This window comes from Butyrivibrio sp. (genome assembly GCF_017433805.1).
In the GTDB taxonomy this organism is placed as follows: domain Bacteria; phylum Bacillota; class Clostridia; order Lachnospirales; family Lachnospiraceae; genus Butyrivibrio.
Map to the genome: position 1 here is coordinate 1 of NZ_JAFRGN010000011.1, position 57,671 is coordinate 57,671.

50 protein-coding genes, 2 pseudogenes and 1 other annotated feature (1 of these 53 running past the window's edge) are annotated in these 57,671 nt (G+C 40.5%); of the genes and pseudogenes, 4 read left to right on the forward strand and 48 right to left on the reverse strand.

Translation table 11 applies throughout. The features are described 5' to 3' along the window. Window positions 1–133: 133 nt before the first annotated feature. From IJI01_RS02450 to IJI01_RS02540, 19 genes and pseudogenes are all read right to left on the reverse strand, one after another. On the reverse strand, window positions 134–1,336 hold the full coding sequence (locus tag IJI01_RS02450) for an IS110 family transposase (protein WP_292185362.1): 1,203 nt from the start codon (window positions 1,334–1,336) through the stop codon (window positions 134–136). Window positions 1,337–1,694: 358 nt separating this feature from the next. Next, the gene (locus tag IJI01_RS02455; protein ID WP_292185364.1) at window positions 1,695–2,405 is read right to left on the reverse strand and encodes a type II toxin-antitoxin system PemK/MazF family toxin; all 711 of its coding nucleotides are present in this window, start codon (window positions 2,403–2,405) and stop codon (window positions 1,695–1,697) included. After that, window positions 2,392–2,565 carry a hypothetical protein gene (locus tag IJI01_RS02460; protein ID WP_199712414.1) on the reverse strand — a complete coding sequence of 58 codons (174 nt, stop codon included), beginning with the start codon at window positions 2,563–2,565 and terminating at the stop codon, window positions 2,392–2,394. Before IJI01_RS02460 ends, IJI01_RS02455 begins: the two co-directional genes overlap by 14 nt. A 292-nt stretch (window positions 2,566–2,857) precedes the next feature. Beyond that, a complete protein-coding gene (tuf, locus tag IJI01_RS02465) occupies window positions 2,858–4,048 on the reverse strand; it encodes an elongation factor Tu (RefSeq protein WP_292185370.1) in 1,191 nt (396 codons plus the stop codon). Between the two features lie 137 nt (window positions 4,049–4,185). Beyond that, window positions 4,186–6,303, reverse strand: a pseudogene (gene fusA / locus IJI01_RS02470) (elongation factor G). A gap of 48 nt (window positions 6,304–6,351) precedes the next feature. Beyond that, window positions 6,352–6,822 carry a 30S ribosomal protein S7 gene (rpsG, locus tag IJI01_RS02475; protein WP_013281752.1) on the reverse strand — a complete coding sequence of 157 codons (471 nt, stop codon included), beginning with the start codon at window positions 6,820–6,822 and terminating at the stop codon, window positions 6,352–6,354. Window positions 6,823–7,019: 197 nt separating this feature from the next. Beyond that, window positions 7,020–7,439 (reverse strand): 30S ribosomal protein S12, encoded by a 420-nt coding sequence (gene rpsL / locus IJI01_RS02480; protein ID WP_013281753.1) that lies wholly within the window; start codon window positions 7,437–7,439, stop codon window positions 7,020–7,022. A gap of 202 nt (window positions 7,440–7,641) precedes the next feature. Then, a complete protein-coding gene (gene rpoC, locus IJI01_RS02485) occupies window positions 7,642–11,370 on the reverse strand; it encodes a DNA-directed RNA polymerase subunit beta' (RefSeq protein WP_292185782.1) in 3,729 nt (1,242 codons plus the stop codon). Window positions 11,371–11,474: 104 nt separating this feature from the next. After that, window positions 11,475–15,341: a DNA-directed RNA polymerase subunit beta gene (gene rpoB, locus IJI01_RS02490; protein ID WP_292185375.1), complete on the reverse strand. Its 3,867-nt coding sequence runs from the start codon at window positions 15,339–15,341 to the stop codon at window positions 11,475–11,477. Between the two features lie 209 nt (window positions 15,342–15,550). Continuing rightward, entirely contained in the window at window positions 15,551–15,928 is a 378-nt protein-coding gene (gene rplL, locus IJI01_RS02495; RefSeq protein ID WP_013281756.1) for a 50S ribosomal protein L7/L12, read from the reverse strand. 69 nt (window positions 15,929–15,997) lie between these two features. Next, the gene (gene rplJ / locus IJI01_RS02500) at window positions 15,998–16,573 is read right to left on the reverse strand and encodes a 50S ribosomal protein L10 (protein WP_292185378.1); all 576 of its coding nucleotides are present in this window, start codon (window positions 16,571–16,573) and stop codon (window positions 15,998–16,000) included. Between the two features lie 23 nt (window positions 16,574–16,596). Then, window positions 16,597–16,729: a sequence feature (ribosomal protein L10 leader region), on the reverse strand. Window positions 16,730–16,783: 54 nt separating this feature from the next. Next, window positions 16,784–19,882, reverse strand: coding sequence for a pectate lyase family protein (locus IJI01_RS02505; RefSeq protein WP_292185381.1), 3,099 nt, complete (start codon window positions 19,880–19,882; stop codon window positions 16,784–16,786). Window positions 19,883–20,131: 249 nt separating this feature from the next. Next, window positions 20,132–20,710, reverse strand: a complete 579-nt coding sequence (locus IJI01_RS02510) for a hypothetical protein (protein WP_292185385.1) — start codon at window positions 20,708–20,710, stop codon at window positions 20,132–20,134. A 5-nt stretch (window positions 20,711–20,715) separates the two neighbouring features. Further along, on the reverse strand, window positions 20,716–22,599 hold the full coding sequence (locus IJI01_RS02515; protein ID WP_292185389.1) for a threonine--tRNA ligase: 1,884 nt from the start codon (window positions 22,597–22,599) through the stop codon (window positions 20,716–20,718). A gap of 116 nt (window positions 22,600–22,715) precedes the next feature. Beyond that, window positions 22,716–23,222 carry an SEC-C metal-binding domain-containing protein gene (locus IJI01_RS02520; RefSeq protein ID WP_029233694.1) on the reverse strand — a complete coding sequence of 169 codons (507 nt, stop codon included), beginning with the start codon at window positions 23,220–23,222 and terminating at the stop codon, window positions 22,716–22,718. Between the two features lie 118 nt (window positions 23,223–23,340). Then, window positions 23,341–24,144, reverse strand: a complete 804-nt coding sequence (locus tag IJI01_RS02525) for a sensor histidine kinase (protein ID WP_292185395.1) — start codon at window positions 24,142–24,144, stop codon at window positions 23,341–23,343. Window positions 24,145–24,165: 21 nt separating this feature from the next. Next, window positions 24,166–24,858, reverse strand: a complete 693-nt coding sequence (locus IJI01_RS02530) for a response regulator transcription factor (protein ID WP_292185397.1) — start codon at window positions 24,856–24,858, stop codon at window positions 24,166–24,168. 5 nt (window positions 24,859–24,863) lie between these two features. Beyond that, a complete protein-coding gene (locus IJI01_RS02535) occupies window positions 24,864–26,561 on the reverse strand; it encodes an ABC transporter ATP-binding protein (RefSeq protein ID WP_292185399.1) in 1,698 nt (565 codons plus the stop codon). Between the two features lie 2 nt (window positions 26,562–26,563). Then, on the reverse strand, window positions 26,564–26,959 hold the full coding sequence (locus tag IJI01_RS02540) for a lasso peptide biosynthesis B2 protein (protein WP_292185402.1): 396 nt from the start codon (window positions 26,957–26,959) through the stop codon (window positions 26,564–26,566). Window positions 26,960–27,143: 184 nt separating this feature from the next. On the opposite strand from IJI01_RS02540, the gene IJI01_RS02545 reads away from it, so the two are divergent. Beyond that, window positions 27,144–27,335, forward strand: coding sequence for a hypothetical protein (locus tag IJI01_RS02545; RefSeq protein ID WP_292185405.1), 192 nt, complete (start codon window positions 27,144–27,146; stop codon window positions 27,333–27,335). 52 nt (window positions 27,336–27,387) lie between these two features. Here the strand turns inward: IJI01_RS02545 and IJI01_RS02550 are convergent, their stop codons facing one another. From IJI01_RS02550 to IJI01_RS02605, 12 genes are all read right to left on the reverse strand, one after another. Continuing rightward, on the reverse strand, window positions 27,388–29,349 hold the full coding sequence (locus tag IJI01_RS02550; protein WP_292185408.1) for an asparagine synthase-related protein: 1,962 nt from the start codon (window positions 29,347–29,349) through the stop codon (window positions 27,388–27,390). A gap of 3 nt (window positions 29,350–29,352) precedes the next feature. Beyond that, window positions 29,353–30,312 carry a hypothetical protein gene (locus IJI01_RS02555; RefSeq protein ID WP_292185410.1) on the reverse strand — a complete coding sequence of 320 codons (960 nt, stop codon included), beginning with the start codon at window positions 30,310–30,312 and terminating at the stop codon, window positions 29,353–29,355. Window positions 30,313–30,339: 27 nt separating this feature from the next. Beyond that, a complete protein-coding gene (locus tag IJI01_RS02560) occupies window positions 30,340–31,518 on the reverse strand; it encodes a nucleotidyltransferase domain-containing protein (protein ID WP_292185413.1) in 1,179 nt (392 codons plus the stop codon). A gap of 35 nt (window positions 31,519–31,553) precedes the next feature. Further along, window positions 31,554–32,453, reverse strand: a complete 900-nt coding sequence (locus IJI01_RS02565; RefSeq protein ID WP_292185416.1) for a glycosyltransferase family 32 protein — start codon at window positions 32,451–32,453, stop codon at window positions 31,554–31,556. 42 nt (window positions 32,454–32,495) lie between these two features. Continuing rightward, window positions 32,496–33,491 carry a glycosyltransferase family 2 protein gene (locus IJI01_RS02570; protein WP_292185419.1) on the reverse strand — a complete coding sequence of 332 codons (996 nt, stop codon included), beginning with the start codon at window positions 33,489–33,491 and terminating at the stop codon, window positions 32,496–32,498. Between the two features lie 16 nt (window positions 33,492–33,507). After that, window positions 33,508–33,771, reverse strand: coding sequence for a lasso peptide biosynthesis PqqD family chaperone (locus tag IJI01_RS02575; RefSeq protein ID WP_292185421.1), 264 nt, complete (start codon window positions 33,769–33,771; stop codon window positions 33,508–33,510). A 19-nt stretch (window positions 33,772–33,790) separates the two neighbouring features. Next, the gene (locus tag IJI01_RS02580; RefSeq protein ID WP_330623018.1) at window positions 33,791–35,194 is read right to left on the reverse strand and encodes a sugar transferase; all 1,404 of its coding nucleotides are present in this window, start codon (window positions 35,192–35,194) and stop codon (window positions 33,791–33,793) included. Window positions 35,195–35,221: 27 nt separating this feature from the next. Further along, window positions 35,222–35,752: a PssE/Cps14G family polysaccharide biosynthesis glycosyltransferase gene (gene pssE, locus IJI01_RS02585; RefSeq protein WP_292185424.1), complete on the reverse strand. Its 531-nt coding sequence runs from the start codon at window positions 35,750–35,752 to the stop codon at window positions 35,222–35,224. Continuing rightward, the gene (pssD, locus tag IJI01_RS02590) at window positions 35,695–36,168 is read right to left on the reverse strand and encodes a PssD/Cps14F family polysaccharide biosynthesis glycosyltransferase (RefSeq protein ID WP_292185426.1); all 474 of its coding nucleotides are present in this window, start codon (window positions 36,166–36,168) and stop codon (window positions 35,695–35,697) included. The genes pssE and pssD overlap by 58 nt, the downstream gene beginning before the upstream one ends. A 264-nt stretch (window positions 36,169–36,432) precedes the next feature. Next, complete coding sequence (locus tag IJI01_RS02595; RefSeq protein ID WP_292185429.1) at window positions 36,433–37,965, reverse strand: glycosyltransferase family 39 protein; 1,533 nt, start codon at window positions 37,963–37,965, stop codon at window positions 36,433–36,435. Window positions 37,966–37,984: 19 nt separating this feature from the next. Continuing rightward, window positions 37,985–39,517 carry a hypothetical protein gene (locus IJI01_RS02600; RefSeq protein WP_292185432.1) on the reverse strand — a complete coding sequence of 511 codons (1,533 nt, stop codon included), beginning with the start codon at window positions 39,515–39,517 and terminating at the stop codon, window positions 37,985–37,987. Then, the gene (locus IJI01_RS02605) at window positions 39,498–40,544 is read right to left on the reverse strand and encodes an acyltransferase family protein (RefSeq protein ID WP_292185435.1); all 1,047 of its coding nucleotides are present in this window, start codon (window positions 40,542–40,544) and stop codon (window positions 39,498–39,500) included. Before IJI01_RS02605 ends, IJI01_RS02600 begins: the two co-directional genes overlap by 20 nt. Window positions 40,545–40,711: 167 nt before the next feature. On the opposite strand from IJI01_RS02605, the gene dapF reads away from it, so the two are divergent. Continuing rightward, window positions 40,712–41,584, forward strand: a complete 873-nt coding sequence (dapF, locus tag IJI01_RS02610; RefSeq protein ID WP_292185438.1) for a diaminopimelate epimerase — start codon at window positions 40,712–40,714, stop codon at window positions 41,582–41,584. Window positions 41,585–41,655: 71 nt separating this feature from the next. Here dapF and IJI01_RS02615 read toward each other — a convergent pair whose 3' ends face one another. From IJI01_RS02615 to IJI01_RS02660, 10 genes are all read right to left on the reverse strand, one after another. Further along, the gene (locus IJI01_RS02615; RefSeq protein ID WP_292185441.1) at window positions 41,656–42,504 is read right to left on the reverse strand and encodes a class I SAM-dependent DNA methyltransferase; all 849 of its coding nucleotides are present in this window, start codon (window positions 42,502–42,504) and stop codon (window positions 41,656–41,658) included. Window positions 42,505–42,525: 21 nt separating this feature from the next. Further along, window positions 42,526–43,008: a COG2426 family protein gene (locus IJI01_RS02620; protein WP_292185444.1), complete on the reverse strand. Its 483-nt coding sequence runs from the start codon at window positions 43,006–43,008 to the stop codon at window positions 42,526–42,528. A gap of 80 nt (window positions 43,009–43,088) precedes the next feature. Next, window positions 43,089–44,144: a histidinol-phosphate transaminase gene (gene hisC, locus IJI01_RS02625; RefSeq protein ID WP_292185447.1), complete on the reverse strand. Its 1,056-nt coding sequence runs from the start codon at window positions 44,142–44,144 to the stop codon at window positions 43,089–43,091. A gap of 135 nt (window positions 44,145–44,279) precedes the next feature. Further along, window positions 44,280–45,092, reverse strand: coding sequence for a hypothetical protein (locus IJI01_RS02630; RefSeq protein WP_292185449.1), 813 nt, complete (start codon window positions 45,090–45,092; stop codon window positions 44,280–44,282). 36 nt (window positions 45,093–45,128) lie between these two features. Continuing rightward, window positions 45,129–45,821: a class B sortase gene (locus IJI01_RS02635; protein ID WP_292185451.1), complete on the reverse strand. Its 693-nt coding sequence runs from the start codon at window positions 45,819–45,821 to the stop codon at window positions 45,129–45,131. Window positions 45,822–45,909: 88 nt separating this feature from the next. Next, window positions 45,910–46,968 carry an LCP family protein gene (locus IJI01_RS02640; protein WP_292185454.1) on the reverse strand — a complete coding sequence of 353 codons (1,059 nt, stop codon included), beginning with the start codon at window positions 46,966–46,968 and terminating at the stop codon, window positions 45,910–45,912. A 21-nt stretch (window positions 46,969–46,989) separates the two neighbouring features. Beyond that, complete coding sequence (locus IJI01_RS02645; protein ID WP_292185457.1) at window positions 46,990–47,463, reverse strand: hypothetical protein; 474 nt, start codon at window positions 47,461–47,463, stop codon at window positions 46,990–46,992. Between the two features lie 16 nt (window positions 47,464–47,479). Beyond that, window positions 47,480–48,310 carry a polysaccharide biosynthesis tyrosine autokinase gene (locus tag IJI01_RS02650; RefSeq protein WP_292185458.1) on the reverse strand — a complete coding sequence of 277 codons (831 nt, stop codon included), beginning with the start codon at window positions 48,308–48,310 and terminating at the stop codon, window positions 47,480–47,482. Between the two features lie 24 nt (window positions 48,311–48,334). Beyond that, a complete protein-coding gene (locus tag IJI01_RS02655) occupies window positions 48,335–49,072 on the reverse strand; it encodes a YveK family protein (protein WP_292185461.1) in 738 nt (245 codons plus the stop codon). A gap of 34 nt (window positions 49,073–49,106) precedes the next feature. Next, window positions 49,107–49,832 carry a CpsB/CapC family capsule biosynthesis tyrosine phosphatase gene (locus IJI01_RS02660; RefSeq protein ID WP_292185464.1) on the reverse strand — a complete coding sequence of 242 codons (726 nt, stop codon included), beginning with the start codon at window positions 49,830–49,832 and terminating at the stop codon, window positions 49,107–49,109. Between the two features lie 210 nt (window positions 49,833–50,042). On the opposite strand from IJI01_RS02660, the gene IJI01_RS02665 reads away from it, so the two are divergent. Next, complete coding sequence (locus IJI01_RS02665) at window positions 50,043–50,516, forward strand: Crp/Fnr family transcriptional regulator (RefSeq protein WP_292185466.1); 474 nt, start codon at window positions 50,043–50,045, stop codon at window positions 50,514–50,516. 46 nt (window positions 50,517–50,562) lie between these two features. Here IJI01_RS02665 and IJI01_RS02670 read toward each other — a convergent pair whose 3' ends face one another. From IJI01_RS02670 to IJI01_RS02700, 7 genes are all read right to left on the reverse strand, one after another. After that, the gene (locus IJI01_RS02670) at window positions 50,563–50,745 is read right to left on the reverse strand and encodes a DUF4250 domain-containing protein (RefSeq protein WP_029232024.1); all 183 of its coding nucleotides are present in this window, start codon (window positions 50,743–50,745) and stop codon (window positions 50,563–50,565) included. Window positions 50,746–50,785: 40 nt separating this feature from the next. Further along, window positions 50,786–53,380, reverse strand: a complete 2,595-nt coding sequence (gene clpB / locus IJI01_RS02675) for an ATP-dependent chaperone ClpB (RefSeq protein WP_292185473.1) — start codon at window positions 53,378–53,380, stop codon at window positions 50,786–50,788. A gap of 128 nt (window positions 53,381–53,508) precedes the next feature. Then, window positions 53,509–54,045: a cob(I)yrinic acid a,c-diamide adenosyltransferase gene (locus tag IJI01_RS02680; protein ID WP_292185476.1), complete on the reverse strand. Its 537-nt coding sequence runs from the start codon at window positions 54,043–54,045 to the stop codon at window positions 53,509–53,511. A 16-nt stretch (window positions 54,046–54,061) separates the two neighbouring features. Next, a complete protein-coding gene (locus IJI01_RS02685; protein WP_292185478.1) occupies window positions 54,062–54,619 on the reverse strand; it encodes a hypothetical protein in 558 nt (185 codons plus the stop codon). A 32-nt stretch (window positions 54,620–54,651) separates the two neighbouring features. Next, a complete protein-coding gene (locus IJI01_RS02690) occupies window positions 54,652–55,671 on the reverse strand; it encodes a glycosyltransferase family 8 protein (RefSeq protein WP_292185480.1) in 1,020 nt (339 codons plus the stop codon). A gap of 13 nt (window positions 55,672–55,684) precedes the next feature. Then, window positions 55,685–56,287 (reverse strand): HdeD family acid-resistance protein, encoded by a 603-nt coding sequence (locus tag IJI01_RS02695; protein ID WP_292185483.1) that lies wholly within the window; start codon window positions 56,285–56,287, stop codon window positions 55,685–55,687. Window positions 56,288–56,338: 51 nt separating this feature from the next. Further along, window positions 56,339–57,346: an acyltransferase family protein gene (locus IJI01_RS02700; RefSeq protein WP_292185787.1), complete on the reverse strand. Its 1,008-nt coding sequence runs from the start codon at window positions 57,344–57,346 to the stop codon at window positions 56,339–56,341. Between the two features lie 153 nt (window positions 57,347–57,499). On the opposite strand from IJI01_RS02700, the pseudogene yihA reads away from it, so the two are divergent. Then, window positions 57,500–57,671: pseudogene (gene yihA / locus IJI01_RS02705) on the forward strand (ribosome biogenesis GTP-binding protein YihA/YsxC) (its annotated part continues 347 nt past the right edge of the window); the annotation flags it as partial.

Genomic DNA, 57,671 nt, shown 5'->3' on the forward strand with positions numbered 1-57,671 from the left:
AAAACCTGCTAAGAAAAGTCAAGAATCAATTTCTTTTCCCAACAGGTTTTCTTTTTGCCTTGTCCTTATTATTTTTGTGTACACTAAAAAGGCTGACTTTCATCAGCCAATAATAAGCCGTGTTTTTACTTTTTCATGCTTTGTAGACTTCGCTTACACGAGCATAGTAAATTCGCAGGAACTTGTTTAATCCCGCTATCTTAGCCTGACGTTTTGATTTTCCCTCGGCCTCTTTCTTAAGAATAAACCGGTATACTGCATCATCCTCAGGAGCTTTGTGTGTTTTCAAGACTCTCATGGTTTCATAGCCAATCTTACGTAACACTTTTGATCCGCGCTTACTAATCTTTCGATTGGTTCCCACAAATTGGCCGGATTCATAGGGCGGTGCATCTATACCTGCAAATGCAATAAGTGCCTTACCACTATGAAACCTTCTTACATCGCCTATCTCCGCAATCAGTTTAGGCGCCAATACATCTCCAACGCCTCCCATCGCTCGTACGGTTTCATATTCAGGAAGTGTCTTTGCCAGTTCTTTCATTCGTGTTATTATCTTCAGTAAGGTACTGTCGATTTCTCGAAGTACCCTTACGGCTTCCAATACCAGCATTTTGGTCGATGGGGTATTGGCAGACAATGTCGAGATACCATCAGATGCAAGATCATAAAGCTCAGCTGCTTTTGACCTGTTCTGGTGGTATTTCTTTTCTGCAGCCCAGGAAATATAGTCCTCAATGAAATCTTCCTTGGTCATCGCGGTTATGTTGTCGAAATGCCAGTATCTCTCTACAAAATCGCTTAACTTATCCTTTCCGTTGCTCTCATTCCAACTATGGAATTCTTTCTTGACTCCAGGCATTGTATAATCCAGCATATGCGTTAATTCAAGCAGTGCCTTTACGTGAAGCTCCATGTAATGACAATACTGTCTTCCTAGCAGTTTTAGTTCGGAATACACATCATCGCGTCCTTGATGGTTCTCCAACCGATACCAGTTATCAATCCCATAGTTCGCAATGGTGATTGAATCTTGCTTATCCGTCTTTACTCTTCTAAGCCCTCTGGACGCGTACTCCTTCATTTCAAATGGGTTAATCACTGCCACAAAAAAATTCTGATTCTGAAGTACAGACAACATCGGTAAATGATATATGCCGGTTGCCTCCATAACAATACGAATTTCCCCATCCAGCCTCTGAATCATTTGAGTCAGATTCTTCAGTTCGCTCTCTGTGTGCATTACCTCAAAAGGGCTTGCTACAATCTCACCATAAGGCTTCAGTATGCACACTGTGCTCTTTCCCTTTGAAACATCAATACCTACGCTGATCATACATAACCTCCTGTACTTGAATTAGTAATTGTTTACCACCCACACTTATTACCATTCATTTTAGTTGGTTACGCGGGAGCGAATCCCTACCTGCTTAAGCGAATACTTATAATAAGGGGTTGGCTGACAGTTTTTATTGCCGGATGTGATAATCCAAAAAGAGCCTCGCCATACCAATTACTCCCCTTATTATAAAAAATAAGTGCAGATGTCAGAGGTAATTACTCTCTAACAACTACACTTTTATGGTACTAAAAAAGAACACCGAAGTGTTCTTGGTAAATCTTCAAGAACGGAATTGATGCTGGCACCGCTTCCGCTGAAAACCTCGAAGGTTTTCGTTCGTTGTAAAAGTATATCACAAACACTTAGTCTTAACAAAGGCAATTATATCATCGTTCTTTTCCATAATTGCCTCATCTGACTCTAAATCTTCGATAGACATCCATTTATACTTATCACCAGATAAGTTATCAGGAATATCGTCAATCTGAACTTTATAAAGCTTATGATTATAAATCTTGTAAATCTTATCGCTCACAGAATATTTGCAATGTTTAGCAGTTGTAACATAGGTGGTATCTATATCCTTATGAAGTAACTCACTAGCAAAATGGTCTACATTCGACTTATTATCTTCAGCAGTTCTTGTGTATGGAAACAGCCAGCACTCCCATCTTTCATCATAAATCTGTAGAAACTGTCCTTGTGAATTCTGAACTGCCAATAATGAAAACTCATGGAAGCTCTTGGTCTGTATCTCTGCAACCAATTGCAATATCTTGGCTGCATCTCGTTCTGAAAGATTACCTATCTTTCTATCCATGAACCACTCAGTGATACTTACTATCTTGTCTATTCTAGCCCATGATGGCTTAGTTAGTCCTGTACTCTGCCAGTCTTCAATATCTATACTGAATGGGTTATCCTTATCTTTGCTAGTCACGTAAACAGCCAAAATTGCAATAGTATCATCATCTAATACGATTGCTGGCCTACGCTTTTCATAATCCTTATCCCCAAATGGAAAATGAATCCACCAGACTTCACCAACATTATACTTTCCCACGCTTTAAAACCTCTTGCTCGTATATTTCATCCCATTCATCATCGAGGATCCAATCATCATCCGGAGGAAGATCTTCGATTCTTACAGCGTTTTTGTGTAATAATTCTCTGTTCTCTTTAAGAAACTCCTTATAATCTTCAACAGATCTAATATTAGCCATAGAATCCTCCTTTCTGGATACTCATGAAGAATAAACAATGATCTTGACAACCATTGTTATTTATTTTAACACATAACAAAAACAAGTTGTATATATAATTATTATCGACAAAACATAGCTAGAATTGCACCATGACTCCACCTTACAAAGGCGCATAAATACTGCCTTTTAGAAAAAACTCAAAATTTTTAGAGCCAAATTAGAGCCAGTGACCATTTTAAGCCAGATTGTATACAAAAAAACAGCTTCCAGAGAAACTCTGGAAGCTGCATAAAATCTAGGTTTGTTAAGATTACTCTACGATTGTAGCAACCTTACCTGATCCAACTGTACGTCCACCCTCACGGATAGCGAACTTAAGACCCTGCTCCATAGCGATTGGGTGAATAAGCTCGATAGACATTGTTACGTGGTCACCAGGCATGCACATCTCAACACCATCTGGAAGGTTGCAGACACCTGTAACGTCAGTTGTTCTGAAGTAGAACTGAGGTCTGTAGTTTGTGAAGAAAGGTGTATGACGGCCACCCTCATCCTTTGTAGGTACGTAAACCTCTGCTGTGAACTTTGTGTGGCATGTAACTGTGCCAGGCTTTGTTACAACCTGACCTCTCTGGATGCCGTCACGGTCAACACCACGAAGACGAAGACCAACGGTGTCACCAGCTTCGCAGTACTCCCTAGTCTTTCTGAACATCTCGATACCAGTACATACTGACTTAGCTGTCTCTTCCTTGATACCAACGATTTCGATTTCGTCGTTGAGGTTAAGGTGACCTCTCTCTACTCTACCAGTAGCAACTGTTCCACGTCCTGTGATTGTGAATACGTCCTCAACAGGCATAAGGAAAGGCTTATCTGTCTCACGAGTAGGTTCAGGGATGTACTCGTCAACTGTGTTCATGAGCTCGATGATCTTCTCGCCCCACTCGCTCTTAGGATCCTCAAGAGCCTTAAGAGCTGAACCACGGATGATTGGTGTATCATCTCCAGGGAACTCATACTCTGTAAGAAGGTCTCTGATCTCCATCTCAACGAGGTCAAGAAGCTCTGGATCGTCAACCATATCGCACTTGTTCATGAATACGATGATGTAAGGAACGCCTACCTGACGAGCAAGAAGAACATGCTCCTTTGTCTGAGCCATAACACCATCAGTAGCAGCTACAACGAGGATAGAACCATCCATCTGAGCAGCACCTGTGATCATGTTCTTAACGTAGTCAGCGTGACCTGGGCAGTCAACGTGAGCATAATGTCTCTTCTCTGTCTCGTACTCGATGTGAGCAGAGTTGATTGTGATTCCTCTTTCCTTCTCTTCAGGAGCCTTATCGATCTGATCGAATGCTACTGCAGGGCTGAATCCTCTATCAGCAAGTACTGCTGTGATAGCAGCTGTAAGAGTTGTTTTACCATGGTCAACGTGTCCGATTGTACCAATGTTAACGTGTGGTTTGCTTCTGTCAAACTTAGCTTTTGCCATTTCTAAATATCCTCCTTAAGTGAAATGTTATCCAACATTTTCATACATAATTTAACCGACTATATCGATTATATTAAATGTTTGCCGCTAAATCAAGCATTTTGCTAGATTTAAACGGCAAAACATTTATATTTTAATTAGTTGCCCTTGTTTGAAAGGACTTTATCCTGTACGTTCTTAGGAACTGGAGCGTACTTCTCAAAGAACATTGAGTAGTTACCACGTCCCTGTGTTCTAGAACGAAGGTCTGTAGCATATCCGAACATCTCAGCAAGTGGCACATGTGCTCTAACGATCTTACCACCACCAAGGTCGTCCATACCTTCAACCTGTCCACGACGAGAGTTAACGTCACCGATAACATCTCCCATGTACTCTTCAGGCATTGTTACTTCAACCTTCATGATAGGCTCAAGAAGAACAGGAGCACCCTTCTGCATAGCATCCTTGAACGCCATAGAACCAGCGATGTGGAATGCCATTTCTGAAGAGTCAACTTCGTGGTATGATCCGTCGTAAACTGTTGCATGAACACCAACTACTGGATATCCACCAAGTGTACCAGCCTTCATAGCCTCTTCGATACCTTCGCTGATTGGCTGGATGAATTCCTTAGGAATAGCACCACCAACAACTTCGCTATCAAACTGGTAAAGATTGTCGCCGTTTGCATCCATAGGCTCGAAACGAACCTTACAGTGTCCGTACTGACCACGTCCACCGGACTGCTTAGCATACTTAGACTCAACGTCTACAGCCTTTGTAAGAGCTTCTCTCTAAGCAACCTGAGGAGCACCTACGTTAGCCTCAACCTTGTACTCTCTAAGAAGTCTGTCAACGATGATATCAAGGTGAAGCTCACCCATACCAGCGATGATTGTCTGACCTGTCTCAGTGTTTGTATGAGCTCTGAATGTAGGATCTTCTTCAGCAAGCTTCATAAGAGCCTCATCAAGCTTCTGCTGACCAGCCTTAGTCTTAGGCTCGATAGCAAGCTCGATAACAGGATCAGGGAACTCCATAGACTCAAGGATTACAGGGTTCTTCTCGTCACAGAGAGTATCACCAGTTACTGTGTTCTTAAGACCAACAGCAGCAGCGATATCACCTGAGTAAACCTTCTCAAGGTCTGAACGCTTGTTAGCGTGCATCTGAAGGATACGTCCAAGACGTTCCTTTGTGTCCTTTGTACTGTTAAGTACATAAGAACCTGAATTTGCAGTACCACGATATACACGGAAGAATGCAAGCTTTCCTACGAATGGATCGCTGACAATCTTGAATGCAAGAGCTGCAAATGGGCCATCATCTGTTGAAGCAACCTCAATTTCGTTACCGTCAAGGTCTGTTCCCTTACAAGCAGGGATATCAATAGGTGAAGGCATGAACTCGATGACAGCATCGATGAGCTTCTGGATACCTCTGTTCTTGTGGGCAGAACCACAGCAAACAGGGAATGCCTTACACTCGCAAGTTGCCTTACGAAGTGCAGCCTTAAGCTCGTCAATTGAAGGCTCCTCACCCTCAAGATACTTCATCATAAGGTCCTCATCGAGGTCGCAGATCTTCTCAACGAGCTCTGAGTGATAAAGCTCAGCATCATCCTTGAGATCAGCAGGGATTTCACCAATCTGAACATCCTCACCCTTATCACCATTGTAGATGTAAGCCTGCATCTCGAAAAGGTCGATAACTCCCATGAACTGATCCTCAGCTCCGATAGGAATCTCGATCATAATAGCATTTTTCTTAAGTCTATTTCTGATCTGCTCAACAGCTCCGAAATAGTTTGCTCCAATGATATCCATCTTGTTGATGAATGCCATACGAGGAACATTAAATCCGTCAGCCTGACGCCATACGTTCTCAGACTGAGGCTCAACGCCTTCCTTAGCGCTGAATACACCTACAGCACCATCAAGTACTCTAAGTGAACGCTCAACCTCAACGGTGAAGTCAACGTGTCCAGGTGTATCAATGATGTTGATACGGTGCTCAAGAGCGCCTGGCTTTGTCTTACCGTTCTGCTGAAGTGTCCAGTGGCAAGTTGTAGCTGCAGATGTGATTGTGATACCTCTTTCCTGCTCCTGAGCCATGTAGTCCATGGTAGCAGTACCTTCGTAAGTCTCACCAATCTTATAGTTTACACCGGTATAGTAAAGAATACGCTCTGTAAGTGTAGTCTTACCAGCATCAATATGAGCCATAATACCAATGTTTCTGGTTCTCTCCAATGGGTATTGTCTATCAGCCAAAGGTTCTTCCTCCTAATTAAATCTAAACACACATCTCTACGCTGCAGATTAGAATCTGTAGTGTGAGAACGCCTTGTTTGCTTCTGCCATCTTGTGCATATCTTCCTTACGCTTTACAGCTGCACCAGTGTTGTTGTATGCATCCATAATCTCTGAAGCGAGTCTATCTACCATAGTCTTCTCGCCTCTAGCGCGTGAAAAGTTTACAAGCCAGCGAAGTGCAAGAGCCTGACGTCTGTCTGGTCTAACCTCGATTGGAACCTGGTATGTAGCACCACCGATACGTCTAGCCTTAACCTCGAGAGCAGGCATGATGTTATTCATGGCTCCTTCGAATACTTCAAGAGCAGGCTTACCAGCCTTCTCCTCTACCTGTGCGAATGCTCCGTATACGATCTTCTGAGCTACGCCCTTCTTACCATCAAGCATAACTGTGTTAACAAGCTTAGTAACAACCTTGTTATCGTATAAAGGATCCGCTAATACGTCACGTTTTACAATATGTCCTTTACGCGGCACGGTTCTTCCCTCCTTTAGAATTGCAATGATTATAATAAAGTCACTGCTTACTATAAATCATCGGTACTCACTAATCTTAGTGTTCGTGCGGTTTTCTAACTTAGAAAAAGAAATACTACCCATACTGGATGGGGTCTAACTTATTACTATGTTAAAAGAATCCCAACACTTATAAAATTAGATTTTTAGTTAATAGATTACTTAGACGCCTTAGGTCTCTTAGCGCCATACTTAGAACGAGCCTGTTTTCTGTCGGCTACACCTGCTGTATCAAGAGTACCACGGATGATGTGATATCTTGTACCAGGTAAATCCTTAACTCTTCCACCACGGATAAGAACAACGCTATGCTCCTGAAGGTTGTGTCCCTCACCAGGAATGTAGCTTGTTACCTCAATACCGTTAGAAAGACGTACTCTGGCGATCTTTCTCAGAGCAGAGTTAGGCTTCTTAGGTGTAGCTGTCTTAACAGCTGTGCAGACACCACGCTTCTGAGGAGAAGCTGTAGCAGTTGCCTTCTTATGAAGAGAGTTGAAGCCCTTCTGAAGAGCAGGTGCTGTAGACTTCTTAACAGATGTCTGACGACCCTTTCTAACTAACTGGTTAAATGTTGGCATTCTTTTTACCTCCTATTTTAATATATGTATCGTCGAGTAGGTTATCTACTCGCTGCCCAACTCGCTTACGCGAGTGTGTGCAAAAGACAAAGGGGCAGAATTTCACCCCTTTGTCGATACACGCAATTATGAATTATAAATACTATCATTTTGGTTGTCAACTAAATTTTTTATGGCAACCGCTTTAGTAAATGTTTATAAATTACTCTTCATCATCTGCAACAGTAAGCTCATCATCCTCGATGTCTTCTGCTACATCAATGAACTCGTCATCGAAGTCTCTTTTTCTCTTCTTGAGAATGAGCTTCTCAGGATCCTTGAAGTTAACATCTGTATTAAGAGTTGTGTTTCTATATCTCTTCATACCTGTTCCAGCAGGAATCAGCTTACCGATGATAACATTCTCTTTAAGTCCGATAAGTGGATCAACCTTACCCTTGATAGCAGCATCTGTAAGAACCTTAGTTGTCTCCTGGAAGGAAGCAGCTGAGAGGAATGAGTTAGTTGCAAGAGCAGCCTTAGTAATACCAAGGATTACCTGCTTGCCTTCAGCTGGCTTCTTGCCATCTGATACAAGTGCCTCATTGCTATCCTCGAAATCAAGGACATCTACAAGAGTTCCTGGAAGGAATTCTGTATCACCGCTCTCATCGATTCTTACCTTCTTAAGCATCTGACGTACGATAACCTCAATATGCTTATCGCAGATATCAACACCCTGCAGACGGTAAACTCTCTGAACTTCTCTAAGGAGATAATCCTGTACTGCACGGATTCCCTTAATCTTAAGAAGATCGTGTGGGTTAACTGAACCCTCTGTAAGCTCGTCACCAGCTTCGATTGTGACTCCGTCCTGAACCTTAATTCTTGATCCATAAGGAATCAGATAAGCCTTAGACTCACCTGTCTCATCGTTAGTAACGATAACTTCACGCTTCTTCTTGGTATCTCTGATCTCAACCTTACCGTCAAGCTCTGAGATAATAGCAAGTCCCTTAGGTTTTCTAGCTTCGAAAAGCTCTTCTACTCTAGGAAGACCCTGTGTGATATCACCACCGGCAACACCACCAGTATGGAAAGTTCTCATTGTAAGCTGTGTACCAGGCTCACCGATTGACTGAGCAGCGATGATACCAACTGCCTCACCAACCTGAACTGCCTCACCAGTAGCCATGTTAGCACCGTAGCACTTTGCACAGATACCGTTGTGTGAACGGCATGTGAGGATTGTACGAATCTTAACAGCCTCAACTGGCTCTCCCTTAGCATTAACACCTACTGAAAGGATCTTAGCTGCACGTGATGGAGTAATCATGTGGTTCTTCTTAACGATTACGTTTCCATCTTTATCTTTAATAGTCTCGCAAGAATATCTTCCTGTGATTCTATCCTTTAATGGCTCGATAGTTTCCTTGCCATCCATGAATGCCTTAACTGTCATTCCAGGAATTACTTCCTTGTCTGCGCAGCAATCAACATCACGAATGATAAGTTCCTGTGATACGTCAACCATTCGACGTGTCAGGTATCCTGAATCGGCTGTACGAAGAGCTGTATCTGACAGACCCTTACGAGCACCATGAGCTGACATGAAGTACTCCAGAACGTCAAGACCTTCACGGAAGTTTGACTTGATAGGAAGTTCGATTGTACGACCTGTTGTATCAGCCATAAGTCCACGCATACCTGCAAGCTGTTTGATCTGCTGGTTACTTCCTCGAGCACCAGAGTCAGCCATCATGTAGATGTTATTGTACTTATCAAGACCAGCAAGAAGTTCTTCTGTGAGCTTCTTATCTGTCTCCATCCAAGTATCAACAACTGCACGGTAACGCTCTTCATCTGTAATAAGACCACGACGGTAGTTAGCAGCAATCTTATCAACTGTAGCCTGTGCTTCATCAAGCATTGCCTGCTTCTGCTTAGGCACTGTCATATCTGCGATAGAAACAGTCATGGCAGCACGAGTTGAATAGTGGTAACCTGTGTCCTTAATCTTATCAAGTACTTCTGCAGTAGCAAATGTACCATGTGTATTGATAATAGCAGTGATGATCTGCTTGAGCTGCTTCTTACCAACCATGAAGTCTACTTCAAGTTTGAAGAAGTTCTCTGGATCTGATCTGTCTACGAAACCAAGATCCTGAGGAATAAGCTCGTTAAAGAGGAATCTTCCGAGTGTTGACTCTACAATACCTGTAGACTCTACACCATCAGCATCCTTCTTGTTGATTCTGATCTTAATTCTTGACTGAAGTGTGATGTATCCATTCTCATAAGCAAGAATAGCTTCATCAACGTTCTTGAAGCACTTACCCTCTCCAAGAGCTCCAGGTCTTTCCTGTGTAAGATAGTAGATACCAAGTACCATATCCTGTGTAGGAACATTAACTGGGCCACCATCTGAAGGCTTAAGAATATTGTTAGGTGAGAGCATAAGGAATCTGCACTCAGCCTGAGCTTCAACTGACAATGGAAGATGTACAGCCATCTGGTCACCGTCGAAGTCGGCGTTGAAAGGTGTACATACAAGTGGATGAAGCTTAATAGCCTTACCTTCTACAAGAATAGGCTCAAATGCCTGAATACCAAGTCTGTGAAGTGTGGGGGCACGGTTCAGCATAACTGGATGCTCTTTAATTACATCCTCAAGTACATCCCAAACCTGCTCATCAAGACGCTCTACAAGCTTCTTGGCATTCTTAATATTCTGAGAAATTCCTCTTGAAACCAGTTCCTTCATAACGAAAGGCTTGAAAAGCTCGATAGCCATTTCCTTAGGAAGACCACACTGGTAAATCTTAAGTTCTGGTCCTACTACGATAACTGAACGTCCTGAGTAGTCTACACGCTTACCAAGGAGGTTCTGACGGAAACGACCTGACTTACCCTTAAGCATATCTGAAAGGGACTTAAGAGCTCTGTTACCAGGGCCTGTTACAGGTCTGCCTCTTCTACCGTTATCGATAAGAGCATCAACAGCTTCCTGAAGCATTCTCTTCTCGTTACGTACGATGATATCTGGTGCGCCGAGATCAAGAAGTCTCTTAAGACGGTTATTTCTGTTGATAATTCTTCTATAAAGATCGTTAAGATCTGATGTTGCGAAACGACCACCATCAAGCTGTACCATAGGACGAAGATCTGGTGGAATTACAGGAATGCAATCCATGATCATCCATGCTGGCTCATTTCCAGACTCTCTGAAAGCTTCTACAACCTCAAGTCTCTTGATGATTCTTGCTCTCTTCTGTCCGCTTGATGTATCAAGTCCTTCTTTTAATTCTGCGTATTCCTTCTCAAGGTCGATATCAAGAAGAAGTTCCTTAATGGACTCAGCACCCATTCCTGCACGGAACTTGCCGCCCCACTCTTCTCTTGCATCCTGATATTCCTTCTCAGAAAGAACCTGCTTGTACTCAAGTGTTGTCTCACCTGGATCAAGTACTATATAAGAAGCAAAGTAAAGAACCTTCTCAAGTACACGAGGTGAAAGGTCAAGGATAAGTCCCATTCTGCTAGGGATTCCCTTGAAGTACCAAATGTGTGATACAGGAGCTGCAAGCTCGATGTATCCCATTCTCTCACGACGAACGCTGCTCTTTGTGATCTCTACGCCACAACGATCGCAGACAACGCCCTTATATCTAATCTTCTTGTACTTACCACAGTGACATTCCCAGTCCTTGGTAGGTCCAAATATTTTCTCACAGAACAGACCGTCTCTCTCAGGCTTAAGTGTTCTGTAGTTGATTGTCTCTGGCTTAGTAACCTCACCGCTATGTGGATCATTGTCGTTTCTATGAGCCCAACTTCTGATCTTCTCAGGTGATGCAAGTCCAATCTTGATAGAATCAAATGTCATTGGCTGATAAACCTGCTGAAGAGTGCTGCCTCTGCCATTTGAAGCTTCATTTATTGCTTTATTCATTGTTGAATCAGACATTCGTAACCTCTTTTCTATATGTTAATGTGAGTTTAAGTTACAGCAATCTGCCTGACCGGGAAAATCCCGGCTAGGCAGTTTATTTCTGATTACTCATCATCAGATGAATCAAAATCCTCAAATGAATCCTCTGACTCAAATTCATCTGCATCTTCAGCTTCTGCTACAAGCTCGCCGCTCTCATCGAAGTGCTGCTTGGAATAGCCATTAGCTTCAAAAGATTCCTGGCTGTAATCGCGTGCATTCTCGCCTTCCATTTCAAAGCGATAATCTGAATCTGTGTAATCAACGCTCTCCATAATTTCTACTTCAGTGTTATCTTCACGAAGTACCTTGATATCAAGACCAAGGGACTGAAGCTCTTTAAGAAGAACCTTGAATGATTCTGGAACGCCAGGTTCAGGAATGTTATCACCCTTAATAATTGCCTCGTAGGTCTTAACACGTCCTACAACATCATCAGACTTAACTGTAAGAATTTCCTGAAGTGTGTAAGCTGCACCATAAGCCTCGAGAGCCCAAACTTCCATTTCTCCGAAACGCTGTCCACCGAACTGAGCTTTACCACCCAGAGGCTGCTGTGTTACGAGAGAGTAAGGACCAGTTGAACGAGCATGGATCTTATCGTCAACCAGGTGATGGAGCTTGAGATAATGCATGTGTCCGATAGTTGTTGGGCTATCAAACTTCTGTCCTGTTCTACCATCACGGAGCTGTACCTTACCGTCTGATCTGATTGGAACACCCTTCCAGAGCTCTCTGTGATCTCTGTTCTCATACAGGTAATCCATAATCTCAGGATGTACAAGATCCTTGTACTTAGCCTGGAACTCATCCCATGTGCTATTTACATAGTCATTAGCAAGTTCAAGTGTATCCTGAATATCTATTTCGTTAGCACCATCAAAGATTGGTGTAGCGATGTTAAATCCAAGTGCCTTGGCAGCAAGAGAAAGGTGAATCTCAAGGACCTGTCCGATATTCATACGGGAAGGAACGCCAAGAGGATTAAGTACGATATCAAGTGGTCTACCATTTGGAAGATATGGCATATCCTCAATAGGAAGTACACGTGATACGACACCCTTGTTACCATGACGACCAGCCATCTTATCACCTACAGAGATCTTTCTCTTCTGTGCGATATAGATACGAACTGCCTGATTAACACCAGGTGAAAGCTCATCGCCGTTATCTCTTGTAAATACCTTAGCATCTACAACAATACCATACTCACCGTGAGGAACCTTAAGAGATGTATCTCTAACCTCTCTAGCCTTCTCACCGAAGATAGCTCTAAGGAGTCTCTCTTCTGCAGTAAGCTCTGTCTCGCCCTTAGGTGTTACCTTACCAACAAGGATATCACCGGCACGAACCTCGGCACCGATACGGATAATTCCGCGATCGTCAAGATCCTTAAGAGCATCGTCACCTACGCCTGGAACGTCACGAGTGATTTCTTCTGGTCCGAGCTTAGTCTCACGAGCTTCTGCCTCATACTCCTCAATATGTACAGATGTATAAACATCGTCACGTACAAGTCTCTCTGAAAGAAGAACAGCGTCCTCGTAGTTGTAACCTTCCCATGTCATGAAACCAATAAGAGGGTTCTTACCAAGACCAAGTTCTCCCTGTGATGTTGAAGGACCATCTGCGATAACCTGTCCTGCCTCAACATGATCACCCTTGAATACGATAGGTCTCTGGTTGTAGCAGTTACTCTGGTTAGATCTCTGGAACTTAATAAGATGGAACTCTTCCTTCTCACCATCATCATATGTAATCTGAATAAGCTTACTGTCAACAAAATCGATAGTACCAGCTTTTCTGGCAACTACGCATACACCTGAGTCAACAGCTGCCTTTCTCTCCATACCTGTTCCAACAGCAGGAGCCTCTGTCATAAGAAGTGGCACCGCCTGACGCTGCATGTTTGATCCCATGAGGGCACGGTTAGCATCGTCGTTCTCAAGGAATGGGATAAGTGCTGTAGCAACTGAGAATACCATTCTAGGTGATACGTCCATGTACTCAACTGCTGTCTTAGGATACTCAGATGTCTCTTCTCTGAAACGTCCTGATACAGTCTTCTTAACGAAATGGCCTTCCTCATCAAGTGGAGTATTAGCCTGAGCTACATGGTAGTTATCCTCTTCGTCAGCTGTAAGGTACTCAACCTCATCAGTAACTCGTGGATTCTCTGGATCTGTTCTATCAACTACACGATATGGAGCCTCTACGAAACCATAGTCGTTAACTCTTGCATAGCTTGCAAGTGAGTTGATAAGACCGATGTTAGGACCTTCAGGTGTCTCGATAGGACACATACGTCCATAGTGAGTATAGTGTACGTCTCGAACCTCGAATCCGGCTCTATCTCTTGAAAGACCACCAGGACCAAGGGCAGAAAGACGTCTCTTATGTGTAATCTCACTAAGAGGGTTGTTCTGATCCATGAACTGTGACAGCTGTGATGATCCGAAGAACTCCTTAACAGCTGCCTGTACAGGCTTAATGTTAATAAGTGTCTGAGGAGAAACTTCCTCTGTATCATGAGTTGTCATTCTCTCACGAACAACTCTCTCAAGTCTTGAAAGACCGATTCTGTACTGGTTCTGAAGAAGCTCACCTACGCAACGGATACGTCTGTTACCAAGGTGATCGATATCATCATCGTTACCAATACCATACTCAAGATGGATATTGTAGTTAATAGATGCAATGATATCTTCCTTAGTGATGTGCTTAGGAATAAGCTCATGCACACGCTTCTTAATTGTATCTGCAAGTCCCTCAGGATCGTTCTTGGCTGTGTACTCGTCAAGAATCTCCTTAAGTACTGGATAATATACATCCTCATTGATTCCAAGCTCTACAGGATCACACTCGATGAAGTGTGTGATGTCTACCATCATATTAGAAAGAACCTTAACGTTTCTCTCCTCTTCCTGTAAAAGAACATAAGGAATAGCCGCATTCTGAATCTCTGTAGCAAGAGCACGGTCAACCTTAGTACCAGCAGATGCGATCATCTCACCTGTTGTCTCGTCAACTACATCCTCTGCAAGAACATGTCCATTGATACGGTTCTTGAAGTGTAACTTCTTATTGAATTTGTATCTACCAACCTTAGCAAGGTCATATCTTCTAGGATCGAAGAACATAGCGTTGATAAGGCTCTCTGCACTCTCAACACTAAGTGGCTCACCAGGACGGATCTTTCTATAGAGTTCAAGAAGACCGCTCTGATAATCTGTAGAAGAATCCTTGGAGAAACTTCCCTGAATCTTAGGCTCATCGCCGAAGAGTTCAAGAATCTCCTCGTTTGATCCGATGCCAAGAGCTCTGATAAGAACGGTTACAGGAACCTTTCTTGTTCTATCTACTCTTGCATAGAATACATCGTTAGGATCGGTCTCGTACTCAAGCCATGCACCTCTGTTAGGGATAACAGTGCAAGCCATAAGCTCCTTACCGATCTTATCGTATGTAATATCATAATAAATACCGGGTGAACGAACTAACTGGCTGACGATAACTCTTTCTGCGCCATTGATGACAAAGGTACCTGTAGCTGTCATAAGAGGAAGATCGCCCATGAAAATCTCATGTTCTGTGATCTCATCTTTCTCCTTATTATGAAGACGTACCTTAACCTTCAAAGGTGCAGCAAATGTTGCATCTCTCTCCTTGCATTTCTCAATCGTGTTTTTGTTCTTGTCAATCTCATCCTCGCAAAGTTTGAAATCAACAAATTCCAGACTGAGCTTGCCGCTGTAGTCCTCAATTGGAGAAATATCGTCGAAGACTTCCTTTAAGCCTTCGTCAAGAAACCACTGATATGAATTCTTCTGTACTTCAATCAGGTTTGGCATCTCCAGGACTTCCTTCTGACGCTGGAAACTCATACGAATGTTTTTACCAGCACCGGTAGGATGTAATCTGTTTTTTTCCATTGACATTCACCCCGTTCTAAATTTTATTTTTTGCGGTAAAATAGGCATTTTGGAGTACTTTTAAAAAAGTGCGCAAAAAGGCCCACCACACCACAATAGTGCACCCTAAATCATACTGCAAAGAAATTTTGTTGTCAAGAACTTTTTGAAAGAACAAAAAGAGCCAGGTTATTTCTAACCTGACTCTCAACATTCTTAATAAGGATGGATTACTTAAGAGTAACCTTTGCGCCCTCAGCCTCAAGCTTAGCCTTGATGTCATCAGCCTCTGCCTTAGAAGCGTTCTCCTTAACCATCTTAGGAGCTCCATCAACGAGATCCTTTGCTTCCTTAAGTCCAAGACCTGTAAGCTCACGAACAACCTTGATAACCTTAACCTTGTTAGGACCAACCTCTGTAAGCTCTACGTTGAACTCAGTCTTCTCTTCACCAGCTGCTGCTGCGCCAGCGCCTGCTGCTGCAACTACAACGCCTGCTGCTGCAGATACGCCGAACTCTTCCTCACAAGCCTTTACAAGATCATTTAACTCGAGCACTGTAAGCTCTTTGATAGCATCGATAAATTCTGCTGTTGTTAACTTTGCCATTATTATATACCTCCATATAGTATAATTTCTAAATTTGTTTTGTTGTTATAACTTACTAAATTGTACAGATTACTCTGCTGCAGGTGCTTCTGCAGGAGCTTCTTCTGTAGCTGGAGCCTCTGCTGTCTCAGCAGGTGCTTCCTCAGCAGCTGGAGCTGCCTCGCCACCTTTCTCTGCGATCTGATTGATAACGCGAGCGAAGTTTGCGATAGGTGACTGCATAGAACCAAGCAATCTTGAAAGAAGAACTTCCTTTGAAGGGATTGTAGCGATGTCAGTCATTGCTGTTGCGTCATAGAATTTACCTTCTATAACACCACCCTTAATCTCAAGAGCCTTAGCCTTCTTAGCAAACTCGTAAAGTACACGAGCTGGAGCTGCTGGATCTGTCTCAGATACAGCCATTGCGCTAGGACCATTTAAGAGGTCTGAAAGCTGCTCGAAGTCTGTTCCCTTGAATGCGAAGTTCATCATCGTATTCTTGTAAACCTTGTATGAAACGCCTTCTTCACGAAGTTTCTTACGAAGCTCAGTATCCTGTGCTACTGTAAGTCCGCGGTGATCTACAAGTACGACTGCCTGAGCGTCTTTGATCTTCTCTGAAATCTCAGCTACTACAGGCTGTTTAAGTTCAACCTTTGCCATTTTTTTACCTCCTTATAGAATGTACCGCCGAAAAAAAACCTCTCGAAGACATCGAGAGGTAAAAAAGTCTAATCAAACTTTTCCTCGGCAGGCGATTTCTCATTATGTTCCTCATAAAGGAACACCTGCTGTCTTCGGCCGGTTGTCTCTTAGTTTTATCTGACAACCTTGTATAAATTAGCACATTATTTTTTTATTGTCAACAGTTTTTTATTTACTCCAAATCAATACACCGTTTTCATCAAAGATGTATTTGTGGAACCATCTGGTGAGTTCGCCGACATACATATTACCATTCTTGTCAAAGTAGTAGGTGTTCTCTCCGATTGTTATCATCTTATCCTTAGCCTGCTTACCACTGTCAAGAAAGTAGTACATCTTGTCATCGATGAACTTCTGTCCGTAAACCATGACACCCTTTTCATCGTAGTAATATGTAGATCCATATCTTTCAAGCCAGCCATATACCATATCGCCATCATTATTGAAGAAATATTTGTTATCACCAACTGTTACATTGCCATTCTTGAACATTACACCATCCTCTTTAAAGAAATGGTATGCTCCGTCAACATTGACAAGACCTTTTTCCATATCACCATTTTCATCGAAGTGATATGTTCTGAAATACTTGGTGAGCCAGCCTGTGATCATCTTACCATCAGCACCAAAGTAATGTTTCTTATCACCATCATCAACAAATACATTTGTCTTTCTGACACCTTTTTCATCGAAGTAATATGTTGCGCCATCTATAGTGCAGATTCCAGTTGCATTGGTTCCATCAGCAAGAACAAAGTATGTTCTTCCATATTTCGTAAACCATGTTCCTTCTTCTGCAACAGGTTTCTCGGGCTCTACTGGTTCTGGATCTGCTGGTTCAGGCTCAACAATTTCCTCTGAGCTTGCTTCTGATGCAGCTTCACTTGATGCTTCTCCTGCTGCCTCTGAACTAGACTCTGATGCTGCCTCACTTGATGCCTCGCCAGCTGCTTCTGAACTTGCCTCTGATGCAGCTTCACTTGATGCCTCTCCTGCTGCCTCTGAGCTCGCCTCTGATGCTGCCTCGCTTGATGCCTCAGTTGCAGGATCATCGTTACCAGGCTCTTCCTCAGCAGGCTTTTCATTTGATACATATTCGATATAGAAAAGATTCTCTACATCCTTCTTGGTCAGTTCATGGCTTCCTGCTGTAATATCAAGAGTCATTACATTAGTCGCCTCTTTAACTGCTTCTCCATCAAGCTTGATTGATGAATCCTTATCTCCAAATACGAGAATAAGCTTACCATCTGAAGGAGCTGTGAACTTAACTTTGGTCTTGCTCTCAATCTTGAGGCACTGTGTGAGGAGCTTACCCTCATATGTCACAGTTCCCTTAGCAGTAGAAAGAGCACCTTCTATTGTGTAGAAATCACTGTCCTTACCAGATGCAGTAAAGTTATGTACGTAGCTGGTCACATTAACAGGTGTTTCTTCGTGTCCTTCGCCTGAGTTCTCAGATGAAGCTTCGCCAGAAGCCTCTGATGATGACTCACTTGCGCCGGAATTCTCTGATGAAGCATCTGAAGAAGCCTCTCCTGCTCCCGAATTCTCTGATCCGCTTCCATTACCAGCAACAGATCCGCCACCAACCGCGATCATGCTAGTCTGGTATGAATTAAGCGCTGCCTTGAGCGCCTTATTTACGCTGTAATCTGTATCATCAACTTCATTGTTGAACTGCCAGCTAAAATCTCCACCATTTTCTCTACCTGCGAAGGCTGTTACTTTCTCTTTTGCCTCCTCTGGTGAATCAGCTGAATATGAATACATGATTCCTGATGTGTCAAAATTATTGTAAGAAGTCTTGCCCTTATAAGCAACTACTTCAGCTGGAACCTGCTCATCAGCAGATGCTACTTCATAAGCATCAAACTCTGTACTGTTCTCCTGATATGTTACGTAAGACTGAGCGCCTTCGATGTAGTTGTTAAAAGACTTGATGATACCGCCATCCTCACTTGAGAATGTGCCGTAATCTTCATTTCTTGTAAGAGTCTCCCAGTCAGCCATAACGTCTGAGCCCTGCTCAGAAATAAGCATTGGGAACTTGCAGTTTCTATAATAGTTGCCCTCTACAAAAGCAGAAGCACCCATTGTTACACCAACACCATACTTGGAATTGCCGTCGTAATAGTTATTGTAGATATGAACACTGCAGGTTCTGATACGAGGATGTCTGGAATCAGAATGATCATACCAGTTGTGGTGGTATGTAATGTAATTCTCAGTAGACTCTGACTTCATACCCTGAAGGTTACTCTTACCTGTGTCATAAAAGTGGTTATAGGAATGAGTAACAAATGTTGACTTCTTGGTATCAAGAGCTCCATCACCCTTAGCCTGGTCAGCATCGCCGCCTGCAAGTCCATAGAAGAAATCGCAGTTATGAACCCAGATGTGATCATTACTCTGCTGAAGTCCGAGATCATCACCCTCAGAGCTATCACAGTTCATGAAGCCAAGGTTTCTTACTTCAATGTTAGAAGCATTCTTGATTCTAAGTCCCCATCCATCAGCTGTAGCGTCTTCGCCTACACCTTCAAATGTGATTCCACAAGATACTCTTTTGTTATCGCCGCTTCCGCTAATAACAATATCGCCACCTTCCATTGTGGCAAAGTCTGTAATCTGACCAACAAATCTCACATCAAGAGGACGTGAGTCGTAGCCTTTCTTATAAAGGTTCAGGATATTCTGAAGTCCTGTACCTGCAGTTGTAGCACCCTTAGCATTAGTAACCACATCCATAGTTACTGTATCCTTGGTGTCCTTAGTAATATAAAGAACTACCGCATCACTTCTAAGTGTTCCGTCGCTGTTATAAGCGCCGTTTGAACTTCCGTTAACAAACGCGAAACCTGATCTGTCATGGCTCTGAACATATACAGAATCAGTTGATACCGCCTGATCAGCCTGCTCCTGGCCATCTTCTACAGGAACTACGGTAAAAGAATAATTACCTGCAGCAAGTCCCATGGCATCAGCTCTGTAATACTGACCAGCATCACCTGAGTAAAGACGAATCAGCTCATCATCAAGCTGTACCTCGCCATTATCTCCTCTGACATAAACGTTGTAACCCGTTGCATCCCCTGATGCATTCCATGTTACAAAAGCGGATTCAAGCCATCCGCCAGCCCCTGTTACTACAGGTGCAGAAACTGCAGCTGATGCAGTAACTTTTGTACCAGCAAGTGCAGCAGTAGTCAAAAGAACTCCTGCCATAGCCAGTCCAAGTCTGGATCTAAACTTTTTCCCCAACATTACGACCTCCCTTTTTTCATTGAAATGTTAATTAATAGCAAAGACCACCTGCAATCCCCATTACAGATGGTCTGCTCCGTTATTTAATCATAATGTTTAGTCAAAAGAGATTCAATGCTTTTATGTAAGCGTTTACAGAGAAAATATAAAGCTAAATTTGTTGATTATATACAATTGAATTTTGGAAGGGATTACATTTGAAAATAAAAAAGAAGGAAATGGCTACATACAGCCATTTCCTTCAATAAATCATCTCACATGAATTGTTTCAAAACTAGCTTCGAACGCTTCCGTGCAATCATCGTCCTCAGCCCTCTGATAAGCTATAGTAAATACGCGATATTTGGACAGCACAATGTATACGGTCTGATGAACCATCTCTTCTTCTGCCGCCTGATAGGATGTTTCTATCTTATAGCCTGGATAGCCATCAACCTTTATGTTAGTAAACGTATCAACAGTAAAGCCAACATCTTGGCCATATTCCTTGGCATACGCAGCAGACATTTGAGATTCATATATCTCTTTTGTCAGATTCATAGACTCATCTTCTATGAGCTTTGCACCAGACTCCTGCAATTCCTGACGCTCACGATTAGTGAGAACTCTATCCTGTCCGTTGTCATAAACACTGTATTTGATCGTAGATGATTCCATCGGACTATTCACGTTAACAAACAGTCCCTTTTCCTCCCCCGGAACAAACTCAGGTGGTATAACAAAAGAACACTGAACAGCAGCATTCAGATCATTTGCAGCTTCTGCATTCACTGTGCCAATACTAAACATAGATAACAGCAGTATAAGACACAATATCCCCGTAAACATAGTTATCAAGCCTCGTAGCTGTCAATAAGCTCAAGAGAATGCTCTTCATTCATCTTCTTGCACATTGCTACAAGAGCATCAAGAGGAACGTTCTGAATCTGCTTGTTAGAACCGCGTACGTTGATTGATACTGTTCCTTCAGCAGCTTCCTTATCACCAATTACAAGAATGTATGGATCCTTGTAGTTCTTGTACTTCTTGATTTTCTCCTTCATGTTGTTGTCAGAGTAATCTGCCTCAACACGAACTCCTGCATCCATAAGAGCCTTCTCAACCTTCTTAGCATACTCGTTATGCTCAAGACGGATAGGAACGATACCTACCTGATATGGGCTGAGCCAGAATGGGAATACACCCTTGAAGTTCTCGATGATGATACCAATAAATCTCTCAAGTGATCCGTAGATAGCTCTGTGAATAACTACAGGCATCTGCATTGAACCATCCTGAGCCTGGTATGTAAGGCCAAAGTTGTGAGGAAGCTGGAAGTCAAGCTGTACTGTACCGCACTGCCACTCTCTTCCAAGAGCGTCCTTGATCTGAAGGTCAATCTTAGGGCCATAGAAAGCACCATCACCCTCGTTGATCTCGTATCCGCCTTCGCCGTACTTCTCATCAAGGATTTCCTTAAGAGCAGCCTCAGCTCTGTTCCATACCTCGATGTCACCCATGAAGTCCTCAGGTCTTGTTGAGAACTCAGCTCTGTATGTAACACCGAATGTTGAATAGATCTCATCAGCGATTGCAATTACGTCAGCAATCTCTTCCTTGATCTGTGATTCCATTACGAATGTATGGTCATCATCCTGACGGAACTCCTGAACACGGAAAAGACCGTTCATCTGTCCAGATTTCTCCTTACGGTGAAGTACATCGTACTCACTGTAACGGATAGGGAGCTCTTTGTAAGAATGATTTGTTCTCTTATATGTCATCATGGCATTAGGACAGTTCATTGGCTTAGCTGCCATTGTGTCATTCTGCTCACGGTTATAGATTACAGAACCAGCCTGGATCTTAATGTTCTTAGGCTCTTCTGTTGGATCGTTGTTATTCTCAAGTACGCCAGGAATCTCAGCGTCAGCCTTAAGCCATCCTGATACGCCTGGAACCATGAACATGTTGTTTACATAGTGAGCCCAGTGTCCACTGATAAGCCAAAGCTTCTTGTTGTTAACAAGAGGAGCTGCGATTTCAGTGTAACCATGTCTCTCCTGTACTTCTCTTGAGTATTTAAGAAGTGCCTGGTACATCTTCCATCCTCTTGGAAGCCAGTAAGGCATACCAGGAGCTGTCTCATCAAACATGAAAAGATCAAGCTCTGCACCGATCTTCTTGTGATCTCTCTCAAGTGCTTCCTGAATCATCTTGATGTGCTTCTTGAGCTCATCCTTGCTTGGGAAAGCATAAAGATAAATTCTGGAAAGCTGATCTCTCTTCTCGTCGCCTCTCCAGTATGCATCAGATACAGACTTAACCTGGTATGATACGTTCATAAGCTCCTGAGAATTCTCAACGTGAGGTCCGCGGCAAAGATCCACATAGTCCTCACCTGTATAGTAAACTGTGATGATTTCATCCTCTGGAAGGTCGTTGATAAGCTCTGTCTTGAATTTCTGATCCTTGAACATTTCAAGTGCTTCCGACTTTGAAACCTCTTTACGTGTCCAATCCTCTCTTCTCTTGATGATTTCACGCATCTTATCTTCGATGGTCTTGAAATCCTCCTGAGTTACAGCCTTAGGAAGAACGAAATCATAGTAGCAACCATCATCAATCTGAGGTCCGATTGCATACTGAACTTCCTTGCCATAAAGCTCAATAACAGCCTTAGCCAACACGTGCGCCATTGAATGGCGGTAAACTTCTAAAAACTCTTCTTTATTCATTTGTTTTCCTTTCTTGCAATACCTACCGGGTAATGCGCTAAAAAATATTAATGTATCATAACAAATGGCATCACTTCTTCATGATGCCAATTTATTATCTCTGGAAACTATGATGCTTAAGCATTTTTGCCGTGGCACTTCTTGTACTTCTTACCACTTCCGCATGGACATGGATCGTTAGGATATACCTTGTTCTCTTTTCTTACTGTGTGAGAAGCCTTCTCTTCCTTGTAAAGCTCTTTAAGCTTATCCTCATCGAAGATTGACTTCCACTCCTCAAGGCCATAGAGCCAGTCTGCACCAGCTGCTACCATGTTCTTGTAAAGAAGCTCCTTGTCAAAGCCAAGGTTAACCTCTGTGTCCTCAGTCATATCGTCAATTGGATTCTGCTCCTTAAGTGAGTCATTGATACCATCAAGGAATCCAACCATATACATAAGCTCAACGCCGTACTTCTCAGCAAGACCCTTAACTGTGCCTGTAACTACCTCGTCAGGATTCTTGAGAAGCTGTGCGTAGATATCGCGTTCCTTCTGAAAATAATCTGTCCATAATCTCTGAAGATCGCCCTTGTTGGCTGTCTCAGAATAGGCTTTGTCACGCCACTCTTGTAATAATGCCATAACTAATACTCCATTTCTTATATAAAAAAATTATTATTTGCATGTTTCTAAATGCACGTATGCATTATTTTAATATATTTACCAATATATGTAAACATTAGAACAAACACCCAGTATTTTACGCATTCACAGGAAGTTCTACGTAAAAACAACTTCCCTGTCCCAGGGTACTCTCGCACCAGATCCTGCCCTGATGCTGTCCTACAATGCTCTTCACTATGGAAAGTCCAAGTCCACTGCTACTCTCTCCGCCAGGTGTTCTGGCGCCGCTTACTCTATAGGTTCTGTCAAAAATATGATCTATTGCATCCTCTGGAATGCCAATGCCTGTATCTCTTACATAAAACACAGCTGAATCAGAGGTAGTATCAACCCCCAGCTCAATCTCTGCGCCATCTTCAGAATACTTTCTTGCATTGGTAAAAAGATTATCCAGTACTCTGCTCATCTTGCCAACGTCAATCATCACATCCCTGTCATAGTCCTCAGGCACACTAAACACAAGCTCTCTTTTCGCAAACCTGTCATCTATCTGGGCTGCAAAAAAGTATTCCTCTAGGAACTGTGTCAATGGAATCCTCTGCACTTTAAGCTCATCTCTGCCATTTTCAAGACAGGTAAGATAGTAGAGATCCTGAACCAGTACTTCCAGTGTCTGCGCTCTGTTATCGATGAGCCTTATCATATCTGCCAGTTCCTCCGGAGAAACAGCACTGCCCTCTCCTTTGGCCTTGATATAATCTATAGCGCTTCTGATTGCAGTAAGAGGGGCCCTCAGATCGTGTGAGATATTCTCAAGCATAATCTTTCTCTCAAGCTCTGCTTCCTGTAATTTAGCATTTGCTTCTAGTAACTTCTTGGATAACTCTGCAACAGTATTGCTGTCTACCCCTGGTTGTTCAAATCTTCTTTTATCTGCCACTGGCTTACCCCTCAAAATGCATTATTCATGCTTAACAAGCTTATAGCCCTTAGACCACACAGTTTCTATAAGATTATCTATTCCGCTCTGATCCTGAATCTTCTTGCGAAGTCTGGATACATTGACCATAACGTTCCTTCTGTCAGCCTCTATGTATGTTCCCCACAGCTTGATTCCAATCTCTTCAAAAGAAATCTCTCTGTTGGCATTCTGTGCCAGAAACAGCATAAGGTCATACTCTTTATTGGAAAGAGGTATCTCTGTTTCTTCAAAGAATAACTTGTGCTGCTCTCTGTCTACATAAAAAGGATCCAGATCAATTATCATATCATCCGCTTTTTTAGCTGACTTCTGCGTATTTCTCTTGATGTTAGCTACAATTCTGACATAGACTTCTCTAAGGCTATAAGGCTTTTCGATATAATCATCCCCGCCCGCTTCAAAGCCTTCTATCTTGTCATCCTCAGATACTTTTCCAGAAAGAAACAGAACCGGAACATTTGTAATATGTCTTATCTGTCTGCAAAGCGTATATCCATCTAGCTCTGGCATCATTACATCCAGCAAAATACAGTCTGGTTTGAACTTCTCGATCATTCCAAGTGCATTCCTTGATTTGGAACAAACCTCCACTTTGCAGTTCTTTTCCTCGAAGAACTTCTTATTTATCTCCAATACTTCAAGATCATCATCCACCATAAAAATCTTGTACATAAAACTTACCCCGCGATTGAAGACATCTTCTTATCCACAATCTGAATTTCCCTGTCACAATACTGCAAAACCGATCTTCTGTGAGTTATCAAAAGACATGTTGGAGAAGGATTCCACTTTCTAATTCCTTCTAACACGCTAAGCTCAGTACTCTCATCAAGAGATGATGTAGCCTCATCCAAAATAAGGAAAGGTGCTTTTCTTACAAGAGCTCTTGCTATGGCAATTCTCTGCGCCTGACCTTCTGAAATACCTATACCCTTTTCACCAATAACTGTATCAATACCGTCTGGAAAATCCTTTACAAAGTCATATGCTGCAGCACTCTTAAGTGCCTCAATGATTTCCTCATCAGTAGCATCTTTTTTACCCATAAGGATATTTGCCTTGATACTACCACTAAAAAGTGTATTTCCCTGAGGTACATAGGCGATAAAGTTTCTAGCATCAGGACTTGCAGACATCGTCTCGCCCGCTGCATTATAAAACTCGATATTGCCCTTCATCTTGTTAGTAAATGCCATAATAAGTCGAACCAGTGTAGTCTTACCAATTCCAGACTTACCTACAATAGCTGTAAACTCCCCTGGCTTAAAATCTATACTTGCATCTTCAAATACAAGTTCATCAGTATAACCAAAAGAAATAGTGTCTACCTTGACCCCAATCTTCTCAGGTTCAATTCTGGCTCCAGTATATTCTTCCTTAGGAAGATTCTGAATCTCTATGATACGGCCAGCAGAAGCCAACATAGAAATAAGTCTTGGTACCAACTGTGCAAGGCTGATGATTGGAGACTGTATTCTGTTAACTAACTGCAGGAAAACTGTCATAGTACCATAAGTTATAGTATTACGCGCGATGCAGATAGCACCCCATGTAAATGCTCCAATATATCCAAGCTGGAAAGAAAGTCCCATGGCTGCTGAAGCAAACATATTCGTTCTGGTTCTCTTAAACACCCAATAAATACGCTCATCACGAAGTTTAGTGAGTCTGTCTTCTGAATAGTCCTCAAGACAAAAAGACTTTTCTATAAGAATGTTGGCAAGACTCTCCTGCATAAATGAACGATATCTTGACTCTGACTCCTGTACCTTAACTGTAAGAACTTTAAGCCTCTTACCCAGTATAACGCTGGAAAGAAGTGCAATAGGAGCAACCATAAGTGCAAAAAGTGCAAGTCTGATATCATAATATGCCAAAGTAAAGAATGTTACTAAAAGCTCTACGATAAGTCTGATGATAGTAGGTATAGTGGTAGCAATACCATCAGAAACTGTTCCTACATCACTGGTAAGTCGTGTCATCAAGTCTCCAGTATGATATTTAGAAACATCGATCCAGCAAGTATCAAGAATTTTCCTATAAACATTCTTCCTGATACCAAACCCAAATTTCTCATATACTATAGTGGAAAAAAGACCACTTATTATTCCCAGAAACTGAGACCCCAATATTACCGCTATATAGACAACTATAATTTTCCAAAAATCAGAAAGATTACCTATTGATGCCCTATCGATCATTTCCTTACCGATAACAGCCATACCAACAGACATAAGGGTTGCCAGAAGGTCAAAAACCATGATCAAAAAAAGTTGTGGCACATATGGTTTGGTATAACTAAGGCACCACTTAAAATATTCCCTTGCATCATCACGTCTGCGCCAATAACGTTTTAATTTCTCAATTTTCCCCATAGTTATTTCTTTATCCTCGACTTAAATTTAGCTACTACAGCATATCCATCGGCTATGCCATTTCCCCCGGTCACATACATTTTTCCAACACGTATCCATGAGTGAGCAACCATCTTGCCATTGTCTTCTCTACAGCCAAGATACATGGTAGATTCAATTTTCTTTTCTGCCAAGAGTCTCTGGGCTGTAAGCGCTCTTACCAGGCATTTGCTCTCCCATTTGGTTTTGTTACACACCTGATTAACAGCATACGCAACCTTTTTGCAGAAACGGTATTCATCAAGGCTCACATCTTCTGCTGATTCCTCACCCTCTATCCCCCATTTCTTATTAAGGGTGCCAGTCTTCTCGTACAGCATCTGGAATCTGAAACGAGCCGATAAAATCCAGGCTTTCAATGTTAAACTTTTATGCTCATTATATCGAATAAATCGATATCCTCTCATCAAAATGCTCATTTGTCACCTATTATAATCAAAAATTAACGAAAAAAAGTTACAATTTTGTTAGATTTCTTTACAACGTTTATTTTTTCGCGATATCCTAATTGTCAGATAATATACATCAATAGGAGGCAGACGTATGAAAACTTGGAACACACCAGAAGTTAAAGAGCTCAAGCTTAGTGGAACTGAGCTCCACGGAACAGATCAGCGCCATATAGATGGCTTCGTCTATGATGCAGAAAGAGATACAAACTGGGCATCATACAGCGGCGGAAACGTAGACAAGGACGCACAGGGAGCAGATGTAGTCATCCATCCTAGACCTTGATGAAACTATCATCCACTATTTTGTACTAAAAGGAGTCAGTGTTGGCTCCTTTTTATGTGTATTCAAGCAAAAATGCATTTAAAGCAGAAACCCTGACAATATCCATAACATTTTCTTCTGTTATTTCCTCGCGCATCAATTCCTTAACTTTTTGATCATCCATATAGTCAGATATACTATCTACAAGCTCTAATTCCTTGTGATTATCCCCAAACCCACGGCATCTCATCACCTTATCAGCTGACTGTCGTCCCTTGTATCTAGTCTGTAATCTATCATAGTCAGGAAGATAATCATCGAGATACTCTCTTACAAGTCTTCTCTCAAGGCCATTGTATACGAACTGCTCCGGTGGAAGTGACGCTATAAACTCCACAATTCTCTTATCCCTTGTCGGATCTCTTAAAAGAACTCCATGGTACAGACTGAACCTCGTATCATACAATCCTTGAGTTTGGGTAATACTCACATCCCCAAGATTTCGGAACATCTTTTTGATTGGAATAACACTGTTTGGTCCATAAAAAGTAAAACGTTTTTTTAGCAACCTCTTGACTTTATATTTCCTGACAAGCTCCTGCCTTACGTATTTCTTGTCAAGAATATACTTAAAACTGCATTCCCCCCCAACAGAGAAAGCAATTCGTTCTATCAAAGTAGAAACAATACCATCAAAAAGCACCTTTCTTGGTATACCATATCTTTCTCCAAAACGGGCAAGCTGCTCTTTAGCACCTAAGACATTTCCAGATAATAGTTTCTGGAAAAAAAGTTCCTTCATATCACCTTTGGATATGGTGAAATTACCAAACTGTCCATTAAGCAACACTTTACAGCCTTTTGCAGCCGCAGACCTGATAATATAGTCAAACCAGACCTGATTAAGACAAGCCTTACCTGGCACTTCATACATATGTATGAACCTATCCATCTCAGTAAACGGGCTTAATCCCTCACAGGAACAGAATTCCTGAACTATATTGGGATACCCGGCTATAATACGCTTCACACCTTCACTCTCATCAGGTTTTTCAAAACCACCTGTGGGGCGCTCAAAATCCTTCAGTGGAATAGATGTGAAGCCATAAAGCTTCTTTCCTTCTGATGCAAGCTTTCTTGCTGCAACTGTCGCTACAGAAGATGAATCAAGGCCGCTACTAATCATAGCCGCTATTTCTCCATCAGTATCAATTGCATCTTCAACGCACCTGAAAAAGACTTCTCTGAACTTTTCTCTATATATCTTATCCTCAGGATTATCAGGCCATTTTATTTGAGGCCTATCGCTAACATTTTTCCCCGGATTAAAATATTCATACTCTTTACTATGCCAACTATTATCTCCGGTAATCTTAATATAATTACCTCGAAGTGTATGTCTTATATACTCAAAAGGTGTTCTGTCAGGGAATACATACATGTAAGGTGATGAAGATGCCTGACTGCCAACCATAAACTTCTCATCTAATCCCCTGCACTCTTCAGGCATCGCGGCTAAGATAGGTTTAGTAAGCGTAGAAAAATATAGCTCATCTCCACATATGCTATAGTCTACACACCGCACGCCCATATGGTCTGTAAAAAGGTAAAACTCGTTAGACCTTCTGTCATAAACAGCAATAGCAAATAACCCATGTATATGGTCTACAAAATCACAGTGCCAGGTTTTCCAAGCCAAATAAGCAAGTTCACCATCAGGCGTATCGGCATTCAAGCCCACATGTCCCAACCCTTGAAGCTCATCTATAAGCTCAGGTCTTCCATTTAAAACTATATCAGCAGTAAAAACAGTATCGGACTCTTTGTCATATAATGGAAGCAGCTCGCCTGCAGCCCTCTTGTTAAAATACTGTATACCGCAGGAAAAAAATCCATTTTCAAAGAAGCAATCCTCGAATCGATCTATCACGCACTCCTCGTAGGGTTTCTTCATAAAAGAGCTTTTTTCTTTTAACTGTTCTATTGACTTCCCCAAGTCGCCTTTTAGCTTAATAAATCCCCAAATTGCTGACATCTCTCATCCCTGCCTCTGCAGTTCCTTTACAAGTGCCTTTGTAAGTGCCTTTTTGGTATCAACGCCCTTACATCTTGTTACATCTATCACTTTAATCTGCGCAGCAAGAGCAACACACTTCATCATCTCCGCAGGCTCCAATTTTAATTCATATCCATATAGCCAATCCAAAAAGAATCTGTCTGTTATAGCATTGACCTTTTCTGCCCCATCTATATTGACTATTCTGATTCCATTTTCAAATTCGCTCTCATCCTGACCTGCTGATGACAAGTGAAGTGAAATCATATAGTCTACTTTTCTCTTCTCGTTAACAAAAATATCTTTTCTAAGGTATGAAAACTTATCTCGTTCTTCATCTATATACCTCAGGGTATTAAGATCAAGCCCTCTGCTCACAGCAGCATCTCTGCATACCTTCTGTTCAGGAAAAGCCGGGAATGCGTAGGCATTACCAGAAGAATCTATATCTATGACAGAAATATCATCCGCCATAAGCTTAGCTCCTTCATCAATAAGAGCCATTGCCGTTGTTGATTTACCAGTTCCACTATCACCGCATACAAGGACTGTTTTATCTCCAAAGCTAAGTGTACTGCCATGAAGAACAACCTTTTTCCTCTGTGTCATTGCCAGTGCAATGCAATTTCCCATTAAAAATGATCTAGCGATTCCCATGTCAACATCGGCATACTTTTCGCAGATCATTCTGGTCTTACCATCTATCGTCTCTATAAGGAAATCTCCAGCCTGATTGTGGAACCACACTCCATTGTCTATAAAGCAATGAACAACACCCTTTTCTAGTAAAGAAGCATATTTCTTTTGAAGTGATGTTTCTTCCGTAATCTCAATGTGGATATCTGCAGGAGGTACCTTGCCCTCCTGTCCATCCCATTCCAGGAGCTGCGGAAATTCAGTATTCGATTCTACAACTAATCCATATAAACTATATGTATACATCAATTCTCCAAATCCCTATTCCGCAACTTATCTTCTAAAATTCAGATTGAGCCTATGATACATTTCGATCATCTTGGCAGTATTCTCATCTCCTGTGGCTTTCAATAGCTCTTTGTGCTTCCTTGCCTCTTTACTACATGCAGCTGTACATCCTCTGACAATCCAGGCTACTGGAAGCAGAAAGGGCTTATGCTCAAGCCATTTATACTTCTCAACCATGAAGCTATAGGAAGGGAAATAATAGTGAATCCATGCCCCTTCAGCTACTGGAGTCTCTTTAGCAAGCTGTCCCCAGATTCCATTTTCATTCTTGCCATAGATACCGCTATCTACCATGTATGCAAAAAGATTCTCAAAAAACTCCGGGCACTGCGTATTATCAAGCCAGATATACGCAAGCTTCTTCATATTATCTTCAAACTCCGTTAATCCACATTTGGCAAGTTCGTTCTCAAGATATTTTTTATCCATCTGAGATCCATACTTATTCATGTAGATATATATATCCATCAGGTTTCTGATACCACAGCCAGTTTCAAAGAAATGCTTGGCCATATGTGCAATCATGTATACATAAAAGTCCTCATGAGAAAACTCATAAGTATACTTCTTGCCTTCCATAAGCTTGGCTCTGAAATTTTTGAAATAAACATGCTGTTTACGATCTGCATTTTCATCAAACAGGCACCAGTGAACTTCCACATGAAGTTCCTTGCCTTTAGAAAAAATCATATGATGCTTAACAAGGCCATGATTAGTGTATCCAAGACTTTCCATAACCTTGGCAGCTTTATCCAGCGATTCATCATACACAACCAGATCAATATCGCTCATCTCACGTATCTCTGGTGATGGATAATCTTTCTTGATGATTGCTCCTTTAAGTATCTGATGACGGATAACTTCTTTTTCAAATACATCAGTGATTTCTTTGGCTCCAACCATCTGAATAAACGTACCGAACGTGCTAATCTTCAGGTGCGCCCTCATGCTTTCAGCCAAAGGCTCAGGTACATCCAACTTAATCAGAGAACTTACTATAGGATAGTAAATCTGCCCTTTAATAGCATAGTTAATAAGCTCTTGTATATCCAGCCCATCTGGAACTGGAGCAGGCTTTCTCTTCTCAAAGCATGCTCTTACAAGCTCGCTATAATATATTCTAATTGCAGACATACATGCATCTGTCTGAACCTTATTTTGCATTTAAATGCACCTCAAACTTTTATATTATACTGTCCTTATAGCTCAGGAAGTGGCTTCCCACTCACTTGAGCTCTCGAATACTGATAAAAAGGAATTGCTTTATTAAGCTTCCAATACCTTATTTTTCTAACAATTACCTGAACTTTATCATAAACTACATCATTATTCTGAAGCAGTTTTTTTATTTTTCCTTTGGCTCCATCATCCTGCGCACCAACTCTCCAATTACCTGAATTCAGATGTATGGCATAATGTTTACCCGTTATAGTTCCTATCTCAAATAACTCTTTAGGATAAATAACAAAATCCTTCAAATCCTGGTATCTGTTGTTGAGAACAAACTCAGGATAATGCTTCAAAATATAATATGTATAATAATAATTATTTGTCGTGTATCCATGTACGTACAATTTGCCGTCTTTATACTCAAACACCTTCTCTTTAGTTTTTCTAGGCCCTGGCAATAAGACGGTATCATAATACATATCCAAAATTCCCTTTGTTAAAGGATTACCTTTCTCAGAACCTATAATTGCAGTTCCTACAGAACAGTCAAATATGAAGTTCAAAAAAGCCGCATTGTCCAAGAGATCATCAAAGCTTTTATTAACTTTAACATCTGTGTCCAAATATATTCCGCCGTACTCATAAAGCGCCTTTACTCTGTAAAAATCACTAATGAAAGCGAACTTCTTATCCTTATAAGCATTTTTTATGAAATCATTCTCATCAAAACTACAGTTTGATTCATCCCATCGCATTATCGTATAGCCCTGTAGTTTTTCCCACGTTGCAAAGCACTTCTGTAAATCATCCGGTAATGGTTTCCCGCCAAACCAGCAATAATGAATTATCTTGGGTATTTTGGTATTACTTTGCTCACTTATTCTTTTCAGTACTTCAACATCGGTAATAACATTTATAGATAATGACATGACATCCAATCCCTTTCTATAACGCCAATATATGGAGAACAATCATCCAATCATTACCTTGGAAAGAATATAAGCATAAGGACCACAATTCCACTTAGCTACTGACCTGATATACATTCCTATCTTGCCTGTAAAATACTTATTCTTGCGGTAATATGGGAATTTCTTATTCACAAAATCAAAAGTTTTATCAAAGAGCTCCCTTCTCAAATAACCATTAGGAACTCGCCCAATTCTGCTGAAATTACTACAGAATGCAATCTTAACGCAAAAATACTCAAGCTCATCCTTGTACTGGTTAAAAATACATTTCCTGCTAAAGAAATCAGTTATATCATCCAGTACTTTAAAAATGTCTCCAACCTTTGCTCCCAGATTCTTGGTCATGGTTGAACTCTGTCTGACACTATAATAGACGAGCTTCTCATCAAGATATGCATGTTTTTTAATGAAAGGAAGTGATTTGATATAAAAAGAAGTATCCTCGTAGATCATCCCTTCTGGGAAAAATACATCGTTATCAACCAATGCACTTTTCTTATATAACTTATTCCAAGGTGAAACCTGAGGATTAAGAAAAAGCTCCCTGACATCACTATGAGCACTTATTGTGCCTCTTGTCCCTATTTCCTGGTAGGTTGGAAAAGCACCATCTTCTGAAGGAATTTCCAACATACTGTGATAGTGGCATTCTACGAGGTCTGCATCCTGAGTTCTTGCCAGATTCCAGAGTTTCTCATACATTGTGACATCAACATAATCATCAGAATCTGCAAAACCTACATACTCACCCTTTGCCATCTTGATTCCAAGATTTCTTGCTGTTGCCTGCCCACCATTTAACTTGTGATAAACTCTGATAAGTTCTGGATACTGCTCCTCATACTCTCTTAAAATGTCAGGTGAACTATCAGTTGAGCCATCATTGACAGCTATAATCTCTATCTCTGAATGAGGAATTGTCTGATTAACAAGCGCATCAAGGCATCTCCTCAAATACTTCTCAGTGTTATACACTGGAACAACTACACTTACCATACTCCCCACCATCAGTTTAAATAAAATCCAGCTCCTTAAGCTTGCCGAGGAAATCCATTACAGATGTAGTACACTCCTCTTCAGATACATCATATTCACTTAACAGCTTTTTGATGATGTCCTCTACAGTAATTTCTTCCTGAATCAGATCCCAAATGTCATTTCCAGCACCCTTTATCATAAAGTATTTGCCAGACTCAAAATCTATCATAACCTTTTCCCCAGATAAATCTGTGACATTGAGCTGTTTCTTAAGCTTAACAACTTCTTTCATTTCCATTTATAAACTCCTCCAGAAATTAATATGCCCCTTTTTTAGTTAAAAGAACTCCCACCGTCTTAAACAAAATAGCTATATCTGCGTATAAAGACCAATTATCAATATATCTAAGATCAAGCTCTACAACTTCATCAAAGTCCGATATGCTGTTCCTGCCACTGATCTGCCATAAGCCCGTGACTCCTGGCTTGATGCTGATACGTCTCCACTGGCCACGTTTGTACTGAGAAACCTCATCAACTGTCGGTGGTCTTGTCCCCACAAGACTCATATCACCCTTAATAACATTAAACAGCTGTGGAAGCTCATCAATACTGGTCTTTCGAATAAACTTACCAACCTTAGTTACTCTTGGATCATTCTTGATTTTGAACATAAAGCCATCCATTTCATTCTGTTCCAAAAGTTCTTCCTTACGGTCCTCTGCATCCGCACACATGCTGCGGAATTTGTATATATTGAAGGTTCGTCCATTCTGACCTACCCTGACCTGTTTAAATATTACCGGCCCAGGAGAATCAAGCTTAATAGCTATTGCAGTTATCAGCATTACAGGAGATAAAACTATGGTTGCAATAATGCTGATTACCAGATCCATCAACCTCTTAATAGCCTGCTCATAGCTATTAAGTGCTATCGTATGATAAGTAATTAGCGGAAAAGTTCCAACTGAGCTCACATAACTATTGGATCTATGCATCCTGTGAGAATACGACACATCAAGCACAACCTTAACAGTAACACCCATTTCAAGGCAAATATCTATATATTTCTGTATCTGAGCGATATTGTCATCACTATGCTGTATGAAATATACCTGATCTATCTCATTGTTCCTGAGTATCTGTTCAAGATCACCAATTATTCCAAGAGTGTTGAATACCCTCTTTTCAGGCATTTCTCTGTCCAATATATATCCCACTTCATCAACTTTAACACTTGTCTTATTCAGGAAATAGTTGAACTTCTCATACTCCTCGAAAGTACCAACAAATGCAGCCCTTGGAGCCTGATGATCTGTAAATATCATCTGCATAAATCTGCTGATGACTATATTCACACATATGGCGATATAGGTCCACAATAGATAATACAAATGAAATCTCCTGACGTTATAATGCGGATTATATACATACATAAGCCCCATAGTAACACCAGCTGCCAAAAGCCAGGACTTACTGATTATCTTCCAAAACCTATCTATATAGAAAAAGAATGTCACATTATAAATTCTGGCTTCTTTGTTGGACAAAATATAAATCACTATAAAAACAACAACAAGCGCGAAGCATTTGAGATTGGTCGATTCCAAAATAACCTTCCCAAACGCCTTGCGCTCTATAAAATACACTATTAAGAGGACCAGTATATCCTCAATCATTTGAATGGTATTTGTATTTGCTCCTTTATTACTACGATTCATCTGTATGCTGCCCTAACAATTCTTGTCTTAGTCAAAGATATTGATAAACCTCATTATAGTCTCCTCAATGTTGCCGCCCTTAAGCTCATATGGTTTAAAATCAAACGTCCTTGCTGTTTCAATATAATCCTTTAATTCATCCACTTCCTCACACCGTAATACACACCCCTTCGATGAGAAAGCCTCCGCTATCTGACACTGATGGTCATCTACATGTTCTAAATACTTATTCTTACGTGGTACTACTATTATCGGTTTCTTAGCATTTATCCCGGAAATAATAGTTCCAACTCCTGCGTGCGTTACTAATACACTACACTCAGCTATTTTCTTGTTGTATTCATCTACGTCCATGAAATCTGTATATTCGCAGTTCTTAGGCACATAATCAGACCATCCCTTTTGCACAAATACCTCTTCAGATATTTGCGTTGCCAATTCATCTGCCGCCTTAACAAGTCTATTCATTTGAAATTTCTGTGTGCCTAAAGTGACAAAAATCAAAATATACCGCCTCCAAGCATCGATTTCGGATATTTCTGAAGCATGTCTTCCCACTGTACCATAAATAGATCTGACATGTTATACACAAGTTTCCCAGTAAGAGAAGGCTCATTGACTCTTGCAAAAGACTCAACATAAATAACCTTAATACCTAGAAACTTGCCCACCACGCAAAATGGGTATGCTACTAAAGCACCAGTTGTAATAATGAAATCAGGATTTTCTCTAAGAAGGATGACGAGTGTCCTAAAGAACAACCAAATAAACTTAGGCAAAAAATTAATCTGCCTTCTGTTCATCATAGGAACATAATACTTCTTTTCACAGAAGTCCTTTATAACGAAGTCACTTTTCTCAGTGACAAGAAAGCAATCATATGCCCCCTCAATCCCTTTAAGTCTGGAGATTTCCTCTAAATGTCCTCCTGAAGATGCAACAAAGCAGATCTTCTTTGTTCCCTCTTTATCCATACATTCCTCCACATTCAAATACACGGGTTCCCCCTAAAACAACGTATATCTGTCCCCCAAATGCGAGACGCCATAAGCTACATGTACAATATCTACTTTATACTCATTTCAATCATAAAATCTATCATATTTGTTAGAATTTTTGAATAGCTAAATCGAATTAATTATTATATTTTCTAATTTTTTCATAATTTGACAAAAAATGGAGGTTACAAAGCATATTTTTTATGCTCTATAACCTCACCTCATCGCAAGATACACATATTAGCTTTTTATTTTATAGAGTCTGATTGCTACTTTTTTGCCATTATCATATATACTGCCCTCTTTGATAACTTCATAAGAGAAATCATCGAAGGAAACAACGTTGGCAATCTGATTCTTGGTCATCCCCTGGATTATCTGATCATATTGCTCTGTATCACATAATGTCATCCTAGTCACAATATAATCGGTTTCTTTATTGTTAACATAACTATACTGTAAATCTGTTAGTTCTGTTCCTCCTTGATTAGTAGCCACATAAGCTCTCCACTCTGGAAGATAATCAGCAGCAAAGTAAAAGCCTGTATCAAGTGGTCCAAAGTACAAAAGAGAATAATCCTTAATATCCCCTTCATCCATCTCTCTTACAAAAGAGTACTGAACTGTATCCTCTTTAGCAACTAACATCTCATTTGTATTCTGGCAAAGAACATATGCTCCTAAAGTAAAGAGCACAGCAATACAAGCAACCTGCCGCTTTTTAACCACAATATGCTTACGAGCTAAAACATCTACTATGGGACCAAATCCAAATATAGCAAATACCATAACAGGCATTGAAGTATAAGCATGTGGATGGCCACAGTTCAATAGTATGAAAGTCAGTACGAATGTTACAATAGAAAAAATGAACAAGCGAACTTTCTTGCTATATAACATCCAGACAAATCCAACAAAAAGGAAAGCCAGAGCAGGGAAATTACGCTTAGCTATCTGCATGTATAGCGCAAAACGCAGATTCCCTAAAAATCCAAGACCAGTTCCATACATAAAAACATTCTCATAAAAATATAATCTAAAGAGAATATCAAGAGAATCATTAGCAGCAAAATAGATCAGGACTGGTATGGTTACAATTATCGTTCCGATAACAATAAATAAAACCGCTTCCCCTACCCTTGTTACTTCTCTGCGCTTAATGGCATGTATTAATACAAACACAAAAATAATAATATACATAATGCAAAGATTAAACTTAGTCCAAAAGAGTAATCCTGCACCTATGCCAAGGAAAAGCAACTCCACTCTATTAGGAAAAATTCCAGTTTCCCAATATCTTATTCCCAAATATACAAGGAAAGAAAAAATGCACAGACTAAGTTCCTCTGGTCCGCCACCGCCGGCGAAAAGACGTGATGAAAAAGTAACTGTAGCCAAAGCAAACGCAATGCCTGATTCTATTTTTTCAACGTCACAGAAGAGCTTTAATGTTTTTATTGAGTAGTATAAGAAAAGCGTTGCACTTATAAGTTCTACGAAAAATACACCAAAAAATGTCTTCTCATTAAACATCAATGAAAGCGCATAAATAAAGAAAATAATTGGTCCTTTTTGATCCGCAAGATCTCTATATGGGACTTTACCATGCAGCATTCCTCTTCCTATGTTGTAATATACGTTTGCATCCCCCCAACTATTTAGTGGATACAAAAATGAAGATTTTGAACAGATTGCTAATATTATAAACGAGGCAATCAGGCATTTTAACATTATGGCTACGTAATCTTTACTATAATGATTTAACTTGTTCATTGCTTCCCCTACCAACACTTCAACCGATTTTCTTATATAATCTGGCAACTATATCATATTCTTCAAAATAGAAAGAGCCCTCATCTACTAACTCATAGCCAAAATCATCAAATGCAACCACCTCTTTGACCTTCTTTTCAGGCAATTTCTCAATATATTCATTGTAATCTTTGGAATCGCAAAGCCTTAATCTCGTGATAATAAAATCCGGTTCTCTATTATTTATATAGCTATTTTGCAAATCTTTAAACTCATCGCCAACCTGATTAGTCATAACATAAGCTCTATACTCAGGAAGATAATTGGCAGCGACATAAAAGCCTTCATCCAGGTGACCATAATAAAGGACAGAATAATCTTCTATACCAGATTTTTTTATTTCATCCGCGAAAACATACTGCACAGTCTCACTTTTAGGTCTCAGTATGTCATATGAATGAATGCAAGAAACATAGGCCAATACAGAAAAAAGCACAACAGAACATACTGAATGAATCAATTTTAATTGTATATTTTTCTTTTCCAACCTTTCAAAAAGAGGAAGTACACCAAATACACAAAAAGCGAATAAAGGTAAATTACTATATTTTTGTGGATAGCCTGCATTAAAAATAACAAATGAAAAAACAAATGACACTACAAAATATGTCAAAAGCATATATCTCTTGTTTTTTATCATCCAGCCTAAGCCCAATATCAGCATCGCCAATGTCAAAGCATTTCTTTTCTGCACCAGAGAATTTAAACCCAAAAGAAGATTCACCCAAAGGCCCTTCTCTGATCTATACAAAAAGATGTTGTCATAGAAATATGTCTTGAAAAATATAGTTATAGAATCATTCGCTGCAAAATAGCCGACAATCGGAATAGTTACTAAAATGACTCCCAAAAGAACCAACGCAAAAGCCTTCCAGACTAATTGCAGTTCATTACGCTTAATCGCATGAATAATGACAAATACAAAAGAAGAAATAAATATCGCACAAAGGTTATATTTTGTCCAAAACAGCATTCCGGCACCTAATCCAAGAAAAACTGTTTCAATTGTATTCGGAAACACATCTTGTTCTAAGTATCTGGCAAGCAGATATAACAGGTAGCCAAAGATGCATACACTCATTTCCTCAGGTCCGCCACCATGTCTATTTGAAAAACAAGAGTATACAATAGCCGCCATCATAAAAGCTAAGCTTAGCTCATAACTTTTAGTATCATAAAAAAGGCTAACTGTTTTTAATGCAAAAAAGGCAAAGATGGTTGCACATACAGCTTCAATAATATAAATTCCTATAAAGCTTGTTTCAGATACCAGCTCTCCTAATGCATAAACAAAAAAAATGATTGGCCCCTTTTGGTCGATCATATCCCTGTATGGTACCTTACCATGCAGTATTCCTCTTCCTACATTGAAATAAATATTCGCATCTCCCCAGTTATTTAATGGATAAAGAAAAGAAGACTTTGAACATATAGCAATAATAACAAACGCAGCCAAAAGGCACTTCAATATTGTATAAACTAAAACTGTATAACTATCTTTTGTATTCTTCATTTTTTCTCGATTCCAGATATTTCTTTTTTATAACATCCCATAAGCACGAAAGAGCTAATGACAAAAGTGCTGTAACAATAAAAACAGGTATTCCATAAACCAGCTTATGATACAGGAGAAAACATATAGCAGTCCATACATACATATGAATCAGATATATATTAGTACTCATTGTTCTGAGCAAAACAGTTTTCTCTATCCCTGTCTTTACTTCCAATAGTATTTCAAATAGAAGCACAAAATATAACGCAGCTAAAATGCTACTTATAGCATCATTTTTTACTATTACATCCAAAGCAAAACAACTAATAAATGCTATTATCTTGAAGCTGTTACAAAAAGTATATCTACGCAACAACATACCTATTGGTATAAAAATTAGTCCATTTAGTACTCTTTCGCCTACAATAGTCGAAGCAACTAAGGTTTTAGCAACGCCATCCTCGCCAAGCATAGTTGTAGTGGCAATCCAATGAACAGTAGTACCGATAATAGCGAAAACAATTACCACAGTTATGAGAATCCGGTTGAAATTAACCTTTAATTTTGGCGACAAGATAAACAGCAACGCAAATGCATATACAGTAGACAGCAAATACCATAAATGCCAGGTATTATAATGCTCACCAACAAATATTAATCGTTGAAAATAGCTCCTAATCATGACTAAAGGAGGATTTCCTTTTTTGATCAAACCATATATAGCCAATGGTGAATATATTATGCTCCATGTAACATACATCTTAATCATCTTGAAAAGATGCCTTCTTAAAACTTCACTATACTCTTGGGATGAATGTTCAACCTTAGCCTCTATTAAGAATCCTGAAGCCATAAAGAAAAAAGGAACTGCCACACTGAAAATCTGCTTAAATATCTCAGTTAAATAATTATTATCAAAACTATCAACGAAGCGCGTGTGAATCGCAATTACCAAAAAGGAAAAAGCAAACTTAAATACATCTATAGTCTTATACGTTTCCTTTAACCTGTCCGTTGAATAATTTCTGCTGTAAATAATATTCATATCCCCACAAACTCTCGTTTTTATAGTAATTCAAAAACACACTTATAATATCATTCTTTATTATCAATTTAAAGTGCATTTTAAATTCCAATTCTTCAATTGCATTCAATCGTAAAAAGCCGTAAAATAAACTAACTTTACACAATATAATTGGGAGGAAAAAGCATATGATCTTTACCAAAATGCATGGTTGTGGAAATGATTATGTTTACGTCGATGGGTCAAAAGAGATATTTGAATCAGCAAGAAAATCCGAGCTTGCCAAAATAGTTTCAGACAGACATTTTGGAATTGGCTCTGATGGCCTTATTTTCATAAATCCCGTAGATGATGAATCTATAGACTTTGAAATGGAAATGTATAACGCCGATGGCTCACGCTCAGAAATGTGTGGAAACGGCATCAGATGCGTCGCTAAATACGTCTATGATAATAGACTTACAGACAAAAAGAAGCTTGTCATCGTAAGTGCAGGCAAAAAGAAATATATCGATCTTGAAGTTGGAGCAGATAATCTTGTCACATCAGTTAAGGTTGATATGGGTGCTCCGATCCTTACTCCTTCTCTTGTTCCAGTAAACATAGAAGGTCAGGAAAAGGCAGATGCTATAATAAATGTTCCCGTAACTATCGATGGCTCAGAATGGCGAATTACCTGCGTATCAATGGGTAATCCTCACGCAGTTGTATTTCTTCCTGATGAAGTGGATCTTAATACTTTTGAAATAGAGAAGATTGGTCCTAAGTTTGAGAACGACAAGATTTTCCCTAATCGCACCAATACTGAGTTTGTTAAGGTCGATGACCGCGGAAATGTTCATATGCGTGTATGGGAACGCGGAACTGGTGAAACTCTTGCCTGCGGTACAGGATGCTGCGCTACAACAGTTGCCTGCATTCTAAACGGCCACACAGACAATAAGGTTGCAGTCCACGTTCTTGGAGGTATCGTAACCTGTTCATGGGATGGAGCCCCTGCATCATCTGTGATCATGGAAGGCCCTGCTACAACAGTATTTACTGGCGAGATCAACGTCTGATCACCACAGAGCATAGCAAATAAAAAGGACAAGACTTAGCTTATATGCTAGATTTTGTCCTTTTATCTTTATTATTTACCGTTCTCACGAGCTACGATATATATTCTCTCACTCTCTTCATCAGGAGCCTGGTGGGTATCCACATCAATAGCCTCTACAAACTCAAGTCCTGCTGCCTTTACAAAGCCCAGCATTTCCTCAAGTGTATAGCCCCTTTGGTAGTGAGTCTCAGAGAAACGTCTGAATATCTCTTCATCATCAGAAGTCTTAACAAATATTGTCAGATCATACTCATTGACATGTTCTTCCTCGTGATAGTAATTATCCCATATAAAGCTGCAGTCATCACGATTCTCAGCTATTGTCGCATCTCCGATAACATCCCTGTACTTGTGAAGCGTATTGAAATCAAAGATAAATACTCCCTTGGGATACAGGAAATTATTGACCAGCCTAAAGGTCTCTATAACATCCTCGTCCTCAAGAAGATAATTGACACTATCGCACACACTGACAATAGTTCCAGCAGTACAGTACAGATCCAGCTCTCTCATATCCTGTTCCAGGTACATGATATCAAGTCCGGCCTCTGCTGCCTTGTTCCTTGCTATGTTGAGCATATCAGGCGACATGTCTATCCCCATAATGTCGTAGCCTTTATGTTTCATGACCTGGGTAAAAGAACCAGTGCCACAGCCAAGTTCTACAACAAGGTTACGCTCCTGGGCAAGGGCCTCTTCCTCGCTTATCTCTCCCTGCTCTGAATCATCGCTGGCTAAGCCTTTATTTACCATGTTTTGTACAGGCTTGGAGAGTCCATGTTTCTCAATAAGCCCAGCAACAAAATCACCCCATACATCGTATGGGGTTTCATCCATAAAGGTATCATATACAGTTGCAAAATCAGAATAAGCTTCCATAGATAAGACCTCTGTAATCTATTAAACTACAACACCTACAATAACAAAGCTCACGATGCTCATGATGATTCCAGCAAGCGCAACGCCGCAGATAACAGCAAGAACGCTGGACTTGAAATCCATATCAAGAATAGATGCAGCAAGAGTACCTGTCCATGCACCTGTTCCAGGAACTGGAATTCCTACGAACAACAAAAGAGCTACAAATAAGCCTCTTCCAGCTGTAGCCTGAAGCTTACGTCCACCCTTTTCACCCTTTTCAAGGCAGAAGGTAAAGAACTTACCAATTACAGGCTTATCTTTTCCCCACTCAAGAACTTTTCTTGCAAAGAAGAAAATAAACGGCACTGGGAGCATATTGCCAATAGCTATGAGTACATATGCAAGCTTAAGATTAAATTCAGGATCAACAGCATGAATTCCATGCGCAATCGGAATAGCACCTCTAAGCTCTACAAGTGGAACCATTGCCCACAAAAATACTGATAAATACTTTAAAAACATGGATTAATCTCCTTCTAATATTTCAAAATATAAAATACACAGCAAAACGTATCATATCGAAATATTAGACACTAGTCAACTCAGGCACCAATAATCTCTTTTAGCGCCGCCACAAGCTTATCCATTTCCTCGTCAGTTCCTATGGAAATTCTCAGATATTCCTTGATTCTGTCAATATCCCAGCGTCTTACGATGATATCTCTTTTTCTAAGCTCATCAAATATCTCTTTACCTGGTTTATTCGGATGCTTGGCAAAGATAAAGTTAGTCTTGGAATCTGCAAATTCAAATCCTAATTCTCTTAACGAAACCTTAGCTCTTTCCCTTGTAGCTACTACCTTGTCCCTGGTCTTCTCAAAGTACTCTTTATCTGCAACTGCAAGAGCTCCAAGCTCAAGAGCTGGCATATTCATTGTATAGGAGTTAAAAGAGAATTTCACATCGGACATGTATTTAATCAGCTTTTCACAGCCAAAGGCATATCCAATTCTCATTCCTGCCATGGACCTTGATTTGGAGAAAGTCTGAACCACAAGAAGATTATCATATTTATCGATCAGATCTATGACAGAATGGCCGCCAAAGTCAATATAAGCTTCATCAACGATAACAACACTATCTGGGTTCATAGCAATAATTTTCTCTACAGAGTCTCTTTCCAGCTCAACTCCCGTTGGTGCATTAGGGTTAGCAATGACAATTCCGCCATTTTCTGTGAGGTAGTCCTCCGTATCAATAGAGAAATCCTCTTTAAGAGGGATCTGTCTGTAAGGAATCCTGAAAAGCTCTGCCCACACATCATAGAAAGAATATGTGATATCTGGGAAAAGCACTGGCTTATCTGAGTTAAAGAAGGTCATAAAAGCCATAGCCAGTACATCATCAGAGCCAACACCTACAAAAACATTCTTTTTATCCACCTTATAGTAGTCAGCAATTGCATCAACCAGTACAGAACATGTAGGATCAGGATACTTTCTAAAGTCTGACACGTCCATGCTCTTAAGTCTTTCAGCAACCGCTGGTGCTGGCGGATATGGATTTTCATTTGTATTTAATTTGATTATATTCTTAATCTTAGGCTGCTCTCCCGGTGTATAAGGCACAACCTTTCTAACATTACTTTCCCAGCTCATATAACAACCTCTCTTACTCAATCTTGTTTCACTTTCTTACTCTACCACAATAAAGTATTTATTTCCATACACAAAAACAGGAAAATGCCGAAACATTTTCCTGTCTGTAAATATCATCATTTCCGGGTTGATATGTTAGTTGGTCACAGATGCAAGTACAGGCACTCTGATGAAAGCAAGAGTTCCATATCTTGTCATGTTGACAACTACATGATCCTGCCTGATCTCTGCTGTAGGAAGCTGAACCCATTTGCCATTCTGCACCTGGTATACAGCGATGTTATCACCAGCAGTTACTCCAGTTACATAGAAGTTAACTTTCGCATTCTTAAATGCTACTGTAGAAGTTACAGTTACGCAGTTAAGAAGTGATCCCTTAAGGTTTGCTGCAAGACTATTAGCTGATGTCATTGTTCCGCCATCAGGAACTCCAACAATAAATGTTACATTACTCTTGCCGCCATTTATCTCTACGTGGCCGCCCTGACCAACAATGTTTCCACCATAAGAAACTGCGTTGTTGCGGATAAGAGCCTGATTTCTCACATCATTACCTGATGATCCGCCTCTGCCTGCTGCATTCTTTCTATCGTTGGCTACCATCTCAAGTTTCTTGGACGTTTCACCAGCTTCCTTGGAAAGCTTACTGATCTGCGCGCTCTGCTGCGATGCAAGCTTAGCATAGTTGTTAATCTGCTTCTGCATCTCTCTGTTAGTATTATTAGCGTCTTCTATGACCTTTTCGGCCTTATCCAAGGCTTCCTGAGTATCTGAAGCAGCCTTTCTTGCTTCTTCTGCAGCCTTCTCGTACTGTTCTGCTACGCTTCTCCAATAAGATGCCTCCGCACTAGGTGTGCCAGGAATGCTCGATCCATCAGATGCAAACGCACATACTGTAGAGAATACTAACATTGTTCCTGCTAACATAAGAGCCAGAATCTTCTTCATCTTTTCCTCGCCTCCATTATTCTGAGTTGCAAGTTTTTAATATTCCTCAGGGTCTCCGTAATCCACATATCTGTCAATCGTCCCTGCTACGTCGCCAATCAAACATCCGATCACTACAATCTGCTTCCCTGTATCAGGATTAACAGTTGATAGTGTCAGTAGGAAATTCTCAGGTTTTACCTGTCCTTCCCATCCATTCCTGATCAGTTTGGACATACTCCTTGATTCAAATATCTCATCTATAAATGCCTGACAACCAGATGCATACGAGAAATCATATTGCTCTAAAAGTCTCGTATTTTCCCTTTCATAAGCAGCAAACACATAGTATGCAAGAGCATTTCCATCCATATATACATGAATAAAAGGGTTCTCATCAAAATATGTCCGGTCTAAATACTTATTAAGGCTTGCAAACATCGTTCCATCAGATGGTGATGACCCAAGAAAAACTTCGTTAAAATCACACATGTCTGCGATATTTGCAGCTTCTATATGTATTGCCCCCTTTGGGTCAACCCTTCCTGTGCTGTCATGCGTCTGATAAAAGTTATCATCGCCATCTGCATTTTGCAGAACAGGATAATCTATCATAGTTCCGGGAATTCTAACCCAGGCAAAAATGTCACTGTTCGTAACTGCCAGCTTCTGAAAATCTACAAAGGACTCATCTTCTTCATTTCCCGTACTGGAATCTATCGGCACTTCATCAGATGCGCATCCACACATCAATACAGCCGCCAGACACAGTGCTAAAGCCCTTTTTAGTGTTTTCATACCTATGCTAAATATATATCGGCTATTTTGTCTCATTACTTTAGTCCACATTATCAACTTTTTCATAAAAAACTTCGATTATGGTTCTATACAGATCATCCTCATCTACATAGAACTCCTCCAAGTCTTCTCCTCTGGTGGTTTTACCATTTATCATCATAAAATCCGTCGGATCAAAAGAATATTTGATCATGTCCGGAGCAAGATACGAAACCTCATCAGCTGATATATTCGTGACCATGGCATCACTGATCTCTGTAAAGATCTGAACAGCAGCGTTAGTATTTTCAGAGCTCGCCTCTCTGGCAGCTCTGATAAAGCCATTAAGATACTGTCTTTGTCTCTCAAGTCTCCTGTCACTTGAGCCATATAGCTTGATATCTCTGCTCTTCACATAATGGAAAGCTGTCTGGCCCTCAAGATGTACCTGTTCACCTTCTACAAGTTTTTTATCAAACTTGGTCAGATCCTCAAGTACTGTAACGTCCACTCCTCCAACCATGTCGTTGATAGTAGGAATTGCACTCATATTGATGGCAGCATATCCATGGATTGGAAGCTGGTAAAAGAGATTTGAAACTGCCTTAACCTGGTACTCACAGGACTCCTCCATACCATTACCAAAGCCATGCTGAACAGCAATCTGCGCTATCATTGTTGTCATATATCTGCCATATTCATCATAGATATCAACATCAGTCATAGTATTTCTATTGATGCCAATTATCTTAATGCTCTCATTGTGTGGATTTAATACTAAAAGAAAAAGAGCGTCTGCCTGTCCTCCATCAACTCCCTCTTTTACCTCTTTAACTACTTCATCATCCTTATCAATGCCCATTACAAGAAAGGTAATGATATCTTCGTTGTAATCATAGACACCACCATCATATCTGACCCAGTCGCTCTGCCACTTTCCGGTAGTATCGACAGAATATTCCGCGCCAGCCTGATCCAGCATTGGTGCGCTGGTTGCCGACTTAGAATCCAGATTCGATTTTCCAAATAACCTCATAGCCTCAAAACCAACAAGACCACCTGCGACAAATGTCATCAGAACGGCCCAGACCACGAGGAATACCGTGCCCACTTTACGCATAGGCATTTCTCCAATCCAGTTTTACTGTGTTATCTCTGCTTCTGCACCTTCAGTTAAAGAGCTTCCCTCAGCACTGCTATATTCCATAGCTCCATCAAATAGCCCCAGATTAGGGAACTGTTCATCCTCAAATTCTTCGTCCACCTCGCCATCGCTTTCTATATCTGCGATATCAGCCGGAAAGACTCTGGACTGCTTGGATACATTTCCGCTGTAATCAGCAACTGCATAATAAACCACAGCAGTCTCTGCATCCCTGTTAAGGACTACTTTTTCCACTACAATCCTGCTGGTAAGATCTCCATCCCTGGAATCATATGCATTTATCCCAGCAATAAGATCAGATTCCTCAGTTTTGGAATCATACACAAGATTAAGGGCAGAAAATCTGAATTCCGGCGCCTGTCTGTCACTTCTGCCATAGGCAATAATGATAAAGGCTATCAGAACTCCGCTTAGTATTGTAAAAAATATCCCCAGAATATTTCCCTTCACTTTGTTTGCTCCCGTATTAGTCTTTTCTCATAACTCCAGCAAGATAATTAAGCTCGTCCATATCATCGTCATCCGGTTCAGGATCTGCGATGGTCTGACTTGGCTTTTTAGGAATATCTATATTATCTTCGCCGTACTTGCCATAGTACTTGCCGTAATACTTGCCATAATACTTGCCATAGTAGCTTCCATAGTGGCCGTAATAGCCCTTGCCAGCTATATCAACCTTATTTAGGACAACGCCCAGCATCTTGGCTCCAGCTTTATCGAGCTGATCCTTGACTCTCTGTGCAAATCTGTAGCTGATGGCATTGCTCTCAATTACCATTACTGTACCGTCACACTGCTTGGCTACAACAGCCGCATCGATTACACTTCCAAGAGGAGGTGTATCCACGATTATGTAGTCAAAGACCTGCTTCATATTCTCAAGGGCCTTACCAAAAATCCTGCCTCCCAAAAGCTCACTTGGGTTAGGCGGAACAGGTCCGCTGAATATTACATAGAGATTAGGTGTGTCAGTTTCGCATATAACGCTTGATAGCCTCTCTCTTCCCACAAGGCAATGTGTAAGTCCAAGTCTTACAGAACCAGTCTTATATCGGCCCACAAGGACAGATTTACGCATATCTGCATCAACCAGGACTGTCTTTTTACCTGCCTCGGCAAAAGCTCTTGCAAGAGCCATGGCAACGGTTGTTTTTCCTTCGCCTGGTGTGCAGCTTGTTACAGATACTACCTTCACGTTCTGACCACTGAATTCGATATTACTTCTAAGGGTCTTGTAGGCCTCTTTTATCTGATAATTATTCTCTGATTGGCTGAAATGAAGCTTGGCGTTCTGCATTAGTCCCCCTAAATACGCTGGTGTTTACTTCTTTTTCGTTTTCTTGGCCTTGGCCTTTTTCTTTTTCTCTTCCATTTCGTCTGTAGTAAGTGGTATAAGAGCTAAGGTGCTAAGACCCAGATATCTCTCAACGTCGTCATTGCTCTTTATGGAGTCATCCAGTAAATATCCAAGTATTGCAAAAAACGCTACAACAACCGCACCTATAAATCCCGAAATAACCGTCCATCTGGCAACTGAAGGGCTCGCCTTATCAGTAGGCACATTGGCAGTCTCTGCGATATTGATGGCATCGATGTCCATAACGTTGGTGATATGTTCGCTGGCCACCTCTCTGATACAGTTCGCTATTCTCATTGCCATCAGTGGATCTTCGTCCCTTACTGTAATAGCAACGATACGTGTATCAGACGGCGTATCCACCTTAAGCACATCGTACAGATCCTTGTACTCCATATCTGTCAGATGGAGTCTTTGTATAACCTCCTCCAGAACTCGCCTTGACTTAATAAGCTCAGCATAATCCTGAGTGAGCTGCGTGGATATCTGCACATCAGAATAGGTTACAGTCTGGTTTTCTTCCTTGTTCAGGATATATATCTTGGTTGTCGATTCGTATTCAGGGTGAATAACGAATTTGCTCAGGAAAAGACCTGCCAGTGCAAAGAAAACTCCCGCACTGATAATAAGGAATGCCCTTCCCAAAAGTACTGCAAATAATTCCCCAAGATTAATTTCTAGTACGTCATCTCTGTTGTTCATCAAATTCCCCTGTATGTTGCCACAATACTATTTTTCACAGCATCTCGTTCTGAATAACTGACATTGGATTATCGTAAAAAATCTTGTTGCTGTATCCTTCGCCAAACTTTTTTGCCACATAATTTCTGCAGTCCAGAATTTCCGGTGCTCTCGACTTGTTATCATGCGCATCCGTAGCCACAAAATGTACAAGCCTGTTCTTTAAGAGCTTTTTGGTAAAATGCGAGATTCCAAATCCATATTTCCCCATAATACTAGAGGCATTAACCTGAATATAACATCCCATGTCCACCAGATCTTCTACATAAGAAGCATGGGATACTATGTCGCTATATCTTTCTACATGGGCCACGATAGGAATAAATCCTGCTGCCTGAACCTGGTACATGGCATTATGAATTGCTTTATATGGATTAGTTGGATGAAACTCCACAAGAACATAGTCAGAGTCTGCCAGAGTACATATTTTGCCGTTTTCAAGTTCTCTTTGAGTCTCATCGCTGTAGTATATTTCGTTTCCAGAATATAGACGTATATTAAGCCCCGCCTTCTGGGCCTTTTTCTGCAGCCTCTCGCAATAAACTCTGTTATGCTCCGGGCTGACATTATGGTGCATTGGCTTATGATGCGGTGTTAAGATGATGCTCTCGACACCATTTTTTTCTGCTGTTTGTAGCATATTTAGACTTGTCTCTACGTCCGGAGACCCGTCATCAACTCCTGGCATAATATGACAGTGAATATCGATAGATGAAAGCATCCCGCTCCCCCTGTCTCATTATTGCAATCTCATCACACTATTACATAAAAATGTGTATGATATTACAAATTTATTATACACCCATAAAATGTACCGTTTCAATATGATGTGCCAAAATCAAGGCTTGTTTCAACATATAGAGAGCGCAAATATGATATTATATATACATAAAGTCGTTTGCTTGTGGATTCTTTTTGCGAGGTAGTTATTATGATGATGCAAATCCCCGAAGGAACTGTAATAATCAGAGAAGATGAAGTAAACATGGATATGTATAAGATTATCCAGGGCAGCGTAGAAGTCTACTGTGGCTACGGCACAGAGAATGAATCGATTCTGGGAATCCTGTCTAAGGGCTCATACTTTGGTGAGATCGGTCTTCTGGCTCAAAAGCCCGCAATATATACTGTGGTAGCTTATTCTGATATCCTTGTACAGCGAATTACCATGTCCGAAATAGACGAATACATTAAGACAAATCATCACGATATATTGCAGATCATGCAGCACATGGCCAATACTATGTACAACATGCAATACTCCATGAATCTTGTATTTGATGATATGGATAAGAAAAACAAATTCAATGCTAAGCCCGAGGAGTTCAAGGAATATAAGGCATTCTTCTCCAAACAGTTTGCCAAGTACAATACTCAGAGCTCATCCTCGAGATTTATCAGATAAAAAATCGGAGACAGTTTTTCTGTCTCCGATTTCTATTTGCATTCGCTTAGGCAAACTTGTTAAATTCCGGCTTGTATTCGTATCCAAGGTCACGCAACTTGATAACAATTGCCTCCATCTCATCGCTACTGATATCAAGTCCTTCTGCCAGGGCATCGAGACTTCCGTATTCATCGCGAAGCTTCATGTTGATAAAGCTTAATAACATCACTGGATCCTGTGGTATCATTTCGTCTCCCTTTTCATGATCAATCTATTTACAGTAATTATCAGTTCTTGGATGCTCTGGCTGTGAGCTCGCCACCTTCTACATCAAACTCTATTGCATCATGAGGCTGAACTCTATCTTCCAAAATAAGCTTAGCTGACAATGTCTCAACATACTTCTGAATATATCTCTTAAGCGGACGAGCACCATAGATAGGATCATAAGCATTGTCAATGACATAATCCTTGGCAGCATCAGTAAGCTTAACTGTTATCTCTCTGTCTGCAAGTCTCTTGTTGAGGTCAGCAATTACAAGGTCTACAATACCTCCAATGTTGTCCTTAGTGAGAGGCTTGAACATGATGATCTCATCAAGTCTGTTGAGGAACTCTGGCCTGAAGTGCGCTCTAAGGTCCTCCATAGTCTCTTTTTCCGCATCCTCACTAATTGTACCATCGTCTCTGATACCATCAAGCAGGTACTGAGCACCTATGTTAGAAGTCATAATTAGAATGGTATTCTTGAAATCTACAGTTCTGCTCTGAGAATCTGTAATACGTCCATCATCCAGCACCTGCAGAAGGATATTGAATACATCAGGGTGCGCCTTCTCAACCTCATCAAAAAGAACTACTGCATAAGGCTTTCTTCTGACTGCCTCAGTGAGCTGGCCGCCTTCATCATAGCCTACATATCCTGGAGGCGCTCCGATAAGTCTGGATACGCTGTACTTCTCCATGTACTCACTCATGTCGATTCTGACCATGTTGTTCTCATCATCAAACAGTGCCTGAGCAAGACTCTTAGCAAGCTCTGTCTTACCAACACCGGTAGGGCCCAGGAACAGGAAGGAACCAATTGGCTTGGTTGGATCCTTGATACCAGCCTTGGATCTCATAATAGCTTCAGATACCTTAACAACTGCATCGTCCTGTCCGATAACTCTCTGATGAAGCTCATCTGGAAGATGAAGAGTCTTATTTCTCTCACTCTCAGTAAGCTTGTTAACAGGGATACCTGTCCATCTGCTGATAATTCCTGCAATTTCCTCATCTGATACTCTCTCGTGGACGAGTGTTGTTTCAGACTCCTTCTCTCTTACAAGAGCTTCTGCCTCTTCCAGCTCCTTCTTAAGAGCAGGAAGCTTGCCATACTGAAGCTCACCAGCCTTCTCATAATCGCCATCTCTCTGAGCAATCGCTATCTCTGAGTTAATGGTATCTATCTGCTCACGCATTGCTGCGAGCTTATCAACTGCCTCTTTTTCATTGGACCACTGAGTCTTGCGAAGGTCGAACTCCTCCTGAAGCTCAGCCAGCTCCTTCTGCAGGTTATTAAGTCTCTCCTTGCTAAGAGAGTCATCCTCCTTCTTGAGCGCTGCCTCTTCTATCTGCATCTGCATGATCTTACGGTTCAGTTCATCAAGCTCTGCAGGCATGGAATCCATCTCAGTCTTGATGAGAGCACAGGCCTCATCCACGAGGTCTATAGCCTTATCTGGAAGGAATCTGTCTGAAATATATCTGTTAGACAGAACAGCTGCACTAACCAGCGCACTGTCCATGATCTTAACACCGTGATAAACCTCATATCTCTCCTTGAGGCCACGAAGAATACTGATGGTATCCTCAACTGTAGGTTCATCTACCATAACTGGCTGAAAACGTCTCTCAAGAGCCGCATCCTTCTCGATGTACTGTCTGTACTCATTAAGAGTTGTAGCTCCGATACAGTGAAGTTCACCTCTGGCTAGCATAGGCTTGAGCATATTGCCGGCATCCATAGCGCCGTCAGTCTTACCTGCGCCAACGATAAGATGCAATTCATCTATGAAAAGAATGATCTCTCCATCGGACTCTTTGACATCCTCAAGTACAGCTTTAAGTCTCTCTTCGAACTCACCTCTATACTTGGCACCAGCCACAAGGGCTCCCATATCAAGGGAAAAAATCTTCTTGTCCTTAAGAGCTGTTGGAACGTCGCCACTAGCTATTCTCTGAGCAAGAGCCTCAACTACTGCAGTCTTACCAACACCTGGTTCACCAATGAGAACCGGGTTATTCTTGGTCTTCCTGGACAGTATCCTGATAACATTTCTGATCTCGGTGTCACGGCCTATTACAGGATCAAGCTTCTGTCTCCTGGCCTTCTCAACAAGCTCTGTTCCGTATTTGTTGAGAGTATCATAGGTTGCCTCAGGGTTATCAGTAGTTACATTTCTATTGCCTCTGACCTCTGAGAGAACCTGAAGGAATCTGTTCCTGTCGATGCCAAACTCTCTAAGTATCTCTTTAACTTCTCTGTTAGGCTTCTTGATAACTGCCATGAACAGATGCTCAACAGAGACATATTCATCTCCAAGAGCCTTAGCCTCATCCTCAGCAGACAAAAGTGCCTTGTTAAGGTCTGATCCCACGTATGGATTACCACCCTGAACCTTGGTCCTCTTAGCCAGACCCTGCTCGATCCTACTCAGAAAAGCTGTTGTATCAATGCCCATTCTCTCCACAAGCTTGGCTATAAGACTGTCATCTATGGTCATAAGGGCATAGAGAAGATGTTCCTGCTCTATCTCCTGGTTGCCATATTCCATAGCAACCTTCTCACAGCTATTAACTGCCTCTATAGATTTCTGTGTAAATTTCTGTATATTCATAATGCCTCCCCTCCGAGCAAAAAGAAAAAGGGTTGTTTGTATTGTTCTATTACAACTATAACAGCCCTCTTTTCATATGTCAATACTTTTGTAAACATGAAGCATTTTGAATCTTGACACCTATATCATTAATATTCGATTCCGCGTCTGGCCTGTATTCCCTGCTCATACGGGTGTTTATGGCACTTCATTTCTGTCAGGTAATCTGCTGCCTCAGTCATAAATTCCGGTGCGTTACGTCCTGTCAGAATTATTTCAAGGTCTTCTGGTTTATCCTCGATAAGAGCCTGCAGTCTCTCTTTATCAATAATCCCATAATTATACGGATAAGTAACCTCATCCAGAATCAGAACATCACACTCTCCATTCATGATAAAGGTCTCTATTTCATCAAGGATACTATTGTGCACCTGTGTGTAGCTATCAGCCTGCTCTTTGTCATCCTTCTTAAACCAGCCAAGATCTTTATCATTTCTGACTATTGTAATGCCCTCAAGGCTACTGAGGCTCTTAAGCTCGGAGGTATCTCTACCTTTCATGAACTGAGCAAAAACAACCTTCATTCCAGCCCCTGCTGCCCTTACAGCAAGTCCTATAGCTGCAGTTGTCTTGCCTTTTCCGTCTCCTGTATATAAATGGATCAGTCCTCTTTTTTCTTCTGACATATTTTCTCCTTGTCCATTAAGCAGATTGCCTCATAGCACATTTTGTATTACTACATGATGCGCAGCGTGCATTCTTGTGTATCTTATCAGCTAAAAGAGGTGCCATGAAAAGGACACTCTTTTTAGGAATGAGAGCGTATGCTTCATTGTAAGATATAACCTTCTGTCCCAAAAGATTCATGAGTCTTGGCACTTCTGCTACAGGAAGATCATTATCTCCTGCAAAAGTATAGTTTCCAACATACTTGCCAGTGCGCTCATAAATCTCTCTGTCAATCTCGTCGTAAGCAGCCCACAAAAGCTCAAGCCCGATGCAATCAAGCATATATCCCCTGTGGATATCACCCTTGGATAAAAGGCTTTCCTGATACTCATCAAAAGCCTGGCCGAGCGTTACGATAACAATCGCCCGGTCATCATCAATCACATAGTGAAACTCCGCATGAACTCTCGGCCCAATCTGTCTGTAGAGACGCAATATGTCGTTTTTATCTTTTTCTTCAAAATGATATCGCCTGATGAAATCCGATATGCATCCTTCATCAAGCGACACCTTAAGTGGAATAAAATTCATGTTCGCATGTCTTTCTAAAAAATATGCTCATTTTATATAGCATGTTTCGCTTTAAGAATAATCCTCAAAATGCCAGCTTTATACAATATCCTGTGAAACAGAGTTTTATAATATGTTTTTGTATCACACCTTTTTTCATTGATATAGTCTTTAATCCAGCTATCTCTTACATCCTTACCAATATATTTGTTTATATAATCATACCAGTAATTGCCTTTATAATTATAAGGTGTATGCCATGGTTTTAATGGCTGGGCATAATGAATTACTACAGGCTTGTCAATAGCTTCATGAATCTCTTTCACAGAGAAATACTTTGTTATAAAATCTGCATAGTTTTTCTCTTTAAAACTAAGAAATCTATACTTTACAAGCGCATTATATTTTAAATCCAAATACAATATCTTATCTTTACAAGCTATATTAATTACGTCCTGATCCCCGAAAAGAAATCTTTCTTTCGAAAGCTCAAGGAATCTTGATACCAGATTGTCCTCTCTGATTTTTTTAAGATTCATAACCAGGAAACCTGAATTGACATAGCCCTCAGGGTCAGGCTTACTTGAATTATAATCAAATTGAGCCATATATTGCCCTGCTTCTATATCACGAACAGCGCCAATATAATATCCATCCATATCCAATGAAAACAGCTCAGACATATCGTCACATACAATAACATCGCCGTCCATATATATGCATCTGTCACAATCCGGTAACAATTCTGATAGAACCAGTCTATACATACTCGCTATAGGTGTATGCCCAATAACAAGCTTGGAATCTTTAAAAGCATCACCCATGTTGACTATTTCGATTTCCAAATTATCATAAATTTGCTCAAGAGACTTTATCAACCCAATATGTTCTGACGGCAAATTTGAAGGAGTCAGCATATAAACCTTATACATAGATTCTCGATCAGCATAATGCATAAGAGAGTGTATGGCTATATATGTAGGTACTATAAAGTTTTTATCCGTCGAAAAAGCAAAGCAACAATTACTCAATTGAATTCCCCTTTTATTACAGTTTTGTAGTGCAATTTTCATATTATAGCTATATTCATTTCACATGATCTTCTTCCACAACCATTGCCTCAACATCTATAGCTTCTTTTTCCTGCTGCATTCTTTTGGCTGCGTTTCCTACCAAAAAAGCTGTTATAAGATTAGTTATACCATCAACGATCAGGAAAACTCCAATGATAGTTACAGCGATCTCTTTTGCATCCGTAGGATTAAAAAACAAAAATGCACCAAGTCCGCAAGTCACAATGGCAATAATTAGTGAAACCCACCATTTACTTGATTTATATTTAATAAGAGAAATTGTCTGTCCCAAGTTACTAAGACCACTTACCATTATAAAGATACCAAAAAGCTTAGGAATAAAATCCGTAAATGAACCTGGATTAACAAATATCCAAGCTCCTATGGCTGCGATTATTATTCCTGCTACAAATCCGCCTGAAATTGTAAAGTTCTTCTCTTTACGTGCCAGATATGCAATGATCAGTATCGAACCGATAACAAACAAAAGAACTGCAAGCGCTCTTGCCATCACGTCCAGGCTCGCCTTTGTCCAAATTGTTAAAACAATCCCTACCACTATAAGTGTAAGAGCTCTTACCAAATAATCTGGTCTTATATTCTTTAATGTTTTCATGGTTATATCCCCCTATAATTTCATTTTACTACGCATTATATATCCAGTCCTCTATAGCGTACTCTTTAATTTTGTAGAAACTATAGCTATCAATCTATGATATACATATGCAACCATAATACTACACAAAAGTACCATTAGTGCAATCAGAGCATTCTTATTTATTGTCGAAGCCAGCACAAATACAAGAATGTGTACAAGATACCATTCATAGGAGATACTGCCTATCCATATAAATAACCGCCTAAGCATCTTGCACTGATATAGTAACAGTCCGAGTGTTCCATACCCAAAGAGTGCAGGTATATCATTGAAAACTTTCAACCAGCCTCCTTTTATTCCCATCACACCTTCTAAAAGGAGTCCCAAAATGCATACAATAGAAAGCTTCCAAAACGGGATCTTAATATCATTGCCCTCATATAAATACTCTGCTATCAGCATTCCCAAAGCAAATTCCCATAAGTATTGTAAAAAAAAGCTTCCCCATATTCTATTTCCATTAATCCCAGCTATCGAAGTAAATATCCACCATACGATGCTGCTAAGTACGCAAATTAAGCAAAAAGGAACGCGGCCAATTTTCTTTTTCAAGCCGCACAGAGGTATAAATAAAAAATACAACTGAAATAACGTTGATATAAACCAAAAAGGGCCAAAGGTCTCTTCAAATTCCGGAAAAAACATTTTGTATAAAAACACATGGCTTAATAACGCATTTAATCTATTACCATTTACATAAAAGAGTGGTACAAAGAAGCTAATTATAACAATAACAATATATGGAAAATATATTTTGAAGAAACGTTTTCTTAGAAAATCCAAGTAATTTGTTTGTCTTTTCAAATACGAAAGATATAACCCAAAACCAGAACAAAGAAAAAATACATGCACTCCAGTTCCCCCAAAAGAAGCCAGCAATTTAATTCCGTAAGGCAGATATCTCATATAGTTCTGTATTAAATGCATTATCACTATGGTAGTTATTGACATTCCCTTTAAAAAGGTCACCTCATCATACCTTTGTAATCCACCTTTTACCTCATAACAATAATTCATCAAAAAGACTCCCCTAGCCTTTCCTTAATAATACTGTCATCCCGCAAAACACATATATAAAAGATAACATACTTACTATTTTTTTTCACTTATTACACTATGTTTTTTTCGTCTTAAAACCTATATAATAATATCGTCGAAAGGAGTTAAGACATGGTAATAAAAAACGTTAATCTAGAGACAGTATGTGGAATCACTAGTACCCTTCCAGACAACATTCATCCTGAATTTGCTTTTGCTGGAAAGAGTAATGTAGGTAAGAGCTCCCTTATAAATGGAATCATGAACCGTAAGAACTACGCCAGAACATCACAGGAACCTGGCA

Bases quoted from the DNA above. Each gene is read 5' to 3' on its own strand.
- IJI01_RS02640 (WP_292185454.1), bottom strand. From the start codon at position 46,968: ATGCGTAAAGTGGGCACGGTATTCCTCGTGGTCTGGGCCGTTCTGATG.
- IJI01_RS02575 (WP_292185421.1), bottom strand. From the start codon at position 33,771: ATGGAAATGAAAGAAGTTGTTAAGCTTAAGAAACAGCTCAATGTCACA.
- IJI01_RS02555 (WP_292185410.1), bottom strand. From the start codon at position 30,312: ATGTATACATATAGTTTATATGGATTAGTTGTAGAATCGAATACTGAA.
- IJI01_RS02460 (WP_199712414.1), bottom strand. From the start codon at position 2,565: ATGGCTAATATTAGATCTGTTGAAGATTATAAGGAGTTTCTTAAAGAG.
- IJI01_RS02560 (WP_292185413.1), bottom strand. From the start codon at position 31,518: ATGCAAAATAAGGTTCAGACAGATGCATGTATGTCTGCAATTAGAATA.
- IJI01_RS02535 (WP_292185399.1), bottom strand. From the start codon at position 26,561: ATGGGGAAAATTGAGAAATTAAAACGTTATTGGCGCAGACGTGATGAT.
- IJI01_RS02605 (WP_292185435.1), bottom strand. From the start codon at position 40,544: ATGAATATTATTTACAGCAGAAATTATTCAACGGACAGGTTAAAGGAA.
- IJI01_RS02595 (WP_292185429.1), bottom strand. From the start codon at position 37,965: ATGAACAAGTTAAATCATTATAGTAAAGATTACGTAGCCATAATGTTA.
- IJI01_RS02635 (WP_292185451.1), bottom strand. From the start codon at position 45,821: ATGTGTGGATGCGCATCTGATGAAGTGCCGATAGATTCCAGTACGGGA.
- rplJ (WP_292185378.1), bottom strand. From the start codon at position 16,573: ATGGCAAAGGTTGAACTTAAACAGCCTGTAGTAGCTGAGATTTCAGAG.
- pssD (WP_292185426.1), bottom strand. From the start codon at position 36,168: ATGGATAAAGAGGGAACAAAGAAGATCTGCTTTGTTGCATCTTCAGGA.
- IJI01_RS02580 (WP_330623018.1), bottom strand. From the start codon at position 35,194: ATGAATCGTAGTAATAAAGGAGCAAATACAAATACCATTCAAATGATT.
- IJI01_RS02695 (WP_292185483.1), bottom strand. From the start codon at position 56,287: ATGAAAACATTAAAGAATATAAGACCAGATTATTTGGTAAGAGCTCTT.
- clpB (WP_292185473.1), bottom strand. From the start codon at position 53,380: ATGAATATACAGAAATTTACACAGAAATCTATAGAGGCAGTTAATAGC.
- IJI01_RS02680 (WP_292185476.1), bottom strand. From the start codon at position 54,045: ATGTCAGAAGAAAAAAGAGGACTGATCCATTTATATACAGGAGACGGA.
- IJI01_RS02665 (WP_292185466.1), top strand. From the start codon at position 50,043: ATGATGATGCAAATCCCCGAAGGAACTGTAATAATCAGAGAAGATGAA.
- IJI01_RS02655 (WP_292185461.1), bottom strand. From the start codon at position 49,072: ATGAACAACAGAGATGACGTACTAGAAATTAATCTTGGGGAATTATTT.
- rpoB (WP_292185375.1), bottom strand. From the start codon at position 15,341: ATGGAAAAAAACAGATTACATCCTACCGGTGCTGGTAAAAACATTCGT.
- rpoC (WP_292185782.1), bottom strand. From the start codon at position 11,370: ATGAATAAAGCAATAAATGAAGCTTCAAATGGCAGAGGCAGCACTCTT.
- IJI01_RS02700 (WP_292185787.1), bottom strand. From the start codon at position 57,346: ATGAATTATTGTTATGAGGTAAAAGGTGGATTACAAAGGTATGATGAG.
- IJI01_RS02510 (WP_292185385.1), bottom strand. From the start codon at position 20,710: ATGTTTACGGGGATATTGTGTCTTATACTGCTGTTATCTATGTTTAGT.
- dapF (WP_292185438.1), top strand. From the start codon at position 40,712: ATGATCTTTACCAAAATGCATGGTTGTGGAAATGATTATGTTTACGTC.
- IJI01_RS02520 (WP_029233694.1), bottom strand. From the start codon at position 23,222: ATGGCATTATTACAAGAGTGGCGTGACAAAGCCTATTCTGAGACAGCC.
- IJI01_RS02600 (WP_292185432.1), bottom strand. From the start codon at position 39,517: ATGAAGAATACAAAAGATAGTTATACAGTTTTAGTTTATACAATATTG.
- IJI01_RS02570 (WP_292185419.1), bottom strand. From the start codon at position 33,491: ATGGTAAGTGTAGTTGTTCCAGTGTATAACACTGAGAAGTATTTGAGG.
- rpsL (WP_013281753.1), bottom strand. From the start codon at position 7,439: ATGCCAACATTTAACCAGTTAGTTAGAAAGGGTCGTCAGACATCTGTT.
- IJI01_RS02690 (WP_292185480.1), bottom strand. From the start codon at position 55,671: ATGAAAATTGCACTACAAAACTGTAATAAAAGGGGAATTCAATTGAGT.
- IJI01_RS02650 (WP_292185458.1), bottom strand. From the start codon at position 48,310: ATGCAGAACGCCAAGCTTCATTTCAGCCAATCAGAGAATAATTATCAG.
- IJI01_RS02515 (WP_292185389.1), bottom strand. From the start codon at position 22,599: ATGAATAAAGAAGAGTTTTTAGAAGTTTACCGCCATTCAATGGCGCAC.
- IJI01_RS02630 (WP_292185449.1), bottom strand. From the start codon at position 45,092: ATGAAGAAGATTCTGGCTCTTATGTTAGCAGGAACAATGTTAGTATTC.
- IJI01_RS02450 (WP_292185362.1), bottom strand. From the start codon at position 1,336: ATGATCAGCGTAGGTATTGATGTTTCAAAGGGAAAGAGCACAGTGTGC.
- tuf (WP_292185370.1), bottom strand. From the start codon at position 4,048: ATGGCAAAAGCTAAGTTTGACAGAAGCAAACCACACGTTAACATTGGT.
- rplL (WP_013281756.1), bottom strand. From the start codon at position 15,928: ATGGCAAAGTTAACAACAGCAGAATTTATCGATGCTATCAAAGAGCTT.
- IJI01_RS02545 (WP_292185405.1), top strand. From the start codon at position 27,144: ATGAAAACTTGGAACACACCAGAAGTTAAAGAGCTCAAGCTTAGTGGA.
- IJI01_RS02620 (WP_292185444.1), bottom strand. From the start codon at position 43,008: ATGTTTTTAAAGTATTTATCAGTATTTTTGTGGGCAATGGTTCCACTT.
- IJI01_RS02550 (WP_292185408.1), bottom strand. From the start codon at position 29,349: ATGTCAGCAATTTGGGGATTTATTAAGCTAAAAGGCGACTTGGGGAAG.
- IJI01_RS02660 (WP_292185464.1), bottom strand. From the start codon at position 49,832: ATGCTTTCATCTATCGATATTCACTGTCATATTATGCCAGGAGTTGAT.
- IJI01_RS02670 (WP_029232024.1), bottom strand. From the start codon at position 50,745: ATGATACCACAGGATCCAGTGATGTTATTAAGCTTTATCAACATGAAG.
- IJI01_RS02615 (WP_292185441.1), bottom strand. From the start codon at position 42,504: ATGGAAGCTTATTCTGATTTTGCAACTGTATATGATACCTTTATGGAT.
- IJI01_RS02505 (WP_292185381.1), bottom strand. From the start codon at position 19,882: ATGTTGGGGAAAAAGTTTAGATCCAGACTTGGACTGGCTATGGCAGGA.
- IJI01_RS02565 (WP_292185416.1), bottom strand. From the start codon at position 32,453: ATGTCATTATCTATAAATGTTATTACCGATGTTGAAGTACTGAAAAGA.
- hisC (WP_292185447.1), bottom strand. From the start codon at position 44,144: ATGAGCTGGGAAAGTAATGTTAGAAAGGTTGTGCCTTATACACCGGGA.
- IJI01_RS02685 (WP_292185478.1), bottom strand. From the start codon at position 54,619: ATGAATTTTATTCCACTTAAGGTGTCGCTTGATGAAGGATGCATATCG.
- IJI01_RS02530 (WP_292185397.1), bottom strand. From the start codon at position 24,858: ATGTACAAGATTTTTATGGTGGATGATGATCTTGAAGTATTGGAGATA.